The sequence below is a fragment of the Oceanobacillus rekensis genome (assembly GCF_002153375.1).
Classification (GTDB): Bacteria; Bacillota; Bacilli; order Bacillales; family Amphibacillaceae; genus Oceanobacillus; species Oceanobacillus rekensis.
In genome coordinates this window covers 230,686-288,356 of sequence record NZ_MTBQ01000004.1, presented here as the reverse complement: position 1 = coordinate 288,356, position 57,671 = coordinate 230,686, and the positions used below count along the sequence as shown (strand labels likewise).

58 protein-coding genes, 3 pseudogenes and 1 riboswitch (1 of these 62 running past the window's edge) are annotated in these 57,671 nt (G+C 38.3%); of the genes and pseudogenes, 48 read left to right on the top strand and 13 right to left on the bottom strand.

The window, feature by feature from the left end; translation table 11 throughout:
* From BV906_RS12160 to alr, 3 genes are all read left to right on the top strand, one after another.
* Positions 1-157, top strand: the 3' portion of a protein-coding gene (locus BV906_RS12160; protein WP_087973806.1) for a hypothetical protein. It extends 152 nt beyond the left edge of the window; 157 of the gene's 309 nt are visible here — the last part of the coding sequence; its start codon lies beyond the left edge, outside the window; the stop codon is at positions 155-157.
* A gap of 233 nt (positions 158-390) precedes the next feature.
* Positions 391-1,131, top strand: coding sequence for a hypothetical protein (locus tag BV906_RS12155; RefSeq protein ID WP_087973805.1), 741 nt, complete (start codon positions 391-393; stop codon positions 1,129-1,131).
* 147 nt (positions 1,132-1,278) lie between these two features.
* Positions 1,279-2,427 carry an alanine racemase gene (alr, locus tag BV906_RS12150; RefSeq protein WP_087973803.1) on the top strand — a complete coding sequence of 383 codons (1,149 nt, stop codon included), beginning with the start codon at positions 1,279-1,281 and terminating at the stop codon, positions 2,425-2,427.
* Between the two features lie 123 nt (positions 2,428-2,550).
* Here the strand turns inward: alr and BV906_RS12145 are convergent, their stop codons facing one another.
* Positions 2,551-2,742 (bottom strand): H-type small acid-soluble spore protein, encoded by a 192-nt coding sequence (locus BV906_RS12145; protein WP_087973801.1) that lies wholly within the window; start codon positions 2,740-2,742, stop codon positions 2,551-2,553.
* 161 nt (positions 2,743-2,903) lie between these two features.
* Between BV906_RS12145 and BV906_RS12140 the strand changes: the two genes are divergently transcribed.
* The 5 genes from BV906_RS12140 to BV906_RS12120 all read left to right on the top strand — a co-directional run bounded on the left by BV906_RS12140 (position 2,904) and on the right by BV906_RS12120 (position 6,791).
* Positions 2,904-3,230, top strand: a complete 327-nt coding sequence (locus BV906_RS12140) for an MGMT family protein (RefSeq protein WP_087973799.1) — start codon at positions 2,904-2,906, stop codon at positions 3,228-3,230.
* 281 nt (positions 3,231-3,511) lie between these two features.
* Positions 3,512-3,904, top strand: coding sequence for an OsmC family protein (locus BV906_RS12135; RefSeq protein ID WP_087973798.1), 393 nt, complete (start codon positions 3,512-3,514; stop codon positions 3,902-3,904).
* 666 nt (positions 3,905-4,570) lie between these two features.
* Positions 4,571-5,137, top strand: a complete 567-nt coding sequence (locus BV906_RS12130; RefSeq protein WP_087973796.1) for an NADPH-dependent FMN reductase — start codon at positions 4,571-4,573, stop codon at positions 5,135-5,137.
* A 278-nt stretch (positions 5,138-5,415) separates the two neighbouring features.
* The gene (locus BV906_RS12125; RefSeq protein ID WP_087973795.1) at positions 5,416-5,973 is read left to right on the top strand and encodes an NADPH-dependent FMN reductase; all 558 of its coding nucleotides are present in this window, start codon (positions 5,416-5,418) and stop codon (positions 5,971-5,973) included.
* A 191-nt stretch (positions 5,974-6,164) separates the two neighbouring features.
* Complete coding sequence (locus tag BV906_RS12120) at positions 6,165-6,791, top strand: NADPH-dependent FMN reductase (RefSeq protein WP_087973794.1); 627 nt, start codon at positions 6,165-6,167, stop codon at positions 6,789-6,791.
* 106 nt (positions 6,792-6,897) lie between these two features.
* On the opposite strand, the gene BV906_RS12115 is transcribed toward BV906_RS12120, so the two are convergent.
* Both BV906_RS12115 and BV906_RS12110 read right to left on the bottom strand, forming a co-directional pair.
* Positions 6,898-7,077 (bottom strand): H-type small acid-soluble spore protein, encoded by a 180-nt coding sequence (locus BV906_RS12115; protein WP_087973793.1) that lies wholly within the window; start codon positions 7,075-7,077, stop codon positions 6,898-6,900.
* Positions 7,078-7,133: 56 nt separating this feature from the next.
* Entirely contained in the window at positions 7,134-7,253 is a 120-nt protein-coding gene (locus tag BV906_RS12110; RefSeq protein ID WP_087973792.1) for a DUF4023 domain-containing protein, read from the bottom strand.
* Between the two features lie 137 nt (positions 7,254-7,390).
* On the opposite strand from BV906_RS12110, the gene BV906_RS12105 reads away from it, so the two are divergent.
* Positions 7,391-8,641 carry a YeeE/YedE family protein gene (locus BV906_RS12105; RefSeq protein WP_087973791.1) on the top strand — a complete coding sequence of 417 codons (1,251 nt, stop codon included), beginning with the start codon at positions 7,391-7,393 and terminating at the stop codon, positions 8,639-8,641.
* 185 nt (positions 8,642-8,826) lie between these two features.
* On the top strand, positions 8,827-9,441 hold the full coding sequence (locus BV906_RS12100) for a PH domain-containing protein (RefSeq protein ID WP_087973790.1): 615 nt from the start codon (positions 8,827-8,829) through the stop codon (positions 9,439-9,441).
* Positions 9,442-9,549: 108 nt separating this feature from the next.
* Here the strand turns inward: BV906_RS12100 and BV906_RS12095 are convergent, their stop codons facing one another.
* On the bottom strand, positions 9,550-10,083 hold the full coding sequence (locus tag BV906_RS12095) for a VUT family protein (RefSeq protein ID WP_087973789.1): 534 nt from the start codon (positions 10,081-10,083) through the stop codon (positions 9,550-9,552).
* 143 nt (positions 10,084-10,226) lie between these two features.
* A riboswitch (PreQ1 riboswitch) is annotated at positions 10,227-10,271 on the bottom strand.
* 157 nt (positions 10,272-10,428) lie between these two features.
* On the opposite strand from BV906_RS12095, the pseudogene BV906_RS12090 reads away from it, so the two are divergent.
* The 8 genes and pseudogenes from BV906_RS12090 to BV906_RS12055 form a co-directional block, all read left to right on the top strand.
* A pseudogene (locus BV906_RS12090) lies at positions 10,429-10,812 on the top strand (POT-type proton-dependent oligopeptide transporter); the annotation flags it as partial.
* 125 nt (positions 10,813-10,937) lie between these two features.
* The gene (locus BV906_RS12085) at positions 10,938-11,360 is read left to right on the top strand and encodes a pyridoxamine 5'-phosphate oxidase family protein (protein WP_087973788.1); all 423 of its coding nucleotides are present in this window, start codon (positions 10,938-10,940) and stop codon (positions 11,358-11,360) included.
* Between the two features lie 219 nt (positions 11,361-11,579).
* On the top strand, positions 11,580-12,698 hold the full coding sequence (locus tag BV906_RS12080; RefSeq protein WP_087973787.1) for an ABC transporter ATP-binding protein: 1,119 nt from the start codon (positions 11,580-11,582) through the stop codon (positions 12,696-12,698).
* Entirely contained in the window at positions 12,695-13,639 is a 945-nt protein-coding gene (locus tag BV906_RS12075; protein WP_425435194.1) for a carbohydrate ABC transporter permease, read from the top strand. Before BV906_RS12080 ends, BV906_RS12075 begins: the two co-directional genes overlap by 4 nt.
* Before the next feature lie 2 nt (positions 13,640-13,641).
* On the top strand, positions 13,642-14,451 hold the full coding sequence (locus BV906_RS12070) for a carbohydrate ABC transporter permease (protein ID WP_087974075.1): 810 nt from the start codon (positions 13,642-13,644) through the stop codon (positions 14,449-14,451).
* Between the two features lie 84 nt (positions 14,452-14,535).
* Positions 14,536-15,915 carry an ABC transporter substrate-binding protein gene (locus BV906_RS12065; RefSeq protein WP_087973786.1) on the top strand — a complete coding sequence of 460 codons (1,380 nt, stop codon included), beginning with the start codon at positions 14,536-14,538 and terminating at the stop codon, positions 15,913-15,915.
* Positions 15,916-16,220: 305 nt separating this feature from the next.
* The gene (locus BV906_RS12060; protein ID WP_087973785.1) at positions 16,221-16,985 is read left to right on the top strand and encodes a glycerophosphodiester phosphodiesterase; all 765 of its coding nucleotides are present in this window, start codon (positions 16,221-16,223) and stop codon (positions 16,983-16,985) included.
* On the top strand, positions 16,978-17,811 hold the full coding sequence (locus tag BV906_RS12055; protein ID WP_087973784.1) for a glycerophosphodiester phosphodiesterase: 834 nt from the start codon (positions 16,978-16,980) through the stop codon (positions 17,809-17,811). The genes BV906_RS12060 and BV906_RS12055 overlap by 8 nt, the downstream gene beginning before the upstream one ends.
* Before the next feature lie 51 nt (positions 17,812-17,862).
* On the opposite strand, the pseudogene BV906_RS19895 reads toward BV906_RS12055, so the two are convergent.
* Positions 17,863-18,018 (bottom strand): annotated as a pseudogene (locus BV906_RS19895) (SPOR domain-containing protein); the annotation flags it as partial.
* A gap of 15 nt (positions 18,019-18,033) precedes the next feature.
* Positions 18,034-18,642: pseudogene (locus tag BV906_RS12050) on the bottom strand (N-acetylmuramoyl-L-alanine amidase family protein).
* Positions 18,643-19,056: 414 nt separating this feature from the next.
* Here BV906_RS12050 and BV906_RS19495 point away from each other — a divergent pair.
* The 13 genes from BV906_RS19495 to BV906_RS11990 all read left to right on the top strand — a co-directional run bounded on the left by BV906_RS19495 (position 19,057) and on the right by BV906_RS11990 (position 30,515).
* The gene (locus BV906_RS19495; RefSeq protein ID WP_176330338.1) at positions 19,057-19,203 is read left to right on the top strand and encodes a hypothetical protein; all 147 of its coding nucleotides are present in this window, start codon (positions 19,057-19,059) and stop codon (positions 19,201-19,203) included.
* Between the two features lie 153 nt (positions 19,204-19,356).
* The gene (locus tag BV906_RS12045) at positions 19,357-19,797 is read left to right on the top strand and encodes a GtrA family protein (RefSeq protein WP_087973783.1); all 441 of its coding nucleotides are present in this window, start codon (positions 19,357-19,359) and stop codon (positions 19,795-19,797) included.
* A gap of 103 nt (positions 19,798-19,900) precedes the next feature.
* Complete coding sequence (locus BV906_RS12040; protein WP_087973782.1) at positions 19,901-20,788, top strand: MerR family transcriptional regulator; 888 nt, start codon at positions 19,901-19,903, stop codon at positions 20,786-20,788.
* Between the two features lie 246 nt (positions 20,789-21,034).
* Entirely contained in the window at positions 21,035-22,051 is a 1,017-nt protein-coding gene (locus BV906_RS12035) for a PstS family phosphate ABC transporter substrate-binding protein (RefSeq protein ID WP_087973781.1), read from the top strand.
* A gap of 101 nt (positions 22,052-22,152) precedes the next feature.
* Complete coding sequence (pstC, locus tag BV906_RS12030) at positions 22,153-23,109, top strand: phosphate ABC transporter permease subunit PstC (protein ID WP_087973780.1); 957 nt, start codon at positions 22,153-22,155, stop codon at positions 23,107-23,109.
* Between the two features lies 1 nt (position 23,110).
* Positions 23,111-23,995: a phosphate ABC transporter permease PstA gene (pstA, locus tag BV906_RS12025; protein ID WP_087973779.1), complete on the top strand. Its 885-nt coding sequence runs from the start codon at positions 23,111-23,113 to the stop codon at positions 23,993-23,995.
* Positions 23,996-24,048: 53 nt separating this feature from the next.
* The gene (pstB, locus tag BV906_RS12020) at positions 24,049-24,873 is read left to right on the top strand and encodes a phosphate ABC transporter ATP-binding protein PstB (protein WP_087973778.1); all 825 of its coding nucleotides are present in this window, start codon (positions 24,049-24,051) and stop codon (positions 24,871-24,873) included.
* 116 nt (positions 24,874-24,989) lie between these two features.
* Positions 24,990-25,361: a CidA/LrgA family protein gene (locus BV906_RS12015; protein ID WP_087973777.1), complete on the top strand. Its 372-nt coding sequence runs from the start codon at positions 24,990-24,992 to the stop codon at positions 25,359-25,361.
* Entirely contained in the window at positions 25,354-26,043 is a 690-nt protein-coding gene (locus BV906_RS12010) for an LrgB family protein (protein ID WP_087973776.1), read from the top strand. Before BV906_RS12015 ends, BV906_RS12010 begins: the two co-directional genes overlap by 8 nt.
* A gap of 91 nt (positions 26,044-26,134) precedes the next feature.
* Positions 26,135-26,782 (top strand): SDR family oxidoreductase, encoded by a 648-nt coding sequence (locus BV906_RS12005; RefSeq protein WP_087973775.1) that lies wholly within the window; start codon positions 26,135-26,137, stop codon positions 26,780-26,782.
* Between the two features lie 179 nt (positions 26,783-26,961).
* Positions 26,962-28,218 (top strand): argininosuccinate synthase, encoded by a 1,257-nt coding sequence (locus tag BV906_RS12000; protein WP_087973774.1) that lies wholly within the window; start codon positions 26,962-26,964, stop codon positions 28,216-28,218.
* Entirely contained in the window at positions 28,215-29,609 is a 1,395-nt protein-coding gene (gene argH / locus BV906_RS11995) for an argininosuccinate lyase (RefSeq protein WP_087973773.1), read from the top strand. The genes BV906_RS12000 and argH overlap by 4 nt, the downstream gene beginning before the upstream one ends.
* 33 nt (positions 29,610-29,642) lie before the next feature.
* Positions 29,643-30,515, top strand: coding sequence for a Cof-type HAD-IIB family hydrolase (locus tag BV906_RS11990; RefSeq protein WP_087973772.1), 873 nt, complete (start codon positions 29,643-29,645; stop codon positions 30,513-30,515).
* Positions 30,516-30,839: 324 nt separating this feature from the next.
* On the opposite strand, the gene BV906_RS11985 is transcribed toward BV906_RS11990, so the two are convergent.
* Positions 30,840-31,901 carry an NAD(P)/FAD-dependent oxidoreductase gene (locus tag BV906_RS11985; protein WP_087973771.1) on the bottom strand — a complete coding sequence of 354 codons (1,062 nt, stop codon included), beginning with the start codon at positions 31,899-31,901 and terminating at the stop codon, positions 30,840-30,842.
* Between the two features lie 258 nt (positions 31,902-32,159).
* On the opposite strand from BV906_RS11985, the gene BV906_RS11980 reads away from it, so the two are divergent.
* Positions 32,160-32,804, top strand: a complete 645-nt coding sequence (locus BV906_RS11980) for a LytTR family DNA-binding domain-containing protein (RefSeq protein WP_087973770.1) — start codon at positions 32,160-32,162, stop codon at positions 32,802-32,804.
* 135 nt (positions 32,805-32,939) lie between these two features.
* Positions 32,940-34,457, top strand: a complete 1,518-nt coding sequence (gene scpC / locus BV906_RS11975) for a succinyl-CoA:acetate CoA-transferase ScpC (RefSeq protein WP_087973769.1) — start codon at positions 32,940-32,942, stop codon at positions 34,455-34,457.
* A 158-nt stretch (positions 34,458-34,615) separates the two neighbouring features.
* On the opposite strand, the gene BV906_RS11970 is transcribed toward scpC, so the two are convergent.
* Together BV906_RS11970 and BV906_RS11965 are read right to left on the bottom strand one after the other, a co-directional pair.
* Entirely contained in the window at positions 34,616-36,430 is a 1,815-nt protein-coding gene (locus tag BV906_RS11970; protein ID WP_087973768.1) for a LysM peptidoglycan-binding domain-containing protein, read from the bottom strand.
* Between the two features lie 93 nt (positions 36,431-36,523).
* Entirely contained in the window at positions 36,524-37,750 is a 1,227-nt protein-coding gene (locus tag BV906_RS11965; protein ID WP_087973767.1) for an MFS transporter, read from the bottom strand.
* A 242-nt stretch (positions 37,751-37,992) separates the two neighbouring features.
* Here BV906_RS11965 and BV906_RS11960 point away from each other — a divergent pair, with 242 nt between their 5' ends.
* A complete protein-coding gene (locus BV906_RS11960; protein WP_087973766.1) occupies positions 37,993-39,918 on the top strand; it encodes an ATP-dependent DNA helicase in 1,926 nt (641 codons plus the stop codon).
* Positions 39,919-39,973: 55 nt separating this feature from the next.
* Here BV906_RS11960 and BV906_RS11955 read toward each other — a convergent pair whose 3' ends face one another.
* A complete protein-coding gene (locus BV906_RS11955; protein ID WP_087974074.1) occupies positions 39,974-40,594 on the bottom strand; it encodes an NUDIX hydrolase in 621 nt (206 codons plus the stop codon).
* 334 nt (positions 40,595-40,928) lie between these two features.
* On the opposite strand from BV906_RS11955, the gene desA reads away from it, so the two are divergent.
* The 4 genes from desA to BV906_RS11935 all read left to right on the top strand — a co-directional run bounded on the left by desA (position 40,929) and on the right by BV906_RS11935 (position 45,034).
* Positions 40,929-41,981 carry a Delta(5) desaturase DesA gene (desA, locus tag BV906_RS11950; RefSeq protein WP_087973765.1) on the top strand — a complete coding sequence of 351 codons (1,053 nt, stop codon included), beginning with the start codon at positions 40,929-40,931 and terminating at the stop codon, positions 41,979-41,981.
* A 257-nt stretch (positions 41,982-42,238) separates the two neighbouring features.
* Positions 42,239-43,372 (top strand): sensor histidine kinase, encoded by a 1,134-nt coding sequence (locus BV906_RS11945; RefSeq protein ID WP_087973764.1) that lies wholly within the window; start codon positions 42,239-42,241, stop codon positions 43,370-43,372.
* Positions 43,369-43,968, top strand: coding sequence for a response regulator transcription factor (locus BV906_RS11940; protein WP_087973763.1), 600 nt, complete (start codon positions 43,369-43,371; stop codon positions 43,966-43,968). The genes BV906_RS11945 and BV906_RS11940 overlap by 4 nt, the downstream gene beginning before the upstream one ends.
* 280 nt (positions 43,969-44,248) lie before the next feature.
* Positions 44,249-45,034, top strand: a complete 786-nt coding sequence (locus BV906_RS11935) for a carbon-nitrogen family hydrolase (RefSeq protein ID WP_087973762.1) — start codon at positions 44,249-44,251, stop codon at positions 45,032-45,034.
* A gap of 71 nt (positions 45,035-45,105) precedes the next feature.
* On the opposite strand, the gene BV906_RS11930 is transcribed toward BV906_RS11935, so the two are convergent.
* Positions 45,106-45,786, bottom strand: a complete 681-nt coding sequence (locus BV906_RS11930) for an adenine nucleotide alpha hydrolase family protein (protein ID WP_087973761.1) — start codon at positions 45,784-45,786, stop codon at positions 45,106-45,108.
* 723 nt (positions 45,787-46,509) lie between these two features.
* Here BV906_RS11930 and BV906_RS11925 point away from each other — a divergent pair.
* The 8 genes from BV906_RS11925 to cypC all read left to right on the top strand — a co-directional run bounded on the left by BV906_RS11925 (position 46,510) and on the right by cypC (position 53,804).
* Positions 46,510-48,921 (top strand): Na+/H+ antiporter subunit A, encoded by a 2,412-nt coding sequence (locus BV906_RS11925; protein ID WP_087973760.1) that lies wholly within the window; start codon positions 46,510-46,512, stop codon positions 48,919-48,921.
* Positions 48,908-49,330, top strand: coding sequence for a Na(+)/H(+) antiporter subunit B (locus tag BV906_RS11920; protein WP_087973759.1), 423 nt, complete (start codon positions 48,908-48,910; stop codon positions 49,328-49,330). The genes BV906_RS11925 and BV906_RS11920 overlap by 14 nt, the downstream gene beginning before the upstream one ends.
* Positions 49,331-49,333: 3 nt before the next feature.
* The gene (locus tag BV906_RS11915; RefSeq protein WP_087973758.1) at positions 49,334-49,675 is read left to right on the top strand and encodes a Na(+)/H(+) antiporter subunit C; all 342 of its coding nucleotides are present in this window, start codon (positions 49,334-49,336) and stop codon (positions 49,673-49,675) included.
* On the top strand, positions 49,668-51,146 hold the full coding sequence (locus BV906_RS11910) for a Na+/H+ antiporter subunit D (RefSeq protein ID WP_087973757.1): 1,479 nt from the start codon (positions 49,668-49,670) through the stop codon (positions 51,144-51,146). The genes BV906_RS11915 and BV906_RS11910 overlap by 8 nt, the downstream gene beginning before the upstream one ends.
* 36 nt (positions 51,147-51,182) lie before the next feature.
* A complete protein-coding gene (locus tag BV906_RS11905; RefSeq protein WP_087973756.1) occupies positions 51,183-51,665 on the top strand; it encodes a Na+/H+ antiporter subunit E in 483 nt (160 codons plus the stop codon).
* Positions 51,665-51,949 carry a Na(+)/H(+) antiporter subunit F1 gene (locus BV906_RS11900; protein WP_087973755.1) on the top strand — a complete coding sequence of 95 codons (285 nt, stop codon included), beginning with the start codon at positions 51,665-51,667 and terminating at the stop codon, positions 51,947-51,949. The genes BV906_RS11905 and BV906_RS11900 overlap by 1 nt, the downstream gene beginning before the upstream one ends.
* On the top strand, positions 51,927-52,298 hold the full coding sequence (locus tag BV906_RS11895) for a Na+/H+ antiporter subunit G (protein ID WP_087973754.1): 372 nt from the start codon (positions 51,927-51,929) through the stop codon (positions 52,296-52,298). Before BV906_RS11900 ends, BV906_RS11895 begins: the two co-directional genes overlap by 23 nt.
* Before the next feature lie 249 nt (positions 52,299-52,547).
* Positions 52,548-53,804, top strand: a complete 1,257-nt coding sequence (gene cypC / locus BV906_RS11890; RefSeq protein ID WP_176330337.1) for a CYP152 family fatty-acid peroxygenase CypC — start codon at positions 52,548-52,550, stop codon at positions 53,802-53,804.
* 52 nt (positions 53,805-53,856) lie between these two features.
* Here cypC and BV906_RS11885 read toward each other — a convergent pair whose 3' ends face one another.
* On the bottom strand, positions 53,857-54,594 hold the full coding sequence (locus BV906_RS11885) for a gamma-glutamyl-gamma-aminobutyrate hydrolase family protein (protein WP_087973753.1): 738 nt from the start codon (positions 54,592-54,594) through the stop codon (positions 53,857-53,859).
* A 254-nt stretch (positions 54,595-54,848) separates the two neighbouring features.
* On the opposite strand from BV906_RS11885, the gene BV906_RS11880 reads away from it, so the two are divergent.
* Together BV906_RS11880 and BV906_RS11875 are read left to right on the top strand one after the other, a co-directional pair.
* The gene (locus tag BV906_RS11880) at positions 54,849-55,637 is read left to right on the top strand and encodes an ion transporter (RefSeq protein ID WP_087973752.1); all 789 of its coding nucleotides are present in this window, start codon (positions 54,849-54,851) and stop codon (positions 55,635-55,637) included.
* A gap of 27 nt (positions 55,638-55,664) precedes the next feature.
* Positions 55,665-56,300 carry a pentapeptide repeat-containing protein gene (locus tag BV906_RS11875; RefSeq protein WP_087973751.1) on the top strand — a complete coding sequence of 212 codons (636 nt, stop codon included), beginning with the start codon at positions 55,665-55,667 and terminating at the stop codon, positions 56,298-56,300.
* 74 nt (positions 56,301-56,374) lie between these two features.
* On the opposite strand, the gene BV906_RS11870 is transcribed toward BV906_RS11875, so the two are convergent.
* Positions 56,375-57,388 carry an LLM class flavin-dependent oxidoreductase gene (locus BV906_RS11870; protein ID WP_087973750.1) on the bottom strand — a complete coding sequence of 338 codons (1,014 nt, stop codon included), beginning with the start codon at positions 57,386-57,388 and terminating at the stop codon, positions 56,375-56,377.
* Between the last annotated feature and the right edge of the window lie 283 nt (positions 57,389-57,671).

The window sequence follows — 57,671 nt, the reverse complement described above, 5'->3', positions numbered from 1 at the left end:
TATCTCTTATCGCTTTATCGGTAGTGATGGCGGATTATTATATTTACATACAACAAACGGGGTATATTCCTATATATTAAGGACATCTCCGGAGGCATTCGTCAAGGCATTTAAGAACTACCGTGAAACATTGCACCAAAGCAAAGGTAATTTATAAGCAAATGTGTAACCACCTACCTGAAATTTATTCCTCCATCTAAGAAAGCGTGAAAGGCAGTAGATTGCCGAGTACAGTAGCTAGTAGAGATGTCCTGCATTCCATCCATCAACATTAATTTCTATAATTTAAAATCCTTAGAACAGCTATCAAAGATGGCTGTTTTTCTTTACTTCCACATGGTTTGAGAAATGCATAGGATAGAAGCAGTAATGGATAAGGAGTGCAAATCAATGGGATTATACATTAATGATACAAACCATAAAAACATGTATAAAAATATGGAAAATATACTGCCACCCAATCAGGGATATTTTATAAAAAGCCATATATCTGAAGTAATCCAGGAGCAGCAACGAGTAAACAAGACACTATTACGTTCGTTTCATGAGCTATCGAATAGATATGACGAGCAGGAAGATAACCATTCTACAAGGTGGGAAGAATTAAGAAGCCAATTAAACCAGTTGCAACAGATGAATGCGCATCATGAAATAATGGAACAACAGGTTATGGATCAATTAAAACAAGCTGATGCAAGTCATCAAATGCTTCAAAACCAATTCGAAGTAGAGAAATTATCAAAACAGCAAGTGATGGGTCAGCTTGAACAGTTAAAATCTTCACAAGAAATGGTCAAGAAAATGTTGGAAAGTATTACAGAGGCAAACGATCAGCTAATTTTAAAGATGGATGAACAGACAAATGCTCAGGAAAAAATGTCTGAGGAAATAGCCGCAAAAAGTGGTTCCAATGAAAAGTTTACGCTGAGATTGGATAATCAGGAAGCAGTAATGGAAAAAATAACGAGGCAGATTGACTATTTTAGAGGTCTTTTATTTGAACGTACCAATTATTTGTCGGAAAAAATAGACCAGACATCATCTTCTATACGAAGCATGACTTCAGGATCTGACCAACAGCAAAAAAGCTATCTAATATCCCAAAAGCAAAAAGAAAAAAGTAATAAATAAAAAGAGGCGATACAGTTTGCGATGCTGTATCGCCGATAAAAATATAATCATAAGCGTTGTGAATTCACTTTTTGGAATGGTAAAATGACTAAAAGCGATTGTTCAAAGGGTTCGGTTAAAAAGTTTTAAGTGAAGGAGGAAAACTTCATGAATCATGGAAGTTACCGCGATACATGGGTAGAAATATCCTTGGATGCTATCGAAGCGAACGTAAAATCATTCAAAAAGCATATAAGGAAAAATAGTCGACTCATGGCAGTAGTGAAAGCAGACGGCTATGGTCATGGAGCAGTCGAAGTAGCGAAATCGGCCATTCAATCTGGTGCAGATTATTTGGGTGTTGCTTTTTTGGACGAGGCCTTGAAACTTCGTGAAGCGGGAATCCGTACACCCATCCTTATCTTGGGCTACACACCCCCAACTGCGGTTCGGGAAGCAGTCAAGCATGATATTTCAATCACCATCTTTTCAGATGAATCCATAAAAGAAATTAAGAATGCTGCAGAAGCATTCAACAAAACAGCAAAAGTCCATCTCAAAATTGACAGTGGGATGAATCGGATTGGAATACGTGATCAACAAGAAGCTCTCCGAATTTGCCAATCCATAAAAGTTGCCCCTGAGATCATGCTTGAAGGGATTTTTACGCACTTTGCTGAAGCGGATAACCTTGATTCTACTTATACATATAAGCAGTTTAAACATTTCACAACGGTTATTGCCTATTTGGAAGGACATGATGTGAATATATCAATTAAACATTGTTGCAACAGTGCAGGTACCATTGTATATCCCGAATTCCATATGGATATGGTGCGTGTCGGGATAAGTTTATATGGACTATATCCTAGTGACCAACTAAAGGGGAAAATCAAATTGAAGCAGGTAATGAGCTTTAAAACTAAACCTGTTATGATTAAAAGTCTGGAGGCAGAAGAACCGATCAGCTATGGCTGCACATATACTCCGAATAAAAAATCGACCATTGTCACCTTACCGGTTGGCTATGCAGATGGATTTTCAAGGCAGCTATCTAATACGGGAAAAGTCACTGTTAAAGGCATGAACGCCCCAATTGTAGGAAGAATCTGTATGGATCAGACAATGATTGATGTAACAGCGATAGGTACCATCCATACGAGTGACATTATAACACTATTTGGCGAACCGGCAGATGGTTATATTTCGCTCGGTGAGGTAGCTGATCAAATGAATACAATCCATTATGAAGCAGCATGTCTGATTGGGAAGCGAGTACCACGTGTATATATTCAGAATGGCACCGAAGTATCATAGGGAGAACCTCTGTAAAGTGAGCATTCTCCCCAATAGAAATTATGCAGGTAGCAGAAACTTTAGAAATGAGGAAGTTCACAAATTAAGGGTTAGCCAAAATGCAATTCTGAACAGGCTGTATCGCTATTTTCCTATTTTAACTTCCTCAAGTCCAGTTAACTCAACAGATTGCTCATGATTCATGTTATCAAGTGGAAATACTGTGGCTGTGTTATTAGTTTGGTCCAATGCTTGAATATAGACTGGAATGCCATGGTAATTCACATTGACCATCGCAATCGATTCCATAATTTCCTGTGCACGTTGTTTATCCATGGGATCCTCCTTTGTATGGCTATATGTTATTTTCTGTTGCATATAGTAGAATATACAAAGTAAAATTTGTATATATTGGTGAGTAGTTGTCCTCATTTATAACAATACCTGGGTGCTTTCCTCAATCAAGGGAGAGGCCTGAATAGATTGGAAATAAACAGATGAACCCATTTACAGAAATCGTTATACAGATTATACAGAAAATACCAGCGGGAAAGGTTATGACTTACGGCCAAATTTCCAAACTTGCAGGCAATCCCCGTGCAGCTCGACAAGTTGCGCGAATTCTCCATTCCATGAGCAGGAAGCATGATTTGCCTTGGCATCGAGTCATCAATGCGAAAGGGCAGATCGCCATGAAGGACAACGAGACCCGGTTGGAACAAAAATTACGGCTTGAAGATGAAGGCATTAAGGTAAGTGGGTCAGGGCGTATTGATTTAGAAATATACCAACAGCCTATTAATTCTGATACCTGGGAGATATAACTGACGCTCAAGAGCATAAGTTTACTAATTTTCAATCATTTAAAAATTGTAGTAATTTGGCGGCAATTAATTCTTGGATATAAACAGTCACGTCTCGCTTCAGCGCCCAGACTGATCGACTTCCTTCACTTCGGTACGATAATTCAACATCGTTTCGCTACGCTCCAAAAGAGTTTCCTTTATCACCTACAGTTCAGTTCATACGTCGCAAACCGGGCGCTTGCGCTTTAGCTCTCATTTTCGTTATACTTATGAAAACTAATAAAAGGGTTGGGATAAAGATGGAATTTACGATGCATGAGAATGGCTTTGAGTCTGAATTTGATTTTGGGAAACTAACGATTTCCAGCAATGATGAATTTGGTTTTAGACCTTATGCGCTTTTAGTGTCATCTGTCGCAGGTTGCAGTGGTGGGGTTTTGAAGAAGGTTCTTACTAAAATGCGTATTGAATTTGATGATATCAAAATAGCTGCTGATGTAAAAAGAAACCCGGACGCAGCTGATCGTGTGGAAGAGATTAAATTGCACTTTACTATTTTTGGTAATGACCTTTCCGAAGAAAAAGTGACAAAAGCGCTCGAACTATCAACAAAAAACTGTTCCATGGTGCAATCTGTCAAAGGAAGTATAAATGTTATAGAAACATTCGAAATCAAGAATCCCCAAGCATAAGCTTCGGGTTTTTTTGTTTTACTGAAGCTTTTTGATTAAACCTTGGGACTACGCGCTGCTCATACCATCAAAAGACTTGTAGCTTTTTTACCTCGCAATTTCTATAAAGTGCGAAGATTTCTATCTTCTATCCACAACATCAAAAAAAGTGGCGTAACCGCTGGCTGATTTCCAATAATTGTGTTTTTGCGACCGTCCGGGATCACTCTGGGCGGATGCGCACCTTAGGGCACGGCCTCAGCCCCGAAGAGAAAACCACTCTTCGGGTTTTCGGACACGTGCTGTTCCCGCAGGAGTCACTGCCCTCCGTTCACCCGGACTGGTGAAGCTAAATGAAGAGATTTTTATAACAATCACTAATGCAGTTATTAGTTTTTAAAATTTAAAATAGATAGCAGTTAGTTCGCATTTATATCGACTTTCGGGGTAGATAACAACAATCTATACGAAAATAGCCAGACCGAAAGAAGAGAGGCCTTTAAGATTTACATCCATAAGAACAATTCAACGTAACCCGAAGTATAATGGAATAAGTACTTATATGGAAATGATGTATTTGCAGGCATTATTTTGTATTTCAATAAATTGAATCGGTATAATGTGATTGGAATGTTTTGAAGGATATATAACGATCACAATAAATAGTTTTTTCGAGGAGGGTTAACATTGAAGATAATAGGAATTTCCGGTTCCATTGTTGGTTCAAAAACCCGGATAGCCGTGGAGCGGGTGTTAGATAAAATCAAGGAGCAGTTTTCAGATGTTGAAGTGGAACTTATTGATATGAAAGGATATCAATTGGTTTTCAGTGATGGTAGGGATTACCGTGATTATACAGGTGATACCAAAACTATTTTGGAAAAAATAATGGCTGCTGACGGGTTTATTATTGGTACGCCTACATTTCAGGCTTCCATACCAGGAACATTGAAGAACTTGTTTGATTTACTGCCGATGGATGCCTTCCGCGATAAAGTAGTCGGAATCGTTTCAACGGCTGGATCAGCGATGCATTACTTAGTTGTTGAACAGCAATTGAAACCGATATTAACATATATGCTTGCTATAGTTGTTCCGAAATATGTATTTATTGAAGAAACGCATTATCACCTAAAAGAAATCGTTGATGATGAGATTATCTTCAGACTCGACAGACTAGCAGAGGATACAGTCTATTCCTTAAAGGCAGCAATCGAAATAAAGAAGGCAAAAGAATCAGCATATCCCTTTTAATATATCATGCAGGATTTCTCTCCGACTAAGTAGAAATTCTGTTTTTTCTTGCACTGATAAAGGGTGACTTTTAAGCAGTTAATAAATTATAGCTGCTTTGTTACTGTTACTGCATAGATGCAACTATGGTGCCCGGCTAAAATTTGTCGGTTACTATTTATAACTTTATAATAAAAAAGAATTAAATGTATTGCAATAACCGAAAAAAGGTGTTATAGTTTAATTAATTAAATATACTTTAATTAAAAGTAACGGTATTGAAAATAGGAGGAAATTATATGTTAAAAATAGGTATTGTTTTAGGTAGTGTTCGTCAAGGACGTAATGGGGAAGCAGTTGCAAAATGGACTTACGATTTCGCAACAAAACGAAATGATGATGTAGAATATGAAATCGTAGACTTGGTTGATTATAAATTGCCATTCCTTGGTGCTGCACTTCCTGAAGCGCAACAAGCAGAAGCTGAAACAGCAATCAAAGCATGGTCTGATAAAATAGCTTCATTTGACGGTTATATCTTTATTGCACCAGAATACAACCATGCAGTAGGTGGAGCATTTAAAAATGCACTTGACTACTTGAATCCAGAATTAAATAATAAAGCAGCTGGTTTTGTTGGATATGGCAGCTTAGGTGGAACTCGTGCACACGAAAACCTTCGCCTAATCCTTGGAGAATTACAAGTTGCAGATGTACGTACAGCAGTAACATTCTCATTAATGACTGATTTTGTTAACATGAGCGAATTCAAACCGGCTGATTTCCATGAAGCGAATGCGAATGAAATGCTTGACCAAGTAATCGCTTGGAGCGGCGCTTTAAAAACAGTACGATAAGATTAGATAAGAAAAGTTATGCCTACAAGGTAAGGAATACTTGGTATAAAAATAGCTGTGAGAAGAAATAAACAAAATATTTTTCTTTAACCCGGCTTTCGAGGGCAGTTTACCCCGTAACAATTGCGATAATTCACCGTTGTTAGTTGGGAAACTGCCCTTTTAATTAATAAAAAAAGGTGGTACTCTACATGGGTTTTTTAGATAAATTATTTGGTAAATCAAATAAACATAAAGAAGAAACAGTAGTCAAAAAGGAAAAATTAAAAATAGCTATCGTTCAAGGCAGTGTACGCGAGGGACGCAATGGGGAAGAAGTTGCTAAATGGGTATATAATTTTGCAATAAAGCGTAATGATGACGTGGCATATGAAGTAGTTGACCTTGCGAAATACGACCTACCAATGCTTGGGGAAGAACTAACGGAAGCAAATCAAGTTGGATCAGAAACAGTAATCAAAGCTTGGTCAGAAAAAATGGCTTCTTTTGATGGGTATATTTTTATAACACCAGAATATAATCACGCAATTGGTGGGGCATTGAAAAATGCACTAGACTATTTAAAACCTGAAGTGGCTAACAAAGCAGCTTCATTTGTAGGATATGGCAGTTTAGGTGGTGCTCGTGCACATGAAAACCTTCGTCTAATCTTAGGTGAACTTCAAGTAGCAGACGTACGTACAGCACTAACATTCTCACTAATGGCTGATTTCGAAAACATGAGCGAATTCAAACCTGCTGATTATCATAAAGATAATGCAAATCTCATGCTTGATCAGCTTATTTCCTGGACTGGTGCATTTAAATCATTACGATAATATAAGAGGTTAAAGGTTGTCCTAGTGGCAGCCTTTTTTAGTTGATAGGAAACCACCATGGCGGGCGTTATCATGATGGTTTCCTATCTACCTAAGTTATATACAGTTACTGCTCAATCAGGTTTTCTATTTGTACATCGAATTCATTCTGAGGGTCGTCCAATGGATAAATACGCGCAAGTTGTTTTTGTTCGTCAACATGCTGGATGTATATTTGTTCCCCATTGTACATTACCGTTACTAAGTTAGGCGATTGTACGATTTCTTCCGCTCTTTGAGTGTTCATAGGATAACCTCCATGGACTTTATAAATTTTATTATTTTATAGTATTCAACTGTTAGTTAATGCCTTTTATTCGGCAATTTTTTTGCTGGATCACCATTACCTTGGCGTTTTTTATTTTGTAGGTCCTTTTTCTTCGTATCATTGAATTTCTTGATAAATTCATTTGTATTATCCATTCGGCACCTCCTTTATACAGCAATTATAGTTAGCTTTTCCCGTGGCATCTGAAAAATGCATACTTTACATTTTAATTAATCTGGAGTAATATAATATAAATCCAACCAAGTAAATTGGTTAAGGGGGTCTTCAGAGAATGGAACAAACTTTTGTTAAAGAAAAACGTTTTAATTTCAAACCGACAACCGTTATAACGGATCTCAACCCAATGCAAAAACCACTCATGACAGTGGGGGTTATTATAGCAATAGCATTATTAATTGCGACGATTGCTGTGGCAGGTTGGGTTCAAGGTGTTTTATATATTATTGGAATTGCACTAGGTGCTACATTACTTCATGCCAGATTCGGATTTACTTCAGCCTTTCGCAGGCTTGCATCCGTAGGGAATGTACAAGGTCTTCAGGCACATATGGTGATGCTTGCAGTAGCAACAACATTATTTGCAATTATACTTGGAACAGGTTTTAGTTTTACGGGAGTATCACCTTCTGGATATGTATCTCCTGTAGGATTGAGTGTCATTTTCGGTTCCTTTATTTTTGGAATAGGGATGCAGCTCGGTAATGGGTGTGCATCAGGTACATTGTATAATTTCGGTGGTGGTTCATCCTCAATGATATTAACGCTGATTGCTTTTATTATCGGATCAACCATTGGAGCATATCATTTTACATTTTGGATGGGTACACCCGCTTTACCTCCAATTTCGTTGGCAGAATCCACAGGTTTCGGTTTTTTTGGTGGCTGGCTCGTTCAGATGGCATTATTTGCGGTAATCTATGGAATAACTGTTAAGATTGCCAAACGGAAAAATCCCCCTTCAATGAAACCACTTCCGACTACGAGTGGTTGGAAGAAGGTTTTCAGAGGTTCATGGCCGCTCTTTACTGCGGGTATTATTCTAGCAATCTTAAATGCTTTGACACTGACTGTCAGAGGCCAACCGTGGGGAATTACATCTGCATTTGCTTTGTGGGGCGGTAAGGCACTTCAATCGGTTGGTGTTGACGTTACGACATGGGGTTACTTTTCAGGTGCAGCAGGTGAAGCATTGTCGCAATCGGTATTGGCTGATTCAACAAGTGTCATGAATTTCGGTATTATACTTGGAGCTTTTATCGCAGCAACAGCACAAGGGGCTTTCAAACCTAAGAAAATTAAACCAGGAGTTGCTGGAGCAGCAGTTGTTGGTGGCCTTCTAATGGGTTATGGGTCACGTTTAGCATTTGGCTGTAATATTGGTGCCTACTTTGGTGGGATTGCGTCATTCAGTCTTCATGGATGGGTCTGGGGAATAATGGCATTACTTGGAACCGGTTTGGCGTTGTTTATAAGACCTTTATTTGGACTGAATAATCCAAAAAAGTCAGATCAATTTTGTTAATATAGTGAATATATAAAACCCCAGTCCGGGAAAGCATTGTATTGCTCTTGGATTGGGGTTTTTAAGATAATTATTATATCTAAGCTATGATAATATATTTCGATATTGAGATTATGATAGAATATAATCATAGAAGGATGTTAACTTATGCATTAATCTAATCTACTCATTAAAGGAGACAAAGTATGTTAAAAAAACTAGCTTCCGACGCATTAGGGTTATCAGACATTGGAAAGATTATTGAGCCACAGGATTATGATAAAACAGATGCAGATGACTATGTTAGACATGAGGACAATGAGGAAATTTACTTTTTAATTATGACGAAAGCAGATGAATATTGCTTTACTAATTTGGCATTGATTCATGTGGACGGTGAAAATGCAGCATCTTCCAAACGTACGATGAAGCGCTATCCATATTCTCAGCATACGATTTCAAATGTTCTTCTTGAAACAGCGGGAAAAATTGACCGAGATATTGAGATTAAATTTTCTTTGGGTAACGAAGTTTTTAGTATTGATGTTCATAAAGAGGAGATTGACAAGCTGAAAGATCTTTATAAAGCATTGCTGTATATTTCAGAAAAAATGCATGATAATAGTGTAATGCTTAATATGGCAGGTCAGAGTCTGGATAAAGCAGTATCCGTTCTGCAAAATTCAAGAACTTCTGAAGCAGATCTTGCATCCCAATATAAGCAACTGACAGAGTTTGGATTTTCCTGGATGGAATCAGCTCGTAAAGACTATCATCAAAAAGATTTTGGAGCAGTTTTCAAGAAATATATTAATAATTAAACCTGTAGGGACAGCTATTAATAAGCTGTCCCTTATTAATAGCTAGATTCACAAATAGATATAAAAAAGCGGGAATTCCTAAATGAAATGAATCTCTATTTTCTCTAGTCAACTTGCAAATTCTGTGCGAATCGTTTTTGATGATTGAAGGATAAGCACACCGACAAATTGCATGATAACTTTAATAAAAATCTGCCCCAGGATTGCCATCCAGACACCTTCCCATGGCACCATTCCAGCACCTAATGGTGATAAACCAATAATCACAAAAATAGTTGAATCCAATATTCCGCCAACAGTGCCACTATATAATACCCGGACACTCATCGATTTTTTGACACGGGAATAAATCTCGGTATCAACGGTTTCGGAAACTAGAAAGCTAATGGCGCTAGCAAAAACGATCCATAATGTATCGCCTAACAAATAACTGGAAATAGCAGATAGAATTAATGCAGTACCAATAAACAGGTATGTGTTTCGCTTGCCGTATTTATTCTGTACCATATCCCGTAAAATAAATGTTAAACCAATCAGAAATGACCCCCAAGGAATAATGAATACACCGAGATGTAACGGGGCGAACTTTGCCGTAATAACATTCGCAATAATAATTACAATAAGATAAAAGAATATTCGCATGTTCGTGCTCCTTTTTATCGCTTTTCAATGGGAACACCTACTGCAAGTGTGAGGATTTTAGCAGAACAGTTCTCTCTATAAATAAGTCTAGGTAATATAAAAAAAGGCAAATAAAAAACTATATCCTAAAGAAAGATATAGCTGATTCTTTAGTTTTTTATAGAGGGTTGTTCTAGAACCTCTCCCGCAAAGCAGGTATTAAATTGATTAGTCTATTATACCATAGATTTTTACGAATTCCACATACATTTTGGAGAATATAAAGTAGTGTGTTACGGAATTATTTATAAAAAATTTTAAAATCCAGATAGTGTTTCCAAGGCTTTCATATGAACATTTCCATTTTTCTACATTGGTCTCATGTTTGCAGGGCTTTCATTTATCGTCATGATTTTCCCAGCATTAATCAATGGAACGGAAAGCTTAGTAAGTCCGCTATGGCTTGTTTTTAGCTTTTTCCTTGTTGTGCTTGGGGAACTGCTCTTAACACCAGTTGGTTTATCCGCATCCACGAAACTTGCACCAGCTGCATTCGCGGCCCAGATGCTGAGTCTTTGGAATTCATCCAATGTCTCAGCACAGGCAATCAATGCACAGGTTGTTCGTTTTTACTCGGTAGAAACGGAGGCAATATACTTCGGGGTAATCGGTGGGTTTGCCATACTACTTGGAATTATATTGTTAATTATCTCTCCAAAACTGAAAAAGTTCATGAGAGGTATCAATTAATTTTATTTCTTAATAATGAAAAGGGTGGCTCAAACATGAGCCACTCTTTTCATTATGTGCTTGTTGTTTAATTTTACATAGAAAAGGAATAATAAATATATATGAATATAAAGGAGTGTGTTAATTTGAGTCAGGAAGAAATTAAATCGACCGTTGAAAAAATTTTTAAAGAAAGCCCAGTCGGAACAATGGCAACTGTGAAGGGGAATAAGCCCCACTCCCGATATATGATGTTTTTCCATAGAGATTTGAAACTTTACACTGCAACAAACAAGAATACTGATAAAACAGATGAAATTGAGGACAATCCTTATACACATATTCTAATTGGGTATGAAGGGGAAGGATTTGGAGACGAATATGTGGAGTATCAGGGTAAAGTTTCATTCAATAATTCTGATGAACTGAAGAAGGAACTTTGGAATGACGATATGAAATTATACTTTGAAGGACCGGAAGACCCAGAATTCACTGTTTTAGAAATTGAACCAACTGATATCCGTCTAATGAATAAAAAGGGCAAGCCATCAAAAGAATTGGCAATTTAAAGTTAAACGTAATATGGAAATAGGAATTTCAGAGGGGAAACTCTCTGGAATTCCTATTTTTTATTCACCGATATATCCTTATTTCTAAGTTTGGAAGTATTAAGACAACGTAAATGTTGTTAATTTTCTATAAGATAATTGTTAGGATTTAGTAAAATATCCTTTTTTGAAAGAAAGATATGCTTTAATAGAAATGCTTAAGCAAGGAGGAACAGGAAAATGAGCCAAGTGGAGTTAGTAGGTATTTCCAAGTCGTATGATAAACAAAAGAGTGTCTTAAATGAAATAGATTTATCCATTGAAGAAGGGGAATTTTTCGTTCTTGTTGGGCCCTCGGGTTCTGGAAAGAGCACATTGCTTCGAATGATTGCAGGACTTGAGGAGATTACGGGAGGCACATTAAAAATTAATAGTAATGTTGTTAATCATCTCCCGCCAAAAGATAGAAATTTGTCCATGGTTTTTCAAAACTATGCATTATATCCGCATTTATCGGTTGAGCAAAATATTCTTTTTGGCTTAAACGCAAAGAAGGTAGATAAGAAGGAACAGCGGAAGCGATTAGTAGAAACTGCACAAATGATGGGGTTGGATGAACTGCTGAAACGAAAACCAAAAGAGCTATCTGGTGGTCAAAGACAGCGAGTCGCACTCGCAAGATCTGTCGTCAGTGAAGCACCTCTTTGTTTGATGGATGAGCCACTTTCCAATCTGGATGCAAAATTACGTGCACATATGCGGGTGGAAATTCGCAGGCTTCAGAAAAGGCTAGGTTTAACAATGGTCTATGTAACACATGACCAGGTAGAAGCAATGACAATGGGTGACCGAATAATGGTGTTAAATGACGGGAAGATTCAGCAAGTCGGTAAGCCAATAACACTTTATAATGAGCCAGCAAATTTATTTGTGGCATCCTTTATTGGGTCCCCGAAAATGAATTTGGGAAAGGCTGTTTACAAACCAGATTTAAGACAGTTAATGATCGAAGAAAAATTAGCGATTGATGTTGATTCTACGTATTTAGACATCTTATCTATACATAAAAACTTGACGATTGGAATTAGGGCAGAGCATATTTTTCCTTGTGTAGATGAGAAGCAGACACATCAACTTGAGGTTGTGAATGTAGAGCATCTAGGGAATGAAACTTCTATTGCCTTCGATATCGGCTTAGAACTATGGACGGCAAAGTGGCCCGGTCAATGGGATATTAACGTAGGTGACTCTGTTCCAGTACATATTACAATGGAAAATTTTTGTTTTTTTGATACAAAAACAGGAGAGCTAATCAGATCTGCAAATGTTGGCAGAAAGCAAGAGGTTGCTGCCATATGAGTATGAGCAACGCAGTAGTGCGAACAACCGAGTTGAAGCAACTTGATTTTGAACAAATCAAAAAGAAGCAGCGAACAAAAAGCTTTTTGAAAGGAATGATGTTTTTACTTCCTTCCATTGTTTTATTCAGTATATTTTTGTTCTATCCGCTACTTCGTACGATCTATTTAAGTTTTTTCCTTACCGATGCAAAAGGTGTAACGACTGTCTTTGTTGGTTTTGATAATTTTATCAATATGTTTAGCTCGCCAATATTTATACAAAGCATTCAATCAACCTTTCTATTTGTCCTATATACGGTACCTGTAACCATAATTATAAGCTTATTTCTCGCGGTTATTGCTAACGAGAAATTAAAGGGAATTGGGTTCTTTCGGACAATCTACTCATCGACCATGGGAATTTCTGTTGCAGCAGCATCCGTGTTCTGGCTGTATCTGTTTCACCCAACAATTGGGATGCTAAATGTTATTTTAGGTACGCTAGGATTTGAAAATATTGGATGGTTAACAGATCCAACATGGGCATTGATAGCTGTGTCGGTGACAACAATCTGGATGAATATCGGATTTACATTTTTGATTCTCCTTGGTGGGTTGCAGTCCATTGATACTTATCTCTATGAAAGTGCAGATATCGATGGTGCGGGTTATTTCTACAAACTTAGACGTATTACGATACCGATGTTGTCTCCAACATTGTTCTTTGTAGTTACGGTCACAATCATTAATGCCTTTCAAACATTTGGGCAGATCGATATTTTGACCCAAGGCGGACCGCAGAATACAACAAACCTAATTGTATATTCCATTTACAGGGAAGCATTTGTGAATTATCAGTTTGGATCTGCAAGTGCCCAGGCAGTAGTCCTGTTTATCATCATTTTACTGATGACATTGCTACAATTTAAATTTGGTGAAAGGAAGGTTCATTACCAGTGACAATGCCAATCAGTAAGAAAATAATTTTTTATGTATTACTGGCTGTTTCCGGAATAATTGTATTTGCACCAACCCTCATGGCATTCATGATGAGTTTTATGTCAAACAAAGATATTATGACCGGAAGCCTTCCAACATCACTATCTTTTGATAATTATGTAAAAGCATTTGGTCAGTTCCCATTACTGAAATATTTATTTAACAGTTTTTTTATATCGATTATAATTATGATTGGACAATTGTTGTTATCGAGCCTGGCTGCATATGCTTTTGTGTTTCTGGAGTTTAAAGGAAGAGATCTACTATTTTACTTATTCATTGCTACGATGATGGTTCCATTTGAAGCATCGATTATCCCGAACTTTCATATTATCCGTGATTTGGGATGGATTGATACATATCAAGGGCTGTCTGTACCATTTTTTGCAATGGCATTCGGAACGTTTTTACTGAGACAAAACTTTAGGCAAATTCCGAAAGAGTTAAGAGAGGCAAGTCAGATTGCTGGCATGGGTGATTTCAAATTTTACTTAACAGTTGTACTACCAGTCGCTAAAACAAGTCTGATCACACTTGGTGTCTATGGATTTCTAACATCTTGGAATATGTATTTATGGCCATTGCTTTCTACAACAAATGATAGTGTGCGTACCGTACAAATTGGGCTAAAACAATTACAGACACAGGAACAGTTGAATGACTGGGGTGTCATCATGGCAGGCGCGATTATTGTTGTCATCCCAACTCTGATTCTATTATTCCTTGGTCAGAAAAAGCTGCAAAAAGGGCTAACGGAAGGTGCGTTAAAGTAACAAGGATCTCTTTTAATTGGTGTAAGCTCCCGCCTTGCCGGGATAAAATAACTAGATTCATAAATAAAAAGGAGTGTTAGAAGAATGAAGAAGTTACTCGCGTTACTTATGTTAGGTCTTGTATTGTTTATCGCTGCATGTAGTTCTGAAGGTGAAGCATCAGAGGATGATTCAAGTGCAGAAGCAAATGGGTCGTCAGAAGAAACAAGTGAATCTAGTGAAGCAGATGGTGAAAAACAAACTGTAACATTCTGGCATTCTATGGGTGGAGCTGGACAGGAAGCATTGGAAGCAATTGTGGATTCGTATAATCAGTCACAGGGTGCTGTTCAGGTAAATGCCGAATATCAAGGTACATATGATGAAGCTTTAACAAAGTTTAATGCTGTTGCAGGTACCGATAGTGCACCAACAATGATTCAAACATTTGAAATTGGAACAATGTCCATGATCAATAGTGGTAATATCGTACCAATTCAAGAATTTGTTGATGCAGATGGCTATGATATGAGTGGATTGGAAGAAAATATTGTAAGCTACTATTCATTAGATGATACATTCTATTCTATGCCATTTAACTCTTCTACACCTGTCATGTACTACAATAAAGATGCATTTGAAGCTGCAGGTCTAGATCCAGAAGCACCACCTGAAACGTTTGAAGAAGTAGAAGAGGCAAGCACCAAGATTGTTGAGTCCAATCCGGATATGAAAGGTTTTGCATTGCAGGCATATGGTTGGTTATATGAACAATTACTGGCAAACCAAGGTGCATTATTATTGAACAATAACAATGGACGTACAGATACTTCTACTGAAATTGGCTGGACAGAAGAAGAGGGAAAATCAATCTTTACATGGGTAGAGAATATGGTTAATGATGGAACTTTTGCTAACTATGGTACAAATGGTGATAATATGATGGCTGGTTTCCTTGCTGGTGATGTATCCATGTTCTTGCAATCATCTGCAAGCTCAAGAGACGTTATCGATAATGCGCCATTTGAAGTCGGTATTGGATTCTTACCACATCCTGAAGAGAAGGAACGTGCTGGTGTTGTTATTGGTGGTGCAAGTCTTTGGATGATCGATGGCAAACCAGAAGCAGAAGAACAGGCTGCATGGGATTTTATGAAGTATTTACAAACTCCGGAAGTTCAAGCAGAATGGCATGTGGGAACTGGATACTTTGCAATCAATCCAGCAGCATATGAAGAGCAGACTGTAAAAGATGCTTATGAAGAAATGCCACAGTTACAAGTGACTGTTGATCAATTACAAGCAACAAAGCCATCTTACGCAACACAAGGGGGACTAATGGATATGATTCCTGAAGGGCGTAAGATTATGGAAACAGCACTTGAAACAGTTTACAATGGCGGAGATCTAGATGAAGCATACAATACTGCTGTCGACCAATTCAATGGTGCAATTGAACAGGCAAATGCAGCGAGAGGCGAATAACAGGAAGTATAGTTAAAAGGGAATAATCCAGCCATTGCTGTTTTATTCTCTTTTCTATAACAAAAGCTTAAAGCTAGGTTAGCGACGTATAGACATATCCTTTACCCGGTGGAGATAAGGAAAACCGGGGACCTATAGGACGTAGGGCAGTTCGGTGTTGCGACAGGACGTCGTGTTTTTAACCGAACATCCTATTCTTTTACCGATGTTGACTTATCGGACGTGGCTGTTTATGTGTGTAAGTTAATTGCTGTCAAAACTTTATAATATCTATTTTCTATAACAATGAAAGGGAAGTGATTTCTATGACGGAAACGAAGGTATATGGCCATCGCGGCAGTATGGGGGATTATCCAGAAAACACATTGCTAGGGTTTCATGAGGCTATCAGGCAAGGTGTGGATGGTATTGAATTGGATGTACATATGACAAAAGATGGTGAAATTGTTGTCATTCACGATGAAACATTGGACCGAACCACGGATGGTACTGGCTTTATTAAAGATCTTACATTAAATGAAATTAAGCAATATAGTGCTGGTGGTAATAAGTATGAGCATTTTTCAAAGTTTGATAGTGCCTCCTGGTCGGTGGAGCAAGTTCCTACATTAAAGGAAGTACTCGAGTTGCTGAAGCCATATAATATTGAACTAAATATTGAATTAAAGACCTATGTATTCAATTATGAAGGAATAGAGGAGAAAATCCTCTCGTTAGTTGAATCGTATGGAAATGGGCGCAAAACAATCTATTCTTCCTTTCATCTACCAAGTATCTTGCGTATAAAAGAATTGAATCCTGCAGCAGAGATTGCATGGCTTCTGAATCAATCTGTACCATTGCTGCAGGACTACCTAAATGAACTTCAAATTGATGCCTTGCATATAGAGAAGAACCTCGTATTAACCAATGTCCATCAGTGGAAAGATTTATATGACAAGATACGTGTTTGGACGGTCAATGGCAATGATGAAATGAAGCAATTATTAGATTTAAAAGTTAATACCATCATGACTGATTTCCCGGAAAAGGCTCTCTTCTTCAAAAGTGAGCGAAAGGCATTTGTTTAAGATAATAACCATCCCTTCCCTGTTTTTTCTAGTTATAGGCTTGATTATCTGGCTTAATCCGGGGGAAGTCGATACAGCAACGCCGATGGTTGATTCACCAAAAGTGATTGCCCATCGTGGTGCCAATGATCAATATAATGAAAGTACTATTCCGGCTTACGAGATTGCTGCCAACTATGGTGTTGATGCACTTGAAATAGATCTTCGGATGACTGAAGATGGAGAGCTTATCGCCATGCACGATGTGTCGATTGATCGTACGACAACCGGGACAGGGGCCGTTTCTGATTACAAACTAAACGAAATAAAGGATTTTCAGTCAGTGGAAGTCTTTAGTAATCAAACTATTGTAGAAGAAATTCCAACATTAAAAGAAATTATGGAAGTTTTTTCAGCTACCGAACATTATTATATTGAAACAAGATTGGTTGACGGGAAGCCTGTGATGGAAGAGCCTTTAATTGAGATGTTAAATGAGCATGAGCTAATTTCTAAAGGATTAGTTACTATTCAATCATTCTCCCAAATAAGCTTGGAGAGAATTCAAGAATTGGCTCCTGAGATTCCTTTAACATTTCTCTTTGGAAAAGGGAAATTCAACCTGAAAAAGGCTACATCTGTCGACTATCCAATTATAGGCATCGAATCAACGGATGTAACAAGAAGAATTGTAAAGGAATTACACAAACATGGAAAAGAAGTGCATGTGTTTTTTACTGACTTGGATACACAAAAAAATGAGCAAGAGCGGGTAAAATTTTTGGGTGTAGATGGTTATTTTACAGATTATATTGCATTTACGAAAGAGTTATTGGGGAAAAAGTAAAAGGGGAGGAAAGTTCTCCCCTTTTTACGCTCTTACTTATTGTATAATGTATCACTCTACCCGCGTATCCCTAACTGTCCGTAAATGAATTTCTGCCTGTTCCTTATTTGTGAATGCACCTGCCTGGACAAGATACGAATGTACTCCTGAAATAGTTATACGGTCTGCAAAGGCATCAATCCCTTTTGAATGTAGAAAAGATACCCGGTTATCAGCATTATTCTATAATTGAAAGGAACTCGCGATAATCTTGTACAGACTTCCTGTATCTATACCTATGTCATTTCCTCTTCGCCTTAGATTAAAAGCCTTTGCCAACCCATTTACATGGCCCTCGGCAACACATTGTTTCCATGTGTTCTTTTTCATCAATGCAGCATCAACAGGGTGATCGATAAAGCCATTTTCTGATAGAAAGGCAGGCATTGTGGTTTCGCGTAACACATGAAAATTTGCCATCTTTTCCCGCGGTTTCGTAACTGATTTACCTTTACGAATTCCTCATGCATGATATTCTGAATTTTTCTGGTTTTTGAGTCTTCAGTTAAACTGTTATAAATGAAGTCTTCATACCCCCTCAGCTATACAATTACAGGCATTTCAATGGATGGATAGAAAATAATCAGCTCTGAATGTGTTTGCTTCATCAGTTCGTTGGCGTAAACTTTGATTACTATCATCTGTGCAGCTCATACGGATACTAACATTCTCGTAGTCACTGGATAAGATATCGCGTATTCCTAAAGCGATATCTAAGACAACATTTTTCTCCTTTAATCCATTTGCTGAAGCACCTGAATCTGTTCCGCCATGACTTGGGTCTAAATAAATTTTATTGGCTATCTCCTCCTGATATATAGTGATTAGTTGGTGTATTTATTCATAAATAAAATAAATACGACCCTTCATAAATACAATCGAATAGAGATTATATTTGGGGGTGAATAACCCGGAGAATTATTTTCTAATAAATTTCCATTACACATATAAGTGAACAGATACAAGCGGATTTATTCGGAAAGCAGTAATATTTACGAATGTAATTTGCTCTGAAGATAACACCGTTTGGTTCACTTGCAACAATTTTATGTCTCATGTTCTGTCGAAAAAGGGAGTTAAAATTCATTAGAACGTATTCTCTCATCGTGGTTAAATCAAGATCTACTCTCTACGTACAGGATACAAAACGCATAATTCGCCCCACTTCGACAAAACTAAGGATAATAAGTTGGAGGAGGCATATAAATGAGCAATAACGATAAGAAGCATAACAATCAGTTTAAGGAAAATGAAAATTCCGGCGAGCAGCGTAATGGTCGTAAAAGCCAGTTTAAGAATCATAACTCGAAAAGTGGCGAAGCACCGAATGAGTATTTGACGGACAGAAAATGAAAAAGGTGTGGATCATTACGTTGATCCACACCTTTTCTCCATTTTGGGAAAAGTAGCCTGTGCTATCTGCAGTTGTCAAATTAGATAGTGAAGTGGGCAAGTTTATGATAAGATAGGCAAAAAATAAACTTTAAGAATCAGGTGTCATTTAATATGGTAAATAAAAAAGAGACTACATTTCAGGTAATGCAGTTCAGCGCCATCGGGGGAATGAATGCACTTATTGATATTGGGATTTTGAACCTTCTTCTGTTCTTTTGGCCTACAAGTGATAATCAATTACTTATTTTATATAATACAATTGCCTATACGTTAGCTGTTACAAATAGTTATTTATGCAATGCCAATCTGACATTCAGGAAAAAGTCGAGTAAGAATAAAAAGGAACTAATTTTTTTCTGTCTACAGGCATTAGTAAGCCTTGGTATCAGCAACTTAGTATTTATTGGTGGAATCGCTTTACTAGGATCTTTCCCAATACCGGCATTTGTGCAAAATAACATTGCCAAAAGTGTTGCAATGTTTTTATCTTCAACAGCCAGTTTTTTCTTTATGCGCTATTTTGTTTTTCGACAGAAGGGTACCGAAAGTTGAGTGTTAATCAGAGCGGAAATTATCCCCTCTTTTTGATTTAAATGAACATATAATTTATACTTTTTATAGATAACGTACAGTGATTATAAATGAGGTACCTCAAATGTATAATATTAAAGCAGTGTCAAAAATATTGGATATGCCAACAGTAACCATTCGTTCTTGGGAAACACGTTATGCGGCAATTACACCAGAACGAGCTACTTCTGGGCACCGTGAGTATACGAAAGAAAATATAAATGATTTAAAATGGATTAAAGAGCAGGTTCAAGAACATGGGATAAAAGTAAGTCAGGCTGTAAAGCAACTTCATTCCTTAAAAGAAGAACAGTCAGCTGATGCTTTACAATCAGTTTCCCCAGCATTAGGAAATTACCAAGTACAAATAGATGAGCTGTATCAGACTGTACAGAATTTGGATGCAGCCAAATGTCACCTTTTACTTGATTTATATTTTTCTCAATTCCATTATCGGACAGTTTTCTATTCAATTATTACCCCGTTAATGTATAAGGTTGGAGATGCATGGGAAAAGGATGAGTTACATGTCGTACAGGAACATTTGATAACCAATATTGTGCTGCAGCGATTAATGAGTTTCTTTCGCATTTTCCAGCCTTCTGCAAATCTGCCAAAGGTGATGGCAATATGCCCGCAAGGAGAGAAACATCAACTAGGTCTTCTTTTGTTCACTTTATTTCTAAAGGAGAACGGGTATCCAGTGACATACATAGGAGCGGACACACCGTTGGAAGGACTGGGGGGAATTTTGAAGGATAAAGATATCGATATGGTAGCGATCTCTACTTCTAGTAGGGACGATAGGCTCATTCAGAGATACATAGATGGACTTTCTGCCAATATTCCTCGATTAAAGTTTATTATAGGAGGACTTGGGATAGAAATAGATAAGACAGAAAATAATAGATGGTATATAGCTGATTCGCACGAGAGTTGGTCACAGATAATGGGGGAAATAAATAAAGCTTAGAGAATTATTGTAGGCAACATTAGAAACAAACAAGGCAATAATAATTATTTAAAATCATAATGGGAAAACCGGCTGAAAGGCCGGTTTTTTTTATATTTATTACAGAAATTGGCGACTAAATCCCTAGAAATTTACAAAACCTTTACATTCGACACATACTTCCTTAACATTTCCCTACTATACTATCAATTGAGGGCAAAAACACAGCCCAAATAATAGAAATCAATCAGGGGAGGACAATTGAAGATGAATTTCAAAAAATACTTAATGTTTTTACTAGTTGCAGCCTTAGCGGTAGTACTGGTAGCATGTGGCGGGTCAGACGAGGGGAACACAGAAGAAACAGAAACAGAGACAGAAACAGAGGAGACAACTACCGAAGATACGGCTTCAGAAGAAACGGATAGTGAGTCAGCTGAGTTAGAAGGAAGTGTTGTAATTGATGGATCGGGTACAGTTTATCCATTAATGGCTAGACTTGCAGAAGAATATATGCTTAATGAGCAACAAGGTGTATCTGTAGAGGTAAGCCGCGCTGGTACAAGTGCTGGTTTTGAAAAATTCCTTATGGAAGATGGAACAGACTTCAATGATGCTTCCCGTGTAATTAAAGAGGAAGAACAAGCTAAAGCAGACGAGCTTGGTATCGAAGTAATGGAACTTAAAGTTGCATTGGATGGTTTAACAATCGTTACACATCCTGAAAACGACTGGGCAACTGAACTGACTGAACAAGAAGTTAAAGATATTTTCCTTGGAAATGTTACGAAATGGTCTGAAATCAATCCAGAATGGCCTGATGAAGAAATCCAACCTTACGGACCAAACGAAAACCATGGTACGTATGAATTCTTCTATGAAAATATTCTTGAAGAACAAGATTTAGTTGAAACTATTGATTTACAACAAGAATACTCAACATTAGTAACACTTGTAGGTGAAGATACGAATTCAATCGGATTCTTCGGCTTCGGTTACTATGACAGCAACAAAGATAGCATTAACGCTGTAAGCATTGACTTTGGTGACGGTCCTGTTGAACCATCTCTTGATACTATTGCAGAAGATGGCGACTATGCTGGATTTACTCGCCCGGTATTCACTTACTTAAACGTGAACAATGCTCAAGAAAAAGCACAAGTACTTGATTATGCAATTTATGTAATGAACAGCACGAATGAATTTGCTGGCGAAACTGGTTTTGCACCAATCCCAGATGAAGAAGCACAAGCACTTGTTGAAGAGTTGGAAGGTCTTAAATAATAACTTGTAAAAATTGAAAATGAAGTCTAATAAGATGAGAGCCCTAAGGTATGCTCTCATCTTGTTGTGACTTTTATACTCTGAAAGGGGTGCTCCATAAAATGGCAACAAACAGCGATTTGAACAAAAAAAACGCTGTTAATGTCAGAGATATGATTGCAGAGAAGAAAAAAAAGAGGAATTTTTCCAATGTAACGGAAAAAATGATTCCTACTATATTGATTATCATTGCATCTATTTCTATTCTGACAACAGTAGGAATTATTTATACTTTATTAGCTGAGTCAATTGAATTCTTTAAAATTGTCCCAATTTGGGAATTCTTTACGGGAACTGTACTCAAACCATTGAGTCAGAATCCTGAATTTGGTATTTTGCCTTTGATAACAGGAACCGTTATTTCATCAATTATAGCGATGCTTGTAGCAGGGCCTATTGGATTAATGTCTGCAATCTATTTAAGTGAATATGCTTCAGATAAAGTAAGAAGAACGATTAAACCATTACTGGAAATACTTGCTGGAATACCTACAATTGTTTATGGATTTTTTGCGTTTACGTTTGTAACACCAGTCATTAGATCGATTTTCCCGGCTGTTGAAGCAACTAATATACTAAGCCCCGGTATTGTTATGGGGGTTATGATTATTCCAATGATTGCATCCCTTTCTGAAGATGCTATGACTGCTGTGCCGAACTCCATGCGTGAGGGTGCCCTGGCATTGGGAGCAACAAAATTGGAAACAACATTCAGGGTTGTAATTCCTGCTGCACTATCCGGAATTATTTCCTCCTTCGTGCTTGGGATTTCACGTGCAATCGGTGAAACAATGATTGTAACGATTGCAAGTGGGAGCTCCAAAAACTTTACTTTCGACATAACCCAATCTATGCAGACAATGACTGCATATATTGTTGAAGTCTCTGGTGGGGATGCACCTGCTGGATCGACGATATATTACAGCTTGTATGCTGTAGCATTGACACTTTTTGTTTTTACATTAATCATGAATTTACTTGCAAGATATGTCTCTCGTAAATTTAGGGAGGAATATTAAAATGAAATATATAGATGATGTACAAGTACAAAAGCGTATGTCTTCCAGAGTAACTAAAAATAATGTATTAAAGAATTTATTTTTAGCAGCAACTCTGTTTGGTTTGGTAGTATTAGCCATCCTATTGATTCGTGTTATTTCACAGGGTGCTGCGTGGATTGATTGGAACTTTTTGACAGGAAGATTATCAACAAATGCGGATCGTGCTGGAATTATGGGAGCTATTTTAGGTACTTCTTGGCTTATGCTTATTGTAATTCCGGTAACTATTTTTATTGGAGTTGGGACTGCAATTTATTTGGAGTTATATGCAAAAAAAGGGAAATTTCAGTCCTTTGTGGCAACTAATATTTCCAATCTAGCAGGTGTGCCTTCGATTGTATATGGTTTGCTGGGGTTAACAATTTTTGTGAGAGCTATGGATTTTGGGAACGCAATTATTGCAGGTGGACTAACGCTCTCGCTTCTTGTATTGCCGATCGTAATTGTAGCTGCTCAGGAAGCCATTCGTGCAGTACCACAGCATTTAAGTGAAGCTTCTTATGGAATGGGTGCCACCAAATGGCAAACAGTAAAAGGCATTATACTACCTGCTGCAATACCAGGTATTTTGACAGGATCCATCTTAGCTCTTTCCCGAGCTATTGGGGAAACTGCACCACTGACAGTATTGGGAATACCTGCATTACTAATACCATTCCCTGGGAACATATTTGATACATTTACTGCACTGCCAATGCAAATTTACTACTGGACACTTGACTCCTCCCTTGTTCAAGAATATGCGTACTTAGCTGCCGCAACAATTATTGTCCTACTAGTACTTTTGTTTTTGTTAAACTCAATCGCCATCATTATTCGAAATAAATTTCAACAAAGATATTAGGAATTGTATCTAACAAAGTACAACCCGTGATAAACATGAAGGAGTGTAAATGAATGAGTCCTTTAAATGATGGAAAAAAAGTTAAAGTTGATGTAAAAGGAAATAATGACTCACCTATAGGAAATGAAATTGTTTATGATACAAATGATTTAAACTTATGGTATGGACAAACACATGCATTAAAGGATATTAATCTGTCCATTCATGAAAAAGAAGTAACAGCAATTATTGGTCCATCTGGCTGTGGTAAGTCGACGTATATTAAAACATTAAATCGTATGGTGGAATTGGTTCCATCTGTTCGTACAACTGGAACGATTACGTATAAAGGTAAAAATATTTTGGACAAGTCCTTTAAAGTAGAAGACCTTAGAACACATGTCGGAATGGTCTTTCAAAAGCCCAACCCTTTTCCAAAGTCTATTTATGACAATATTACGTATGGCCCGAAGATTCATGGCATCCGGAACAAAAAAGTGTTGGATGAAATTGTCGAAAAGAGCCTTCGTGGTGCATCCATATGGGATGAAGTGAAAGATCGACTGAATGAAAATGCCTATGGTTTATCTGGTGGGCAGCAGCAACGACTTTGTATTGCCCGTTGTTTAGCCATTGAGCCGAACGTTATTTTAATGGATGAGCCAACATCTGCACTGGATCCAAAGTCAACATTACGTATCGAAGAGTTAATGCAGGAATTGAAAAAAGAGTACTCTATTATTATCGTGACCCACAACATGCAGCAAGCTGCTCGAATTTCTGATAAAACAGCTTTCTTCCTCAATGGTGAAGTTGTGGAATTTAATGATACGAATAAACTTTTTACAACTCCTGAAGACAAAAGAACAGAAGATTATATTTCTGGAAGGTTTGGATAAATAGATATGAATGCTCCTTGTCAAATGGCAGGGAGCATTTTTTAAGTGAGAAACAAGTAAAACTCGGCAGCAATTGTTATAATAGGTGAATCATAAAAATATTGGAGTGCACCGTAATGCTTAGAATAAGTAGAATCCTCATTCATATTGTCGTATTATATATCATCTTTTTAATTGGAGATTGGATTCAGCAAACATGGAATTTGGTCGTTCCAGGTAGTGTAATTGGCATGTTGATCTTTTTCGTCTTGCTGTTATCTAATGTAATAAAAATAAAATGGATTGAGGAAGGAACGAAAATTTTCGTAAACCATTTAACATTATTTTTCATTCCTGCAACGGTTGGAGTAATCAATTACTTTGAATTGTTTTCTGGAAAAGGTCTTCTAATCGTTTTCATTGTTCTCTTGAGTACAGCCATGGTTATGGTGGTATCTGGGTTGGTCACACAATGGTTGATGGGAAAGAGGGAAGTACCACATGAATAGCTTGTTTATTGGAATTATATCGATTGTTGGTACTGTGACTGTTTATCTACTTACATGGAAATTACATAAAAGAATAGATTCTCCGATTACATTGCCAGTATTTATGGGTTCTATAATAATTATTATTGGACTGGTTATTTTTGATATACCTTATGATACATATATGATTGGCGGTGAGTGGATCAATCAGCTGCTTGGTCCGGCGGTAGTTGCTTTAGCATACCCACTTTACCAGCAGCGTCGCTTGCTTAAACAACTAATTTACCCGGTGTTAGGTGGAACACTCGTTGGTGCAATTGTTGGTGTATTTTCGGGTATGATTATTGCTATCTGGACTGGTGTGGAGGATTATATCATCTATTCCCTGATTCCTAAATCGGTAACAACACCAGTTTCTATGGTTATTACCGATTCGATTGGCGGTGTCATGTCGCTTGCAGCGGTTTTCGTTGTTATTGCTGGAATCGGTGGTGCTATCATGAGCCCATTTATATTTAAATTATTTAACATTAAGCATGTCTATGGACGTGGTGTTGGAATGGGAAGTGCATCGCATGCAATTGGTACTGCACAAGCAATGGAGTCCAGTCAACTGGAAGGGTCAGTAAGTACGATTGCAATGGTGTTGAGTGCTATAGCGGTATCGATTATTGCACCGATGATGGTATTTCTATTTATGTAGATTCCTTCGTAAACACATTCTTTGATAATCGCCTTTGCTTTTGAAATAATGGAATAAGTTAAAAATCTAAAGTAAAAAGGGAGATGTCGAAATGAAAGTGCTTGTAATCGGAGCGAATGGGCAAATAGGGAAACATCTTGTACGTTTACTTCAAGATAGTGATGAGCATACGGTAAAGGCAATGGTAAGAAAAGAAGAACAAATTGAAACGCTGAAAAATAATGGAATTGAAGCAGTATTGGCAAATCTGGAAGGTAGTGTCGATGAAATAGCTGGGGCAGTAAACGGAGCCGACGCAGTTATCTTCACAGCAGGCTCAGGCGGGAGTACTGGAGCTGATAAGACATTATTAATTGATTTGGATGGTGCTGTTAAGTCCATGGAAGCAGCTGAGAAGACTGGAGTAGACCGTTTTGTAATGGTTAGCGCATACCAGGCACATAATAGAGAAAGTTGGGCAGACAGTCCGATTAAATCTTATATGGTTGCTAAGCATTTTGCAGATAAAGCGCTGGTTGCAAGTAGTCTGAATTATACCATTGTAAGACCTGGTGGGTTATTGAATGAGCCAGCTACAGATAAGGTTAAGATTGCTGAAAATATCGAGGCAGGGTCCATTCCACGTGAGGACGTCGCCAAGGTGATTGTTGCATCCTTAACTGAAGAAAGCACCTATCGGAAGGGATTTGACCTAATGTCAGGTGACACTCCAATTTCCGAAGCAGTAAAAGCATTATAATAATTACCCTACAAAAGGTACTCAGTAAAAAGCATGTTCCATATCTGGAGCATGCTTTTTATTTGACGAAACATACTGAATAATTTATTTTCAAATAAATTGCAAATTAACTGTTGTATTATTATACAACATAATGCATAATAATACACAGAAGCAAAATTGGAGAGGGGAAATATAAAATGGCGAAAGAAAAGATTGTATTAGCATATTCCGGAGGTCTTGATACTTCCGTTGCAGTTAAATGGTTACAAGATAAATATCAATATGATGTTATTGCGGTGGCACTTGATGTAGGTGAAGGAAAAGATTTGGACTTTGTTAAAAAGAAAGCATTGGATGTCGGAGCAATTAAATCGTATGTCATTGATGCGAAAGAGCTATATTCAGAAGAATATGTATTGCCAGCATTACAGGCTAATCTTTTATATGAAGGAAAATATCCACTGATTTCCGCTCTTTCTCGTCCATTGATTGCAAAAATCCTTGTTGATATTGCGGAAGAAGAAGGCGCCACTGCTGTTGCACATGGATGTACTGGGAAAGGAAATGACCAAGTGCGTTTTGATGTAGCTTTTACAGCATTAAACCCTGAACTTAAAATTGTCGCACCTGTACGTGAATGGGCAATGTCCAGAGAAGAAGAGATTGAATATGCTAAAGCACATAATATTCCAATCCCAATCAACTTGGATAGTCCTTATAGTATTGATCAGAATTTATGGGGAAGAAGTAATGAGTGCGGTATTTTGGAAGATCCATGGGCAGAAGCACCGAAAGATGCTTATGACCTGACTACAGACCCAATCGATGCACCAGATACGCCAGAAGTTATTCAAATTACATTCGATAAAGGAAAACCAGTTTCCTTGGATGGTAAAGAAATGAAATTAGATGAATTGATACTAAAATTGAATGAAATTGCAGGCATTCATGGTGTCGGTAGAATCGACCATGTTGAAAACCGTTTAGTAGGGATCAAATCAAGAGAGATTTATGAAGCACCTGCTGCAATGACATTAATTGCAGCACATCAGGAGCTCGAAGCATTGACATTGCCAAGAGAAGTAGCTGAATTCAAACCTGTCGTTGAGCAAAAACTAGCACAGACTGTTTATTATGGTTTATGGTATTCACCACTAACAGAGGCATTGCAATCCTTTATTGAAAAAACACAGGAACATGTATCTGGAACCGTAAAGGTAAAATTGTATAAAGGTCAGGCACAAGTAATCGGGCGTGAGTCTGCAAATTCTCTTTATGATTTTGATCTTGCAACATACAACAAAGCGGACGCATTTGACCATGATGCAGCACTTGGTTTCATCAAACTATGGGGACTTCCAACAAAGGTACATTCATCTGTTAATGGTACACATAGCAAAAAGAAATCAATTGAGAAAGTACAACTTGAAGTGAAGGAAGCTGTTAAAAAGTGAAACTATGGGGCGGACGTTTTACAAAACCAACCAATCAATTAGTAGATGAATATACTGCATCAATTAATTTTGATAAAAAATTAGCGAAATATGATATTCAAGGTAGTCTCGCCCATGTAGAAATGCTTGGGGTATGTGGAATTATTTCTGTGGATGATGCAGATCAAATTGCTAAAGGACTAAACATCGTTCTTTCAAAAATAGAGTCTGGAGAGGCTGAACTTAGTGAGGAGCATGAAGATATTCATATGAACGTCGAAAAGCTCCTCATTGAAGAAGTCGGTGCTGTTGGCGGGAAGCTTCATACTGGTCGGAGTAGAAATGATCAAGTAGCATTGGATATGCGTTTATATTTACGTGATTCCATTGGTACAATCGTTCAGTTGCTTGTCGATGTGCAGAAGGCTCTCATGAAGCAGGCGAAGACAAATCTGGATACCGTAATGCCGGGATATACGCACTTGCAACGAGCGCAGCCTGTATTATTTGGTCACCATATGATGGCATATGTATTCATGTTTCAGCGTGATACAGAAAGATTGCTGGACAGTTTAAAGCGTGTGAATAAATCTCCGCTCGGGGCTGGTGCACTTGCAGGGACGACTTTCCCGATTGATCGTCAGTTTGTTGCTAAAAAGTTAGGATTTGATGGGGTATGTGAGAACAGTTTGGATGCAGTCAGTGACCGTGATTTTGTCGTTGAGTTTCTGGCAAATGCGTCGTTAATCTCCACACATCTTTCTCGTCTTTGTGAAGAACTTGTTCAATGGTCCAGTGCAGAATTTAATTTCATTGAGCTGGACGATTCCTTTACAACTGGAAGCAGTATGATGCCACAGAAGAAAAACCCGGATGTGGCAGAGCTTGTTCGGGGGAAGACGGGTCGCGTTTATGGCCACCTGATCGGCATGCTCACCACGCTGAAAGGACTTCCTCTCGCGTATAATAAGGATATGCAAGAAGATAAAGAAGGTATGTTTGATACATTTGAAACGCTAAAAGGTGCACTTGCATTATTTGCACCAATGATCGAAACGATGCAAGTTAAAAAAGACAATATGTATGCAGCTGTTACAAATGACTTCTCTAATGCGACGGACTTGGCTGACTATCTTGTTGGCAAGGGTATGCCATTCCGTGAATCACATGCAGTTGTTGGGCAAGTAGTATTAGAATGCATTAATAATGAAAAATACTTATTGGATTTAACACTTGATGAATTTAAATCTTATTCAGACTTAATTGAATCTGATATTTTCGATACACTTGCACCGGAAACAGTTGTGAATGCACGCAAGGTGGAAGGTGGAACAGCCAGAAGCAGTGTGGAGCAACAAATTGCAAAGGCAGAGCAAATATTGGAATCTACTGGATTAACTAGTCTATACTAAAAGTATTATAGTTCATAAGGTAGGCGAATTCCGATGAAGATGATTGCGTCAGATTTAGATGGAACATTACTGAACGAAGAAGGCCTCGTAAGCCAAGAAAATGCCCATGCCATTCAAAAGGCAATTGATCAAGGAATGGAATTTGTTGTTGCGACGGGCAGATCCTATGAGGCGGCAAGCAAACCGCTCCAAGCTGCTGGTATCACCTGTCCAATCATAAGCTTAAATGGTGCAATAGCCTTTTCCGAAGATAAAGAAGAACTAAGAAGTATTCCACTGGATCATAATATCGCAAAGAAAGTTATGAATGTGTGCAGAGATGCAGCTATGTATATCGAACTTTTTACAAATGAAGGTATTTATTCCGGGAGCAGGGAATATTTCCTTGAAGTGCTTGTAGATATTATGAAATCAGCAAACCCACAGATTTCCGAACAAGAAGTTCGCGAAAAGGCAGAGCTTCGTTTTCAGCTTGAACCGGTAAAATTTATTGATGATTATGATGAAATATTTACAAAGGAAAATCTAATTATTTATAAAATCTTATCCTTTTCACTTGAAAAGGATAAGTTAACAGAAGTTCGCTCCCAAATGGAAAGCGAAAGCCAAGTTGAAATTACCTCTTCTGGTGATATAAACTTGGAATTTAACCATCCGGAGGCACAAAAAGGGATTGCGGTGAAGATCCTTGCCGAGAGCAAAGGAATTGGCATGGAAGATGTTATGGCTCTCGGTGATAACTGGAATGACGCCAGCATGCTTAAAATCGCTGGGCGTGGTGTTGCCATGGGAAATGCTGCCCCGGGAATAAAAGATTTATGCAATTACGAAACGAATACAAATATAGAAAATGGGGTAGCTTTCGCAATAGAAGAAGTGCTGAAGGAATTACCCTTTAGAAACTAAAAAACGGATGGCCTAAATAGGGGGTATAGGCCTTCCGTTTTTAATATATTCGAATAAATGAGAAGTAAACACAATTTTAGAATAAATAAAGCATCACCGCTAAGAGACTGACACTGACCTTTGCAAGGAATCGCATACGGCACCTCCAATAGGGATTCGTAATGATTACCTTCAGTATAGCGTATGATGTTTAAGAAACTGCAAACGCAAGGTTAATTTTATGTAAAGAAAAAGGAACCAGATTTCTGATTCCTTCCTCATTTACCCGAGTGTAACTTCCAAAAGGAGCCATCTTTCTCAGCAACTTTTGTACATTCTCTGAATTTAATGTCTTTTACTTAGCCATAATACACCAGTTTTAGCCAACCGTGGCAGAAGCCCTGTCATTGGTGTTCTGATCATATTTCCGAAGCCATCTGATTTACCAAGTGATCCAAGGGTGCCTTTCAGTTTTAATGGCTTTGGCATCTTAGGTGCTTTATCTTTCAATACTGCCAGTAAAACATCAGCAATTTGCTCCCCTTGAAGTCCTGCAAGTTGTCCACTTGGTGAGTATTCACTTGAAGCACAATCCCCTACAACATAGATATTTCTTTTCTCGGGGACTTGATAAAATTCATTGACGACTATCTTCTCCTGATTATCCTTTTCAAATGGTAATTCCCTCGCTAGTCGGTTTGGTTGTACACCAGCGGTCCAGATGGTTACATCATTAAGATAGCACACACCATTATTGCATACACCGTCTTTTTCTACGTATTCAACCGCTGAATTGTGAATAACATCCACATCGTTTTTAATAAACCATTCTTCCACATAGTTTTGGATTTTAGAATCGAAGGCTTTTAAGACGGTTGCGCCACGATCCAGTATCCTAATGTTAAGGTCTGGACGGCTTTCGCGAATTTCTGATGCTACCTCAATCCCGCTAAGTCCCGCACCGATAATGGATACTTTCCCATAAGCTTTTAGATTTCCGATCGCGACTCCTGTATGACGCGCTTTCGTAAATGTTTGCACGCTTTCGGTGAATTCAGTCCCAGGAACACCATGGTAATTATCCTCACAACCAACACCAATGACCAAATAGTCATATGGAATAGGCTCCATCTCTGGGTCATCAAATATTATTTGCTCTTTTTCAGTATCAATTTGGCTAATTTCGTTAAAAACGTAATTTACACGTTGGTCTTCAGGAAAGTCCACTCGCACATCCTGATCAGCAACCGTACCTGCTGCAATTGTGTAAAATTCCGTTTTCAATGAACGAAATGGATTCCGATCTATTAGTGTTATATGTATGTCCTCAGGTAATGATTGATCAAGTAACCCCGTAAGGATTTTAATTCCACCATAACCACCACCAATAATAACTAACCTTTTCATGATTAACCCCCTCTATAATGAGACGTTCTCATACTTATCCCCCTAATAGATTACCAAAGTTACGCGTCCATGTCATCATTCACGATATTCGGAAAGATTCATGAATATTTTAATTAGTTAATAAAATATATTAATTAATCCAGTAGGTTTGTAAGGACTGAAAATAAGATAGTATAATAGAAATATCATAACAAAAACAATAATAGTGGAGAAAGAGTAACATGGGAATTCGACAAAAACCAGGGAGTGACAGGAACTATGGAGAGGTTGACTTTGGATTCGCTTTTGGATGTGATTGGGGAGCTTTTTTCGGATGAGATTTCGATTGCAATCGCAAATACAAATAAATATCTTTATTATCGCAGAAGTAAACGAATTGATTTGAAGATACGAGTTGGAGATCCGATTAAGGAGGGCACGCTTGCACATAAAGCAATTGTATCGGAACAGAAGGTATCTGAATTTGTTAATCGGGATATTCTTGGTGTTCCATATCATGGTATGGCAGTACCGTTTCATTTTGAAGGTCATCTGGAAGGTTGTGTATTAGCTATATTTCCTGCATATACGGATGGCAAAACGGTTGTCACAGTTAGAAGTGAGGATGGTTGGAAGCCAATTCCTTTTATGGATGTAAAGTATATAGAAGCAAAAGATCGCAAAACCCATGTATTTTCGGAAGGTTATTCAGGAACCCATAGTAGTACATTGCAGGAGTTTGAATTCATGCTGCCAAGAGAGCATTTTATCCGCTGCCATCGTTCCTTTATCGTAAATGTAAATCATATTAAAGAAATCTATCCAGATACACATTCCACCTTTCTTCTGGCGATGGAGGGCGATGTCAGAATCCCTGTTAGTCAGTCCTATTCGAGCTATTTTCGGAAATTACTTGGTTTTTAAACCGAAGTCATTCTGTTCCATCCGAAAATCCGAATGGTTTAATCAAAAATTATCTTTTTTCTCCCTCTTTTTCCTATAACTTTTAAAAAATAGTTAAAATTATAATTAATAGCTATTTGTTGGAGGGATTATTTGATGGAGGAAAAATTAAAGCGCATACATGATTCGCGAATGCATAATCTTGTTGTTTCTGCGGAAGAAGCTGCATCATGGATCCAAGATGGGATGACATTGGGATTAAGCGGTTTTACTCGTGCAGGAGATGCAAAAGCTGTACCAACTGCACTTGTTAAGCGAGCAGAAAATGGAGAGGACCTTAAAGTAAACGTATACACTGGAGCTTCATTAGGGTCAAATATAGATAAAGTGCTTGCAGAAGCAGGTATCGTTAATAAGCGTTTACCTTTTCAGGCAGACCCTTCGATGCGGAAAGCAATTAATACAGGGGGTCATTTATTTGTCGACCAACATCTATCGCATACTTCAGAGCTACTGCGTGCAGATGTGATGGACCGAATTGATTATGCAATCGTGGAAGCAATATCCATTACCGAAGATGGGCTAATGATTCCGAGTACATCTGTTGGAAACTCGGCATCCTTTATTGAGACAGCAGAAAATATTATTATTGAGTTGAACACAGCACAAGCGGGAGATTTAGAAGGATTGCATGATATTTACATTCCAAACAAGCAGGGTGAACGAGAACCTATTCCATTAACAGGCGTTGACCAGCGAATCGGAAAAATTGGTATTCCGCTTGATTTCGAAAAAGTAAAAGGAATTGTGTTTACGCATCAAATGGATTCTCCATCCACAATTATGCCACCAGATGAGGAAACGAAGATTATGGCTAATCATCTTTTGGACTTTTTACGGTCTGAAGTAAAAGCCGGGCGATTAAGTGAATCATTGATGCCTTTACAATCAGGAATTGGGTCCGTTGCTAACGCGGTACTCCATGGCATGGTTGATTCGGAGTTTAAAGACTTGGTAGTATATTCTGAAGTACTTCAGGATGCGGTATTTGACCTCATTGATGCGGGGAAAGTTAACTTTGCTTCTGCATGTTCCATAACATTATCCAGTGAAAAAATGGAACAAGTATTCAATAATCTTGATAAATATCGAGATAAATTAGTCTTGAGACCTCAAGAGATTTCAAATCAGCCGGAAATTATCCGTAGACTTGGCCTTATTTCCATTAATACCGCTTTAGAATTTGATATTTATGGAAATGTCAATTCCACACATGTCAGTGGGACAAAAATGATGAATGGAATCGGTGGTTCGGGTGATTTCGCCCGTAATGCCCGCTTGGGAATTTTCGTTACAAAATCAATCGCTAAGGGAGGAGACATCTCCAGTATTGTTCCATTTGTACCACATGTAGATCATACAGAACATGACGTAGATGTTGTTGTAACAGAACAGGGCTATGCAGATTTACGTGGATTGGCACCGAGAGAACGTGTACCAATAATCATTGAAAACTGTGTACATCCAACGTATCGTGAGCAATTATGGGATTACTATAATGAAGCACTTGAGCGTGGAGGGCAGACCCCTCATGTGCTGGAAAAAGCATTATCATGGCATACAAACTTTAAAGAACACGGTACAATGCGACGGGTATTAGTAGAGCAGGAATAACACGGTGGCAGCAGTATCGGTGCCTGTCACTTCCCGGATTTTGTAGAAATTTGTTGAGAAACATTAGGGGTTAAAAATATAGTAACGTAGTAAAACACATGAGTGGAGGGCAGACTTCTCATGTGTTTTATTTTGTGCCGGTTTCTTAAGTAAGGGTATTATATAAATTTAAGTGTAGATGCGATTTCCCTAAGATGTGTCTCATCAACCCATAAAATAAGGAAATTATATGTTGATCCCTGAATTTCTATTGGTTCTGGATAGGAGACGATTAGGGTAGCCTGTCGATTCATTTCAGCAGGTTGGTCTGTCGATGGAAAAATAAAACATGCTGCTTCATTTTGAATGGTGGTAGGGATGACTTGCGGCTTGGATCCATATGGCATTAATGGGTGATGTGCCTCACCCTGACAAACATCTTCTAGGCTATCTCCTGCTATTGCTGAAACTTGAAAAAAGCCGTCAGCACCCACATATCTTTCATTATTCACCTTTTTCCAGTGAGATGGATACTGAAATCTGACCCGATATGTTTGATTTGTAAAAGTGCGTTTAGAAGAGTGATTTACAGATGTAGGTGACCACTGGAGTGATGTAATTATAGCTCCTTTCATCAGCTGGATCGGAACAGGGTGATTCGGGGCTACTACCCAAATCTCATGAGCAAATTCCTGTTCCATGCAACCGGAAAGATAGGCAATCTTATTTCCCTCTGGTGACCAGGTGACGGGTGAGGAAAAACAATTTGATAATGCATGAATGGTTTCACCTTCATCTCTGCTTCCCACCGTGCGAATTTGATTAAAATAACCTAGATCTTCATATGCTGTTGCACTATAAGCGATTACTCTGGAATTGGGAGACCATCTCGGATAATAGTTTTTTGCAAGTGGACCGCCCTCTATACCAAAACTATTACCTGTTGCTAATTCAATTGTATGGATGAGTGATATGCTCGCTCCAGGAGTTGTATAAAGTACAAAGGACCCGTCTTTTGACAACTGAATATCATGAAGTGGCCCATCTGTATTGTTTGTAATTTTCCTTCTCTGTGTGCCGTTTGTAAAAATACGATAAAGCTGACTAATCCCATCTCCATCAGGTGCCTGATACAGAAGTTCCATGCCGTTCGGAAACCATTGCACATCTGTTGCTTCGGGCTGCTGGATGGATTGAGGTTGATAAGTGGTAAGGTCATATATGATGATTTGATTCCTGGTTGTATATGCTAATTTTGTACTATCAGGGGACCAATCTAACCGTAGACTATCATTTCCGGCTAGTTGATCGATGGATGCCACAGAACCTTCCTCAAGACCAATAACATATAATATTCTGTTCTTTCCAACGAAGGCAATTTTCCTGCTGTCTGGTGACCATTCAGGGCTTGAAAAAGAGTCACCTAGTCCAGTTGTTAATTGAACAGGAGTGCCACTTTCAGGATTGTACAACCAAAGATCAAATAGCCCACTCTGATTACTAAAATAGGCAATCAGTCCTTCATCGCCTGGAGGAGCATACGGGATATGCAGCATCATCCCAGGTGTAATATTAGTTGTAGGTAATTGATTTGCCCGTTGAATTAATTCGATATTCCTAATCCCATTCGTTACGACGTTAAATCTCCCGGCAATAGAATATAACGTATCACCAGGCTGAACGGTATAATACGGAAAGCCAGGTGGGACTTTAATTAATTGACCAACTTGGATAGAGTAAGGTGGTTGAAGCTGATTAGCTTCTATAATCACAGAAACTGGTACCTTAAAAAACTGTGAAATTCGATAAATAGAATCTCCTGGTCTCACACGATAACGATTTACTCCAGGTGGAATGGATAGTTGTTGTCCTAGGAATATCGTATTTGGGTCTGTTAAGTTATTTGCAGCGATAATGGAGGCTAATGGAATTTCCCATCTTTTTGCGATGTTGTATAGCGTGTCAGCAGGTTGGACGGTATAGAAATATTGCATATAATCCCCTTTCTTCTTTAAAAAGACATAGGTGTCTGATTATATGCATATTCTCTAATTTCATGCTTAGAACAAAGCTACTAGATGTAAAATTTACGCATACCATTGTCTAACTTTTTCATCAGAAGGCAGTAAATATGTTAAAAATCCTAAAAATGGTAAGAATGATATACTAATCATTGTAGGAGTTAAGCCGACTAAATCAATAAAGGAACCGAGTGCTACAGCGCCGATTGCCCCCATCCCGAAGGCTAGTCCAACAATCAGCCCAGACATTGTACCGATTTTGCCGGGAACGAGTTCTTGTGCATAGACAACGGTTACCGAAAAGCTGGTCATTAAGATAAGCCCAATAATTCCAAGCAGAATAATAGCACTAATTGGTCCGACATATGGTAATAGAATGGCGAGTGGGGCAACTGCGATTAATGAAAATAGAATAATATTTCTTTTTCCAAATCGATCTGCTAAAGGCCCTCCTAAAAAAGTACCGACTGCGCCGAACACCAGGAAGGTAAAGATGTAAACTTGTGACTTTGCAATTGTAAGTCCATAGCTGTCGATGGCATAAAAAGCATAAAAGTTAGAGATTGCTGCTGTGTACCAGGAACGAGCGAAAACGATGAGTATGAGAACAATAAGTGCGCCTTTAATTGCTTTTGATACATTTTTATTTTGTTTTACAACTTTGCTATCCTTTAAACTCTTGGAATATGCTTTTATTTGACCAGCATACCATCTAGCAATATAGGAAAGAAATAATACCGCTAAAAAGGCGATTAATGTAAACCAGATTGCGCCAAATTGTCCTAGTGGAACGAGGACAAGTGCAGTGATAAGGGGAGCCAATGCTTGTCCGGAGTTACCGCCAACCTGATATATCGATTGAGCAAGCCCGCGCCTATTGCCGGCAGCAAGGTAAGCAACACGTGACCCCTCTGGATGAAAAATTGCAGAACCTAACCCAATGAAAACGACACTTACTAGAATCGTCCAGAAATTAGGAGCTAAAGCGAGGCCTAACATCCCGAACATGCTGCTTGTAAGCCCAATTGGTAAAGCATAGGGAATCGGATGTTTATCCGTATATATCCCAACAAATGGCTGCATTACGGATGAAACCATATTTAAAGTGAAGGTAATAAGTCCAAGCTGTGTAAAAGTAAGCCCTAAGGATTGTTCCAGGATAGGAAACATAGCTGGAATCACAGCCTGCAAGGAATCATTTAAAAGATGGCATGTTCCAATAATAAATAAAATAGAATATATTGGTTGGTTATTAAATTGGGACCTGGGTTTATTATCAATTGCCTTTTCCATGAAATTTCCTCTCTCTCTATAAGTTGGGAAACGAATTTCCTTAATTAGCGTTATATTTATATTGTACTAACAAAAAAATAAATAGCAATGCATGCTTTGAATATAAAGTTTAGTTGCAGTTTTTTTATGATTTATGCTAGTATGAAAGCTTATTGAATAGAAGTAAAAGAGGATATTCAAAATGTTCTTTCCTTAAATCTTTTTATCCTACTTTTGGACTCTATACTAAAAAGGAGTTTACTATGACAAGAAATACGTCACTACCATTTACTGTCTCTAAGACTGAAAATTTCTTTGACCGACTGGGTGATTACGTCGGTGATGTTTTTTATGATATTTTACCTGAAAAGGGTTATGAATTGCGTGATGAACAAATCTACATGGCCTTTCAATTGGAACAGGCTTTTAAAAATAAGAGTACTATTTTTGCTGAAGCTGGTGTTGGTACAGGGAAGACGCTTGTTTATTTATTGTATGCAATTTGTTATGCGCGTTATAAAGGAAAGCCGGCCATCATTTCCTGTGCCGATGAGACGCTAATTGAACAGCTTGTGAAAAAGGGCGGGGATATCGAAAAACTCGAGGAAGCGCTTGGCCTCCATGTGGATGTCCGCTTGGCAAAAGCACGGGAAAACTACGTCTGTATAAAGAAGCTTGACCCACTGGCGAATAAAACGGATGATATGGATATTTTAAGGGTACATGATGAGATACCGGATTTTGTTTTTGATACGAGTGCAATGATGAAGTCGTTTGAACGTTATGGTGATCGGAAGGAATATCCATGGGTACCAGATGAGAAATGGGAAAAGATCGCATGGGATCCACTCCAGCAGTGTTCGACCTGTGATTGGAGACACCGTAGCGGTCAAACGCTAAATCGCGAATACTATAGGCATGCACAGGATATCATTATTTGTTCCCATGACTTTTATATGGAACATGTGTGGACGAAGGAATCCCGTAAGCGTGAAGGGCAGATGCCATTACTTCCGGAAGCAAGCTCTGTCGTATTTGATGAAGGTCATCTATTGGAATTTGCTGCCCAAAAGGGATTGACCTATCGATTTAATTTTCAAAATCTGACGAATGTCCTTACAGGTTATATGGGACAAGATGTTCGTGAAGAATCACTGTTGCTTGTAGAGGATATTTTGGCGTTGAATGATGAATGGTTTGAATTGCTTGACGGCACAGCTTCTATCGTCGCAGGGTCCAACCGGCAGGAAATTCCCCGAACAAACACCATGATTGAAATGGCAAGTAAGCTAAATGGCATGGTTCAACAGCTGCTGGAACATTTAGTATTTGATTCTGAATTATTTACTATGGATGAATATCATACTAAAATCATCGAGGAATATTTGGAGTTTTTCTCTTATGGACTTTCGATTCTGTTAAAAGATGACGAAGGAATTTACTGGTTGGAAGAAAATGAAACGGCGACAAGTTTAGTCGTTATGCCGCGTCTCGTGGAAGATGTATTGAAAAAAGAAGTATTTAGTCAAAGTATTCCTTTTGTGTTCTCATCTGCCACCTTATCACAAAGTGGCGATTTCAATTACTTGGCCAACAGTTTAGGGATAGGGAAATTTGATTCCTTCTCCGTAGCATCACCATTCGATTATGAAAATAAAATGAAAATAAATAGTCATATAGAGCAGGACATCATTTCAAAGTGGGAAAATATCGGAAAACAATTGGTAGCAAATGATGGACATTCACTGGTCTTGTTCTCCACTGAAGAGGAAATGAGTCATTTTAGAGAATGGGCGAAGGGTCAGACCTTTACATTTGGAATTCACTATGAAGGTGATCAAGAGATTAGTGCAACCGTACAGAACTTCCAAAAAGATGAAACATCTGTATTATGTGCACATCATCTTTGGGAAGGGCTTGATGTTCCGGGTGTTGCATTAACACAGGTGATTATTGCCTCACTGCCATTTCCACCGAAAGACCCGGTATTTCAGGCGAAAAGAAATCATGTCTTAGATGCAGAGAAAGAAGTGGATGCACCATATATGTTGCTTCGTCTGCGTCAGGGAGTTGGTCGTCTAATCCGAACGAGTTTGGATTATGGTGTGATTCAAATTTGGCTAAAGGAAGAAGAACGTGAGAAGTATGGACAGGATATTGCCGGTGTATTGCCGGTCCGTATGAATTGATGGTTTAAAACAAATAAAAGCACATGAGAGAATGACTTCTCATGTGCTTTTTGAGTTATTCATTATGCAATAAACTAATAAAGTGTGTTAGTATCTTCGCAGTTAATCCCCAAACCACTTTCCCGTCATATTGGTAAAACAGCTCTTCGATATGCCGAACTTGCCAATTATAATCTTCACCACCAACAATAAGGTGATAAGGGAAATCATTCTCTGGAGACACTTGAAAATTAACTTTATACTTCTTTGGTACTGTATTGACGAAATAAGAGAGTGGAACGGTAAAAACCTCTTCCACTTCGGATTTATTCGGGATAATCTGTTTCGGGTTAGTAATTCTGCCAACAAATGGGTAAACAATCCTTCCTAAATCATTTATGACATAATCAAGTGGTATAACCTCTTTGATAGCTTCCGTAACGATGCCTAATTCTTCCGTCGTCTCTCTGATTGCGCAATGTCTGGGGTCAGGATCATCTAATTCTATTCGCCCTCCTGGAAAACAAATATCACCAGGTTGGCTGCGCATACTCATCGATCTGACTTCAAATAAAACATGTGTTTCATTTTCAATCTCAACAAGTGGAACAAGTACAGCCGATTTTTTGAAACTCTCATGTCCCATAATAGATGGTACCCGATTCTGCAATTTTACAATTATATCTGACACATCCATAACCTCATCCCCTTTCGATGCACTATTTCGGTGCCTGTCACTCCACGGATTTTGTCGAATAATCGTTACAGTGATTTGACTATACGAGTGACTGCTAGTTTCCGGCTCCTGGGAGCTTACCAGACTTCCTGACACCTCCGTAATCAACATCGACTCACTCCCCGGTTTCTGTCGTAATTGTCGCGTGGAATGTTTTGCCTGCTCTATTTTTATTAATTTATCCAATTTTACCATATGACATTTGTCATATTCATTCATGACGTTTATGACTTATAAAATAAAGCGAATTAACCTAAAATAAAGTACAGATAGACCTTTATTAGGAGGATAAATAATGAGCAAACAAAAACAAGCACAGTTAAGAAAAAGTGTAGCCCCATTTGCGAGTTCTGATACGAAAAAAAGTGTTATTCAACTAATTAATTCAATTGTACCATTTATTTTACTTTGGTTTCTTTCATACCAAAGTTTACAAGTATCCGTTTGGTTGTCACTTGCAATCTCGGTCATTGCGGCAGGGTTTGTTATTCGCATCTTTATTATATTTCATGATTGTACACATATGTCATTTTTCAAAAACGCAAAAGCTAACCGGTTCTTTGGGACAATAACCGGGATTATTACACACTTTGCCTTTGAAAAGTGGAAACGAGACCATTCAATTCACCATGCTACAAGCAGTAATCTCGATAAACGTGGAACTGGTGATGTTTGGGTCATGACGGTAGAAGAATATAAAGAAGCAAACTTCTGGGGTAAATTAAGTTACAGACTTTACCGTACTCCAATCGTGTTGTTTGGATTAGGACCGATATTTCTTTTTCTTATATCGAACCGCTTTAACCGAAAAGGTGCAAAACGTAAGGAAAGATTAAATACGTATATCATTAACATTTCAATCTTGGTTATTTATGCGTTGCTAATCTGGGCAATTGGCTGGCAGGCATTTTTAATTATACAGCTACCTATTCTTTTTATTGCTGGAGCAGCAGGTATATGGTTGTTCTATGTACAGCATCAATTTGAAGATTCCTATTTTGAAAATGAAGATGAATGGGATTACGTGAAAGCTGCTGTGGATGGAAGTTCGTATTATAAGCTTCCGAAAGTATTCGAGTGGTTAACAGGTAGTATTGGTTACCATCACGTACATCATTTAAGCCCAAGAGTTCCTAATTATAATTTGGAAAAGGCACATGAATCAACACCACCACTACACCAAGCAACTACGATAACATTAAAAACAAGTTTGCAATCGATTCGTTTTAGATTGTATGATCAGGCATCTAGATCGTTTATAAGCTTTAAGGAATATAAAGAATTAAAACGTAAACACAGACTAAACTTGAGCCTAAAAAATAGAGAAACCTCTTTACCGCAAAAGTAATTATTAAAAACCCTTCCATGCACATGTGAAGGGTTTTAATGATTTTAGAAGGTATGAAAATATGGCGATAATTAAAATCAAGGACATAAAGAGACACGTCCTAAAAAAGCTTAAGCATATTGGACTTTCCTCAAATCTGCCATTCTTCTTTACCGGGCGGCTCTGCTTTTATGATTGATTCGCTGATAAACCAAGCCAGTTCCCTGTGCTTTTGTTATACTTAAATAAATTAAGAATTTACGGTGGGAGAGATTGTGTTGCAGAATTGGTACCATATATTCCCAAAAAATACAGGGCTTAGCCTCTTTGCATGGATCGCTTTTTGTCTGCTTCCATTTTATTTTATATTCAGGTCCTCAACGATTGCTGAAATTATGATTGGCTTTCTGCTGATTTTATTGTTTTTTACTACATATCGTCTATCGTTCATTAAAAAAGGATGGACTGTCTATGTATCGGTGGGAATAGAAATAGTTATAAGCATTGGGATGACCATTTACTTCGGCTATGTTTATTTCTCATTATTTCTTGCCTTTTACATTGGTAATATTCAAAATAAAGCTGGCTTTATCACGTTATATGTCACCCATCTTGTAACGACCATAGCAGCCATAACGCTTGGATTCTTCACCCAAGGCCAATTTCTTTACAATCAGATACCTTTTGTGATTATTTGCCTAATTGGTGTTATTTTGCTTCCATTTAATATGCATAATCGGAATAAACGTGAGAAGCTGGAGGATCAGTTAGAGGATGCACAAGAAATAATTACCCAATTGCTTGTTGTCGAAGAACGCGAAAGAATTGCCCGTGATTTACATGATACACTGGGGCAAAAGCTTTCCTTAATTGGATTAAAAAGTGAGTTGGCAGGGAAATTAATTCAAGCAAAACCAGAATCGGCAGCATTGGAACTGAGGGATATTAATCAAACGGCAAGGATGGCCTTAAAGGAAGTTCGTGAATTGGTTGCCGGTATGAAAGGCACTAAACTAAAAGAAGAAATTCTCCGTGTGCGGCAGCTTCTTGATGCGGCTCAAATTGAATTCCATCTGGAAGGTAACCCAGATTTCGAGGAAATACCACAGTTGGTCGAGAATGTATTAGGTATGTGTGTAAAGGAAGCTGTAACGAATGTAGTAAAACATAGTGAAGCAACACAATGTACGATTTCAACTATCGATACAAATGGAAAATGGGTCGTAACCATTCAGGATAATGGAAAAGGTATCCAACACACCAACTACATTGAAGGAAATGGCATTATTGGCATGAAGGAGCGACTTGACTTTGTTAATGGCAATTTAATAATAGATTCAATAAATGGGACAAAACTCACTATTATCATACCAAGAGTGATTCAACAAATGGGACAGGGGGGATCTCTATGATACGAATTGTAATTGCAGAAGATCAACGCCTACTGCTGGGGGCATTAGGTGCTTTACTTGATATGGAAGATGATATGGAAGTAGTCGGGCAGGCAAGAAATGGCCAGGAAGTATTGCAATTAGTCGAGCAGCATCAACCAGACATATGTATTATGGATATCGAAATGCCTGTTATGACAGGATTGGATGCTGCAGAGGTGTTAAAAGATACTTCTTGTAAAGTGATTGTGCTAACAACTTTTGCCCGATCTGGATACTTTGAACGGGCGCGTAAAGCTAATGTAAGCGGGTACTTACTGAAAGATAGTCCAAGCGAGGAATTAGCAAACTCGATTCGGGTTATTTTGGGTGGACGTAAAGTATATGCTCCCGAGTTAATAGACATGGCCTATTCAGAAGAAAACCCATTAACAGAACGCGAAGAACAAGTGATACAATTAATTGCTGAAGGAAAGAACACGAAAGAGATTGCAAGTCAGCTCTATTTAACAAATGGAACAGTAAGGAACTATGTATCGACGATTATGGATAAATTGCATGTAAGTAATCGCATTGAAGCTGTCTCCAGATTGAAGGAAAAAGGCTGGTTTAAATAACTAAAATGTAGTCGCAACTCGAAAAGTACAGCTACATTACAAAATTCGACAAAAAGCGGGGAGTGAAAATATACGAAGGTGGAGGTGACCGTTTAGGAGCGATTAGACTGGACTGCACCGTAGGAGATAAAGGAAACACGATGAACGAAGTGAATCGATGTTGACTTATCGTACGAAGGTGTCAGGAAGTCTAAGAGCTCCTGGTCGCCGGAACTAGCCGCAACTCGAAAAGTACAGCTACATTACAAAATTCGACAAAAATCGGGGAGTGAAAGGCACCATGAAACAGGTGGTTTATCAGATGGATATTGTTCCGGGGAATCCGGAGGCGAATCGTTTGAAGGTGGAAAAGTGGGTAAAGGAGACGGCTCAAAGGGAAAAACCGGATGTTATTGTACTTCCGGAAATGTGGACAACTGCATATACACTTGAGAGTTTAGCAGACTTCGCGGATACTGACGGAGAACCGACAACATCTTTCTTGCAGGGCCTTGCAAAAACGTATCATATAAATATTATTGGTGGATCCATTGCCAATATCAAAAACGGCAACATTTATAACACCAGTTTAGTGGTTAATCGAGAAGGCAAGCTTGTGTATACGTATGATAAAATTCATCTTGTACCAATGCTGGATGAACCGGCTTACCTGACAGGGGGTACGGAGAAAGTTCAACTGTTTGAACTGGACGGTGTAAAGATGGGAATCATCATTTGTTATGACTTACGTTTTCCTGAACTTGCTAGGATTTTGGCTCTAGGAGGCGCAGAAGTATTATATGTCGTTGCAGAATGGCCAACAGCTAGGAAAGATCACTGGAAGGCATTGCAAATAGCTCGTGCCATTGAAAATCAATTTTTTGTTGTATCCTGTAATCGAATAGGTAATTATAATGGAGAAGATTTTGCGGGGACTTCCATGATTATTGATCCACAGGGGAAAATATTACAAATTGGCAGTGAGACAGAAGAAGAGACACTAGTCGAGTCCATTTCACTGGACTTGGCAAAGGATATTCGCAAGGCTGTCCCTGTTTTTGAAAGCAGAGTTCCAGATATGTATTAGCAAGTGAGTTAAAGTGAAGAGCAGGAACCGGTAGAGGATCCTGCTCTTCACTTTAATATATTTGTTTCAAATTACTTTTTAACGTTTGGCGGTTCTGTTAGTCGCCCGGTTATCATGTCCTCTGTTACATGAACTTGGCATGTTTTTCCTTTATTATTAATAAATTTAAATATACCATTATTAAAGTCTGTTCCAATCTCTTTATAGAAAATACCTTCATACAAATTATCCTTTGATCTTACAAAGCTTAATCTGTAGGTATCTTTTTCATCTTTTTGCAGGAATCCACGTACACCTTTTTCAAATTCTGTATCGACTACGCTCTTATATGTTCTGTCAATGGATACAATATGGATATCAATGAAGGACATTTCACGTAATAGTACGTTAACATATGATCCTTTTGTGATTTCTTCCCATCTGTTTTGTGGAGTTTGACCGATAATAATTTGTGTAATGTTATGGTTATGTGCCACTTCTGCGATTGCCTTAACAGATGTGCGCTTTTCATTATCACGAATAATAAAATCTTCAACATCCAATTCATCACATAGCTCTTTCCAACGGTCCACATATCCTGATTTCTCTGCATCAAACTCATCATATGGTAATGCATCTACGGTTAAGACATACAACGGACAATCCATAATTTGAGATAGCTTATGACCACGTTTGATCAGGCGCTCTCCATTGGGACCATAATAAACACACACTAGGATGCTTTCATCCATCCGACCTCTGATTTTTTTCATGACGGTATGTTCACCTCTTATAATATTCATTAGCGATTTATCCGGTTTAACTGATCCGATTCCAAGAAGAAACTGATAAGATATGCGCCGGGAACTGCGCTTCATTAAATGTGGGAGAACCCACGGTTTTTTACTTATTTATCTTTGAAACTGTATCATTCTAACACGTTATTTCGTACTCGTGAACCCAAAAGCGACAATATTTTTTATTTATTTTAGATTGCAGAAAGATATTCAAAAAAACTTGTAAAAAAGTCCTACCCGATATTCTTGAACCTTTACTATCGAAGCAGCACTCTTTGAATATCTTATAGCATACGCGATTTGGAACATTAATACCAGTGAATTTAAGTTTTCCCTAACCTAGCTTTAAAAAAATGCATAAACACCGGTTTTACTGTATAATAAAATAGATAGTTCTTATTACCTCAGAGTAAAAAACCTAAGAAAACTTACTTCTTTTATGGACAACGAAACTACTGTAATAATGCATGTTAAATTTGCTGTTACACTCTTTTTATTCCACTTAAACTCAAGGCGTGCATACGCTTTTAATAGTCTCGGGGCTGTCTTAAGCAGTTGATGTATGAGGCATACATGTCACTTCTGCCATATTGTTGTGTAAGTTTATAAATAGTATTTCTTTTTATTTCCAGTTTACCTTCCCTATAGTGATCTTTCGAGGAGAATGGGACAGACTGTATTTTGATTGGAGGTTAAAACTTGTCAACGTTGAATATTGCAATAATATTTCCTTTTATTGCAGCTATAGTAATTCCTTTCTTATATAATAAAATACGGAAACTACATATTGGCTGGTTTGCAATGCTTGTGTCTTTCGTATTATTTATTTACTTTGCACGATATGTTCCTCGGATAGCAAATGGAGAAACATTTGCAAATACAATTAATTGGATTCCCTCATATGGAATCAACTTTACAGCCTATCTAGATGGTCTAAGTCTGATTCTCGCCCTGCTAATTACTGGAGTTGGTACGCTTGTCATTTTGTATTCCATATTTTATCTTTCTTCCAAAGAATCTTTGGGGCGTTTCTACACTTATTTATTGTTCTTTATGGGGGCAATGCTTGGTGTTGTGCTGTCAGATAATATCATGGTGCTCTATGTGTTCTGGGAATTGACTAGTATTTCGTCGTTTCTATTGATTGCTTTCTGGTATCAGCGTAAACGGTCAAGGGATGGGGCAAAGAAGTCATTGCTGATTACAGTGAGTGGTGGATTCGGAATGCTTATCGGTTTTATTATGCTTTATATCATGACCGGAACATGGAGTATTAGGGAAATTATTTCCATGGCTGGAAGTTTTACAGATCACGCTTTGTTTATCCCTGCAATGCTGCTCCTATTGCTTGGTGCTTTTACCAAATCAGCACAATTTCCATTTCATATATGGCTTCCGGATGCGATGGAAGCTCCGACACCTGTCAGTGCTTATTTACACTCTGCAACAATGGTGAAGGCTGGAATATACCTTGTTGCTCGCTTTACTCCAATTTTTGGTGGTGAGTCAATTTGGTTCTGGCTTGTAACAGGTGTCGGTCTGTTAACCCTTTTCTGGGGCTCTTTTAGTGCGGTCCGTCAAACAGATTTGAAAGCAATGCTCGCATACTCGACGGTGAGTCAGCTTGGTATGATTATGAGCATGTTTGGTATTGGTTCTGCTGCACTTCATTTTGGCAATTCCACAGTGTCAGTTGTTTATACGCAAGCTACATTTGCAGCGTTATTCCATCTCGTAAATCATTCAACATTTAAAGGTGCCTTATTCATGGTTGTTGGAATCGTCGATCATGAAGTTGGAACCCGTGACCTCAGAAGGCTTGGTGGTCTCGTGACCTTGATGCCTATTACATTTACAATTGCCATGATCGGAAGTTTTTCCATGGCAGGATTACCACCTTTTAACGGATTCTTAAGTAAGGAAATGTTCTTTACAGCTGTTCTGACAATTGGTGAGGCTGGTATATTCTCTTTGGATACCTGGGGTACACTCCTGCCCGTTATCGCTTGGGTAGCGAGTATCTTTACCTTTGTCTATTCGATGATTATCGTTTTTCAAACGTTTTTCGGCCCATATAAAGAGGAAAGGCTAGAACACCCGGCACATGAACCCCCCGTTGGTATGCTGATTGCACCAGGAATTTTGGCATTACTTGTTATCGGAATATTTTTCTTCCCGAACGTATTGGGAGATTATATATTGACCCCTGCAATGATGGGTATTTTTCCTTCCCTTCCAGCAGCCGATCTTAGTGTTCCCATTTCTGCTTGGCATGGATTCCGAAGTATGGAGTTATGGATGACGATTGGAGTCATCATTTTTGGGTTCGCATTATATAAAACTAGAAAGAAATGGGCTTTTGTTTATAAACTATTCCCGGAAAAATGGTCGTTTAATAGCTTTTACAGTTATTCACTTGAGAAATTAGAAGAGCATTCAACAACGATTACAAATAGTTATATGACCGGATACCTTCGCGATTATATGGTATATATTTATCTTTTCTTTATTGTCGCTATTGGCGGGACCATTATCTATACAGGTGTATATGCATTTGATATATCAGGAAATTCATCTGTTTCTGAATTTGAATGGATCCTTGTTTTGGTGATGATCATTGCTGGCATATCTGTTTTATTTGCGAAATCAAGACTTACAGCAATTTTATTAAACAGTATTCTCGGGTACGGGGTCGCAACGTTTTTCGTGATTTTCCGTGCACCTGATCTTGCTTTAACACAAATCATTGTGGAAACTGTTACCACTGTTCTATTTCTTGTGGCATATTATTTTCTCCCCGAATGGAAAAAGGAAGATGTGCCACGCAAGTCAAGAAATGTGAATTTAATTATTTCCATCTCAGTTGGGATTGTATTTACTGTTATTGCACTTACTGTTCAAAGCGGTAAATTATTCGAGTCCATCTCTGGCTATTTTGAGAATTCCTATGAGCTTGCAGGTGGTAAAAACATCGTAAATTCAATTCTTGGAGATTTCCGTGCATTTGATACGATGCTTGAAGTTGTTGTCCTTCTAATAGCTGGAATTGGTGTATATTCAATCATCAAACTAAAAGCCAAAAAGGAGGATGAAAGTGTTGAAGATCAATAATGTCATCTTGCAAACAGTTGCAAAAATCGTCGCTTTCATTATTCTTACGTTGGCCGTTTACCTGTTCTTATCCGGTCATAATAGTCCGGGTGGAGGTTTTATAGGAGGACTAGTCCTTGCTTCTGCACTTGTTTTGCTTTTTGTTGTATACGATATCGAAAAGGTTAAAAATGCAATACCTGTGGATTTTAAAAAACTAGCGGCTTTTGGTGCCTTTCTCTCCGTCGGGACAGGTTTTGGGTCCTTACTATTTGGTGCGCCTTTCCTAAGCCAATCGTTTGCATATTTTGATCTACCTTTTTTCGGAAAAACAGAACTGACTACTGTTACTATTTTTGAGGCTGGGGTAGCACTCGTCGTAGTAGGGGTAGTTGTAACCATCATTCTAAGTATTAGTGAGGATGTATAATTTATGGAAACGTTAATAACCATCCTGGCAGGTGTATTAGTAACTGTTGCTACCTATTTAATTCTTTCAAAAAGCCTTATTCGGGTTATCCTAGGAACGGCAATCCTTTCCCATGCCGCCCATTTATTAATTATGTCAATGGGGAGTGGTCTGAAGAATGGAAGTGTTCCTATATTGGATGAGGGGATAGGGCCACCTGTTGATGCACTGCCACAGGCGTTAATATTAACATCGATTGTAATCAGCTTTGCTGTAACTGCATTATCACTCGTATTGGCATATCGTACGTACCAGGAGACAGGGACGGATAAACTAGATGAATTGCGGGGGATTAAACATGAATAATATTTTGGTGATGCCAATGGTTATCCCTGTAATGGTCGGTATTCTCTTGATCTTCCTGCGCCCTTACATCAAGGCACAACGATGGATAAGTTTTTCCACCATGATTGTAAATGCTGGGATAGCCGTTTACTTATTAAATCGTATTCAAACAGAGGGTGTACTTAGGTTAGATTTTGGAGGCTGGGAGCCACCGTTTGGCATTCTCTTTGTTGCCGACTCCTTTTCCATTATTCTCGTTCTGACTACAAGTATTGTCACAGCAATTTGTTTGCTTTACGCATTCTCATCTGTTGGAAAAGAGCATGAGAATATGTTTTTCTATTCTTTTATAAACTTTTTGATTGCTGGTATAAATGGTTCTTTTCTAACAGGTGATTTATTTAATCTTTATGTATGCTTTGAAATTATGCTTTTGGCCTCCTATGTACTTGTTGCTCTTGGAGGGAAAAAGAGACAGTTGAGCGAATCCATCAAATATGTCGTGATTAATATCGTATCTTCTTGGATCTTCCTGATTGCAATTGCATATTTGTACGGTACTGTTGGTACCTTGAATTTGGCCCACTTATCTGAAAGAATTGCAGAATCTGGCCAAACACCGCTACTGACCGTTATAAGTATTGTATTTTTAACTGTGTTTGCATTGAAATCGGGCTTATTACTATACTTTTGGCTGCCTGGCTCTTACAGTGTGCCATCAACTGCAGTAGCTGCTTTATTTGGGGCATTGCTGACAAAGGTCGGTATTTATGCGATGATTCGCGTCTTTACGTTATTGTTTTATCATGAGCAGTCAATTACCCATACGCTTATCGGTATTCTGGCTGGATTAACATTAATAGGTGGGAGTATCGGTGCTGTTGCATATAAGGATATTCGCCAAATTATTGCCTATAATGTTGTTATTGCAGTAGGTTTTATTTTAGTTGGACTTGCAGTGGCGACCCCTATAGCGATGGAAGGATCGATTTATTACTTGATACATGACATGATCGTTAAAGCCCTTCTGTTCTTGCTTGCGGGTACAATGATTACTGTAACAGGAGAGTATCGAATTGACTATATGAGTGGTCTGATTCGAAATTACCCATTGTTTGGGTGGATTTTCTTTATTGTGATGCTTTCCCTTGCCGGGGTACCACCATTAAGTGGTTTTATAGGTAAAGTTTTAGTCGGCCATGGGGCAATTGAAGCAGGTTCATATATACTACTGGCTCTTGCTTTCATTTCCAGTATTTTCGTGTTGTACTCCCTACTTCGGGTTTTCTTAAACAGTTTTTGGGGAGAGACAATTATTAGTAAAGAAGATAAAGTACCAATGAAAAATGGCTGGCTCATTCCTTGTGTTCTTCTTACGATAGGAACCATCGTGTTAGGTCTAGGTGCTGAGCCGCTTGCAGTGTATGTAGAAGATGCAGCTAACACGTTAATGAATCCGCAAATTTATATTGATGCGGTTCTAAAAGATTAACTTAGAAGTAATTACCATGAGGAGGTGGAACTAAGAATGCCTGCCCAATTTTTATTAAACGTATTTATAGCAGTACTTTGGACATTAATCAGTGATGAAGATGAATTAAAATTTACTACATTGGTAATGGGGTATTTAGTTGGGATTTGCATCGTATTTTTGATGCATCGTTTCTTTGGTGAACGATTTTATTTGAGTCGCTTCTTTGCCTTGGTTAAGCTCTTGTTTATTTTCAATGTAGAGCTATTTTCCTCCACGATACTTGTTCTAAAACATATTCTTAGTCCGAAGATACGAATCAAGCCAGGTATTTTTAAATATGAAACAGATTTGAGAGGCGAATGGGAAATTACTGGGCTAGCTCTGCTTCTAACATTGACTCCAGGATCTGTTGTCATCCAAGTAACGCCTGAGGGTGATGCAGTTTACGTACATGCCATGGATGTAGAGGAGTCAAAGGAAATGCTATTAAGGTCATTGGGGAAATTTGAAAGAGCGATTATGGGGGTGACAAGGTAATGATTGAAGCTATGTTACTTACCGCTCTTTTTATATATGGGATTGCCATTGCGATAAGTGCTTACCGTATTATTGCAGGGCCTAGTCTACCGGATCGAGTTGTTGCCCTTGATATGATTGGAGTAATGCTTGTTTCTTCCATTGCGATTATATCTGTTTTGCAAGGTACAAAAGCATATCTGGAAGTTATTCTTATTCTAGCTATTTTAGCCTTTATTAGTACCATTGCCTTCTCCAAATACATCGAGAGGGGTGTCATAATTGAACGTAAAAGAGATAATTGAATTTATTGCAGCCCTTTTAATGTTAATTGGAGCAATCATGGCTATGATCAGTGCAATTGGCATTATACGTTTCCCTGATGTTTATACACGATCACATGCAGGAACAAAAAGCTCCACATTGGCAGTTTTATTGACACTTACAGGAGCATTTCTTCACTTTGCTGTAGAACAAGGATTTTACAGTGTTAGGCTCCTGCTTGGAATCGTGTTTGTCTTCTTGACTGCTCCAGTGGCAGGACATCTGATTACAAGAGCGGCATATTCAGCAGGTGTAAAAATGGCTGATTCTACTGTTGAAGATGAACTGAAGGATGTTTTTGAAAATAGAGAGGAAGATAAAGGTAAGTAATCTTTTTGTATGATTACTTACTTTTTTTATACAATAAAATTTATCTGGATTAACAGCAATAACTTCACAGACTAAACTGCATTGTCCCAACCCAGCCTTAAAGCAGAAGCAAGACATGCCTTACCTCCGTAATTAAACTCAACAATTACTCTCAATAGTCCAAGGGTTTCCCTTTTTGTTCTTGGTTTCATATGATGCTATCTTGGGAAAACTTACTTATAATGATGCTTTTTTAAAGGAGATAAAAAAATGATTTCAACAATTACGAATTCCAAAGAGGAAGGTTTCGATCATACACTAGCTTTACTTAAAGAAGGATATGAGTTTATTCCAAAACGAATGAGTGATTCCGAATCAGAAATAGTTGAAACACGTTTATTAGGAAAGAAAGCAATTTGTATAAGTGGCAAAGAAGCAGCCGAAATTTTCTATAATACGGATCGGTTTAAGAGAAAGGGTGTTGCGCCCGGTCGAATAAAAAAGTCCCTTTTTGGGGAGGGTGGCGTTCAAGGAATGGATGGTGAAGAACATCGTCACCGTAAAGCGATGTTTATGTCCTTAATGACACAGGAACGATTGAAAATATTGGATGAAATCACCGAGATGCAATGGGAAATAGCAATTGACCAATGGGAGAATATGGACGCTGTTGTACTGTTTGAAGAAACGGAGAAAATCATGTGTCGTGTTGCCTGTATGTGGGCAGGTGTACCATTATGGGCCAAGGAGCTAGAACTTCGGACGTTAGATCTTAGTGCCATGATTGATGCTTTCGGTGCTGTCGGTCCAAGACATTGGGAAGGCAGAAGGGCACGTAACCGAACAGAACGATGGATATCCTATATTATTAGACAGGTACGAACAGGGAAGATGGGTGCTGAAGAAGATACTGCATTACATCAGATTGCTTGGCATGAAGACCTGAATGGCAATCTGCTTCCTATAAAAACCGCTGCCGTGGAACTAATCAATATTTTACGCCCAATTGTTGCTATAGGGAGATTTATTACCTTTGGTGCTGTTGCTTTATATGAACATCCCGAAAAGCGGGAACAGATAGTTACTAACGAAGCTGATTTTCGGAAAATGTTTATCCAGGAAGTACGACGTTATTACCCATTCGGTCCATTTCTTGGTGCAATCGTCCGTGAAGACTTTACCTGGAAAGACCATGAATTTAAAAAGGGAAGGCTAGTATTACTGGATCTGTATGGTACGAATCATAGTTCAGAAATATGGGAATATCCGGATGTATTTTGGCCGGAAAGATTTGCTGAATGGGATGGCAGTCCATTCAACTTTATTCCGCAGGGTGGCGGGGAATATGACATTGGTCATCGCTGTGCCGGTGAAGGGATTACTGTTCAAATCATGAATATAAGCCTTTACTACTTAGCGGGTAAGATTAACTATGATGTCCCTATGCAGGATTTGAGCTATCGGCTGAATAGGGTTCCAACCATACCAAAAAGCAGGTTTGTCATGAAAAATGTCAGACGTATATAATATGTATTCAGGGGATTGTGAAACCACTAAATATAGTAAAAATAAGACCAGTTTAGTTACTGGTCTTATTTTTATCTCTATTTTTCACACATGCTTGTTGGAAAGACATTAATAGATGGAGCATCTTTGTATTAACGGCAAATAATTCTTCAGGATGAAATTGCAGTCCAAGGATGAATTGGCCTTTATCTTTAGCTTCTACGGCTTCGATGACATTATCTTCTGAAACGGCTGTGACTTTTAGACAATCAGCCAGTTGATCAATGGCCTGGTGATGCTTGCTGTTAACCATAGCCTTCTTTTCCCCAAATAAATGGAAAAGTTGGCTATCTTCCATGATGTTGATTTCATGTGTCGGTAATTTTCGGTATGCTTCCTGAATGTGCTCTGCCTCGAGATTCTGGTTCATTGTCCCTCCAAGAGCAACATTAATGACCGCAAGACCACGGCAGGTACCCATAATTGGTATGTTTTTATCTACCGCATACTGTACGAGTGGTAACTCTGTTTCATCCCTTGCGAAATTGATCTTTTGCAGCTCTTCTGAAGGGTCCTGATTATATCTTGAAGGGTCCACATCCTCACCACTTGTAAAAATAATGCCATCACAAATAGATACATATTCTTTGGCTAGAGCCGCATTAGAAACAGGAATAACTATTGGTATTCCACCAATTTCAGTAACGGATTTAACATACTGATGGTTTGTATGGACAGCAGGGTTAATTTCCCCTTTTACTTTCATATCCATAATGGAGCTCGTTAATCCGATAATTGGTTTCTTCTTCATTTTCCCACTCCTTATCCCTATTCATATACCCATGTTTGCCTGATAACTAATCCTATTTATAAGAAAAATTAATATTAGGGTATTTGGCAGAGTGACTTTGACGACAAACCCAGTTAACGGTTTGACCAATTTTATTGGTGTGAGAGTTAGAGTTAGTTAAAAATATTAATTAAGAAAAAATGACAATTCATCAGAAAAAGTGACAGATGCGGAACAAGAAAGTAAAATACTCGGTGAGGGGGAAGAATTTTATTATGAATGATTTAAGAAAAAAATGCGCGGAAATCTCCGAGCATCCTATATTTATGAATATAATTATTGGCTTAATCCTAATCAATGCAATCTTAGTGGGACTAGAGACATACTCATACTTCGCTACTAATTTTTCAGATTGGATTTATATAGCTGATCAATTTTTACTTTGGATTTTTACGATAGAAATTCTAATTCGGCTTATTGGAAGCAAGTCAATAGGATCGTTCTTCAAAGATCCATGGAATGTATTTGACTTTCTTATTGTGGCAAGTGGACATATATTAATTGGAGCTCATTATGTAACGGTATTAAGAGTATTGCGGGTTCTCCGTGTAATGAGGGCCGTTTCGATTATTCCATCCCTTCGCCGTATGGTAAATGCCCTCCTGCTTACAATCCCGTCAATGGGAACGATTATGTTATTGCTTGGGATATTCTTTTACATTTATGGAGTAATCGGGACGATGATGTTTCAATCGATTGCACCAGAGTATTTTGGTACGCTACATGATTCTTTGTTATCGCTATTTCAAGTTATTACACTTGAGTCATGGGCAAGTGGTGTGATGAGACCAATACTAGAACAAGACCCCTCAGCCTGGTGGTATTTCGTTACATTTATTTTAATCGGCTCCTTTGTCATTGTTAATTTATTTGTTGGTGTTGTCGTTAACAATGTAGAAGAGGCAAGCAGAGAAGAAAAGCCCACTCCAACGGATATTAAGCTTGCTGAAGTACAGAAGGAACTACAAGATATTAAGAGGTTGCTGGAAAAGAAAGAGGAATAGAGGTTTCCCGGAAAGGAGCTCGATTGTATGGCAGGTATTATAATTCAAAAACCAAAAATGGCTCATGGTCTGCCGGTGGAACCCTTTGAAGTGAAAGAAGAACTCTATTATCATCGTATGACCATTAAAGACTGTTCGATATTCGGGGAGAATATCCATCGCATCACATTTGATGAAGTCATGTTTCAAAATGTTGTTTTTGAAGAAGTAACATTTAAAAATATTGAGCTTACCGACTGTATTTTCGATCACTGTGACTTATCAAATGCTGATTTCAGCGAGGGAAGTATCCACCGGGTGGAGTTCAAGAACTCTAAAATGCTTGGTACAAATTTTTCTGATGCCTCACTTGGCAATGTCAGATTTGATACATGTCAAGGTAATTTAAGTTCTTTTGGGTTTGCGAAGTTAAAGCAGGTTCTATTTGAAGATTGTTCACTTCATAACGGGGATTTTTTTGAATGTAATTTTCATAAGGTAGCTTTTGAAAGATGTAGTTTAAACGAAGTAAACTTTGCAAATACGTCATTAGACGGAGTTGATTTAAGCAGTTGTTCATTCGACCAGCTGCAAGTATCATTGGATAGCCTGCGAGGTTGCATGGTTAATACGGAACAGGCAATTGGATTTGCGAGAATTCTTGGATTAGAGATAAAGGAATAAGAATAGAGCCTCCAATAGCACCCTGCTATCTGTTGGAGGCTCTATATCTTTGTTTTGGCCTCGGCCTTTACCTTTTAGTCCATCAACTCTGATACTATTTCATAGGAACGTAGGCGATCTTCCAGATGATATATTTGAGAGCTTATGATGATTTCATCTGCTTTTGTGGATTCCTGGAAAGCAGCAAGGCCTTTTCTCACGGTATCCGGGGTACCTACAATCGTTGTGCGTGGATCAAGTGATTCTTCCACAGCTGCTTTTTCCATAGGTGACCATATTTCATCCATATTTTCAACTGGTGGCAATAGCTTCGTTGCTTCCCCACGACGTAAATTTAAAAACTGTAATTGATGGGAGCTTGCTAAATACTTTGCCTTTTCTTCTGTCTCAGCTGCGATAACATTTACCCCCACCATTGCATATGGCTTTTTTAGCGTATCTGAGGGCTCAAAGTTATCTCGATATAGTTTTAGTGCAGGAATGGTGTACGCAGGCGCAAAGTGGCTTGCAAAGGAGAAATGCAATCCTTTTTGTGCCGCAAGTCTTGCACTAAAGTCACTGGATCCAAGTAACCATAGAGGAATAGCAAGACCTTGGCCGGGAACAGCTTTTACACGGGAAACTGGTGTACTTGAGAAATAATCCTGCAGTTCATTAACTTGCATTGGAAAATCATTCGGCCCCATATTCAATGTTCGTCTTAAAGCATAGGCTGTAGCCTGGTCACTTCCCGGAGCACGACCTAACCCAAGGTCAATTCGACCTGGAAAAAGCGATTCAAGTGTACCGAACTGCTCAGCAATAACTAATGTAGCATGGTTAGGGAGCATAACACCACCAGAGCCAACGCGCATATGATTGGTATTTGCTGCAATATGTCCAATAAGTACTGAGGTAGCTGAACTAGCAATCCCAGGCATATTATGATGTTCGGCAAGCCAATAGCGATTAAACCCCCAATTTTCAGCATGCTGGGCTAATTCAACACTCTCTTTGAAGGACTGTGTCGCATTACTTCCTTCTGCAATAGGTGCAAGATCTAGAACAGATAAGGGAATATTATTGAATTTCTTTATAGTAGATACCATTACTTCACTCCTCCGTAGAACTTTGTTTTATTAGTAAGAAATGATACTGGTTTTTGGTGGGGGAGTCTAATTATTAGCTTTATGTGGCGATATAACGCAAGCAATTTCCATGAGAACTGTTTAAAGAATGAATTGGAAGGGAATGCTGGAGTTTAAAATATAAGTAAATGCCCTAAAGACCCAACGACTGTACTTGCGATATAACGCTCCTATCCATGCTAAACCAAATGAAAAACCATTTGCTACAATGTCCCAGATGGAGTAAACTGTAGGATAGGGAAGA

What these genes read in the sequence shown, in the direction of transcription:
- BV906_RS11985 (WP_087973771.1), bottom strand. Translation starts at nt 31,901, where the DNA reads ATGAAAAGGTTAGTTATTATTGGTGGTGGTTATGGTGGAATTAAAATC.
- scpC (WP_087973769.1), top strand. Translation starts at nt 32,940, where the DNA reads ATGGAGGAAAAATTAAAGCGCATACATGATTCGCGAATGCATAATCTT.
- BV906_RS12065 (WP_087973786.1), top strand. Translation starts at nt 14,536, where the DNA reads ATGAAGAAGTTACTCGCGTTACTTATGTTAGGTCTTGTATTGTTTATC.
- BV906_RS12000 (WP_087973774.1), top strand. Translation starts at nt 26,962, where the DNA reads ATGGCGAAAGAAAAGATTGTATTAGCATATTCCGGAGGTCTTGATACT.
- BV906_RS11900 (WP_087973755.1), top strand. Translation starts at nt 51,665, where the DNA reads ATGATTGAAGCTATGTTACTTACCGCTCTTTTTATATATGGGATTGCC.
- BV906_RS12045 (WP_087973783.1), top strand. Translation starts at nt 19,357, where the DNA reads ATGGTAAATAAAAAAGAGACTACATTTCAGGTAATGCAGTTCAGCGCC.
- BV906_RS12105 (WP_087973791.1), top strand. Translation starts at nt 7,391, where the DNA reads ATGGAACAAACTTTTGTTAAAGAAAAACGTTTTAATTTCAAACCGACA.
- BV906_RS11880 (WP_087973752.1), top strand. Translation starts at nt 54,849, where the DNA reads ATGAATGATTTAAGAAAAAAATGCGCGGAAATCTCCGAGCATCCTATA.
- BV906_RS12135 (WP_087973798.1), top strand. Translation starts at nt 3,512, where the DNA reads ATGGAATTTACGATGCATGAGAATGGCTTTGAGTCTGAATTTGATTTT.
- BV906_RS12075 (WP_425435194.1), top strand. Translation starts at nt 12,695, where the DNA reads ATGAGTATGAGCAACGCAGTAGTGCGAACAACCGAGTTGAAGCAACTT.
- BV906_RS12145 (WP_087973801.1), bottom strand. Translation starts at nt 2,742, where the DNA reads ATGGATAAACAACGTGCACAGGAAATTATGGAATCGATTGCGATGGTC.
- BV906_RS12010 (WP_087973776.1), top strand. Translation starts at nt 25,354, where the DNA reads ATGAATAGCTTGTTTATTGGAATTATATCGATTGTTGGTACTGTGACT.
- BV906_RS11980 (WP_087973770.1), top strand. Translation starts at nt 32,160, where the DNA reads ATGGAGAGGTTGACTTTGGATTCGCTTTTGGATGTGATTGGGGAGCTT.
- BV906_RS11935 (WP_087973762.1), top strand. Translation starts at nt 44,249, where the DNA reads ATGAAACAGGTGGTTTATCAGATGGATATTGTTCCGGGGAATCCGGAG.
- BV906_RS11870 (WP_087973750.1), bottom strand. Translation starts at nt 57,388, where the DNA reads ATGGTATCTACTATAAAGAAATTCAATAATATTCCCTTATCTGTTCTA.
- BV906_RS12155 (WP_087973805.1), top strand. Translation starts at nt 391, where the DNA reads ATGGGATTATACATTAATGATACAAACCATAAAAACATGTATAAAAAT.
- alr (WP_087973803.1), top strand. Translation starts at nt 1,279, where the DNA reads ATGAATCATGGAAGTTACCGCGATACATGGGTAGAAATATCCTTGGAT.
- BV906_RS12035 (WP_087973781.1), top strand. Translation starts at nt 21,035, where the DNA reads ATGAATTTCAAAAAATACTTAATGTTTTTACTAGTTGCAGCCTTAGCG.
- BV906_RS11940 (WP_087973763.1), top strand. Translation starts at nt 43,369, where the DNA reads ATGATACGAATTGTAATTGCAGAAGATCAACGCCTACTGCTGGGGGCA.
- BV906_RS12110 (WP_087973792.1), bottom strand. Translation starts at nt 7,253, where the DNA reads ATGGATAATACAAATGAATTTATCAAGAAATTCAATGATACGAAGAAA.
- BV906_RS12140 (WP_087973799.1), top strand. Translation starts at nt 2,904, where the DNA reads ATGAACCCATTTACAGAAATCGTTATACAGATTATACAGAAAATACCA.
- BV906_RS11970 (WP_087973768.1), bottom strand. Translation starts at nt 36,430, where the DNA reads ATGCAATATTTCTATACCGTCCAACCTGCTGACACGCTATACAACATC.
- BV906_RS12095 (WP_087973789.1), bottom strand. Translation starts at nt 10,083, where the DNA reads ATGCGAATATTCTTTTATCTTATTGTAATTATTATTGCGAATGTTATT.
- BV906_RS12015 (WP_087973777.1), top strand. Translation starts at nt 24,990, where the DNA reads ATGCTTAGAATAAGTAGAATCCTCATTCATATTGTCGTATTATATATC.
- BV906_RS12005 (WP_087973775.1), top strand. Translation starts at nt 26,135, where the DNA reads ATGAAAGTGCTTGTAATCGGAGCGAATGGGCAAATAGGGAAACATCTT.
- cypC (WP_176330337.1), top strand. Translation starts at nt 52,548, where the DNA reads ATGATTTCAACAATTACGAATTCCAAAGAGGAAGGTTTCGATCATACA.
- BV906_RS11965 (WP_087973767.1), bottom strand. Translation starts at nt 37,750, where the DNA reads ATGGAAAAGGCAATTGATAATAAACCCAGGTCCCAATTTAATAACCAA.
- BV906_RS11915 (WP_087973758.1), top strand. Translation starts at nt 49,334, where the DNA reads ATGGAAACGTTAATAACCATCCTGGCAGGTGTATTAGTAACTGTTGCT.
- BV906_RS12125 (WP_087973795.1), top strand. Translation starts at nt 5,416, where the DNA reads ATGTTAAAAATAGGTATTGTTTTAGGTAGTGTTCGTCAAGGACGTAAT.
- desA (WP_087973765.1), top strand. Translation starts at nt 40,929, where the DNA reads ATGAGCAAACAAAAACAAGCACAGTTAAGAAAAAGTGTAGCCCCATTT.
- pstA (WP_087973779.1), top strand. Translation starts at nt 23,111, where the DNA reads ATGAAATATATAGATGATGTACAAGTACAAAAGCGTATGTCTTCCAGA.
- BV906_RS12070 (WP_087974075.1), top strand. Translation starts at nt 13,642, where the DNA reads ATGCCAATCAGTAAGAAAATAATTTTTTATGTATTACTGGCTGTTTCC.
- BV906_RS11960 (WP_087973766.1), top strand. Translation starts at nt 37,993, where the DNA reads ATGACAAGAAATACGTCACTACCATTTACTGTCTCTAAGACTGAAAAT.
- pstB (WP_087973778.1), top strand. Translation starts at nt 24,049, where the DNA reads ATGAGTCCTTTAAATGATGGAAAAAAAGTTAAAGTTGATGTAAAAGGA.
- BV906_RS11910 (WP_087973757.1), top strand. Translation starts at nt 49,668, where the DNA reads ATGAATAATATTTTGGTGATGCCAATGGTTATCCCTGTAATGGTCGGT.
- BV906_RS12115 (WP_087973793.1), bottom strand. Translation starts at nt 7,077, where the DNA reads ATGAACACTCAAAGAGCGGAAGAAATCGTACAATCGCCTAACTTAGTA.
- BV906_RS11885 (WP_087973753.1), bottom strand. Translation starts at nt 54,594, where the DNA reads ATGAAGAAGAAACCAATTATCGGATTAACGAGCTCCATTATGGATATG.
- BV906_RS19495 (WP_176330338.1), top strand. Translation starts at nt 19,057, where the DNA reads ATGAGCAATAACGATAAGAAGCATAACAATCAGTTTAAGGAAAATGAA.
- pstC (WP_087973780.1), top strand. Translation starts at nt 22,153, where the DNA reads ATGGCAACAAACAGCGATTTGAACAAAAAAAACGCTGTTAATGTCAGA.
- BV906_RS12120 (WP_087973794.1), top strand. Translation starts at nt 6,165, where the DNA reads ATGGGTTTTTTAGATAAATTATTTGGTAAATCAAATAAACATAAAGAA.
- BV906_RS12080 (WP_087973787.1), top strand. Translation starts at nt 11,580, where the DNA reads ATGAGCCAAGTGGAGTTAGTAGGTATTTCCAAGTCGTATGATAAACAA.
- BV906_RS12100 (WP_087973790.1), top strand. Translation starts at nt 8,827, where the DNA reads ATGTTAAAAAAACTAGCTTCCGACGCATTAGGGTTATCAGACATTGGA.
- BV906_RS11955 (WP_087974074.1), bottom strand. Translation starts at nt 40,594, where the DNA reads ATGGATGTGTCAGATATAATTGTAAAATTGCAGAATCGGGTACCATCT.
- BV906_RS12040 (WP_087973782.1), top strand. Translation starts at nt 19,901, where the DNA reads ATGTATAATATTAAAGCAGTGTCAAAAATATTGGATATGCCAACAGTA.
- BV906_RS11875 (WP_087973751.1), top strand. Translation starts at nt 55,665, where the DNA reads ATGGCAGGTATTATAATTCAAAAACCAAAAATGGCTCATGGTCTGCCG.
- BV906_RS11905 (WP_087973756.1), top strand. Translation starts at nt 51,183, where the DNA reads ATGCCTGCCCAATTTTTATTAAACGTATTTATAGCAGTACTTTGGACA.
- BV906_RS11930 (WP_087973761.1), bottom strand. Translation starts at nt 45,786, where the DNA reads ATGAAAAAAATCAGAGGTCGGATGGATGAAAGCATCCTAGTGTGTGTT.
- BV906_RS12060 (WP_087973785.1), top strand. Translation starts at nt 16,221, where the DNA reads ATGACGGAAACGAAGGTATATGGCCATCGCGGCAGTATGGGGGATTAT.
- BV906_RS11990 (WP_087973772.1), top strand. Translation starts at nt 29,643, where the DNA reads ATGAAGATGATTGCGTCAGATTTAGATGGAACATTACTGAACGAAGAA.